This is a genomic window from Bacteroides sp. 3_1_23, assembly GCF_000162555.1.
Lineage (GTDB): Bacteria > Bacteroidota > Bacteroidia > Bacteroidales > Bacteroidaceae > Bacteroides > Bacteroides ovatus.
In genome coordinates, this window is sequence record NZ_GG774949.1 from 236,889 (window position 1) to 294,559 (window position 57,671).

General features: G+C 43.9%; 32 protein-coding genes and 1 tRNA gene (1 of these 33 only partly in view). 5 read left to right on the plus strand and 28 right to left on the minus strand.

Annotation, left to right across the window (positions count from 1 at the left end; genetic code table 11):
- The 3 genes from HMPREF9010_RS22970 to secDF all read left to right on the plus strand — a co-directional run.
- Positions 1–1,013, plus strand: a 1,013-nt coding sequence (locus HMPREF9010_RS22970) for an endonuclease/exonuclease/phosphatase family protein (RefSeq protein ID WP_008646496.1), incomplete at its 5' end; no start/stop codon positions are given.
- Positions 1,014–1,044: 31 nt separating this feature from the next.
- On the plus strand, positions 1,045–3,129 hold the full coding sequence (locus tag HMPREF9010_RS22965) for a M3 family metallopeptidase (protein WP_008646498.1): 2,085 nt from the start codon (positions 1,045–1,047) through the stop codon (positions 3,127–3,129).
- A 165-nt stretch (positions 3,130–3,294) separates the two neighbouring features.
- Positions 3,295–6,318, plus strand: a complete 3,024-nt coding sequence (secDF, locus tag HMPREF9010_RS22960; RefSeq protein WP_004323085.1) for a protein translocase subunit SecDF — start codon at positions 3,295–3,297, stop codon at positions 6,316–6,318.
- A gap of 174 nt (positions 6,319–6,492) precedes the next feature.
- Here the strand turns inward: secDF and HMPREF9010_RS22955 are convergent.
- Positions 6,493–6,564 (minus strand) — tRNA-Arg (locus HMPREF9010_RS22955).
- A 203-nt stretch (positions 6,565–6,767) separates the two neighbouring features.
- On the opposite strand from HMPREF9010_RS22955, the gene HMPREF9010_RS22950 reads away from it, so the two are divergent.
- A complete protein-coding gene (locus HMPREF9010_RS22950; protein ID WP_008646507.1) occupies positions 6,768–8,618 on the plus strand; it encodes a 2-oxoacid:acceptor oxidoreductase subunit alpha in 1,851 nt (616 codons plus the stop codon).
- 3 nt (positions 8,619–8,621) lie between these two features.
- Complete coding sequence (locus HMPREF9010_RS22945) at positions 8,622–9,632, plus strand: 2-oxoacid:ferredoxin oxidoreductase subunit beta (protein ID WP_008646510.1); 1,011 nt, start codon at positions 8,622–8,624, stop codon at positions 9,630–9,632.
- Positions 9,633–9,735: 103 nt separating this feature from the next.
- Here the strand turns inward: HMPREF9010_RS22945 and HMPREF9010_RS22940 are convergent, their stop codons facing one another.
- The 27 genes from HMPREF9010_RS22940 to HMPREF9010_RS22815 form a co-directional block, all read right to left on the minus strand.
- A complete protein-coding gene (locus HMPREF9010_RS22940; RefSeq protein ID WP_008646511.1) occupies positions 9,736–11,736 on the minus strand; it encodes a RagB/SusD family nutrient uptake outer membrane protein in 2,001 nt (666 codons plus the stop codon).
- An 11-nt stretch (positions 11,737–11,747) separates the two neighbouring features.
- On the minus strand, positions 11,748–14,864 hold the full coding sequence (locus HMPREF9010_RS22935) for a SusC/RagA family TonB-linked outer membrane protein (RefSeq protein ID WP_231106139.1): 3,117 nt from the start codon (positions 14,862–14,864) through the stop codon (positions 11,748–11,750).
- A 12-nt stretch (positions 14,865–14,876) separates the two neighbouring features.
- Entirely contained in the window at positions 14,877–15,014 is a 138-nt protein-coding gene (locus HMPREF9010_RS26435) for a hypothetical protein (protein WP_231106135.1), read from the minus strand.
- A gap of 1,484 nt (positions 15,015–16,498) precedes the next feature.
- Complete coding sequence (locus HMPREF9010_RS22930) at positions 16,499–18,952, minus strand: beta-glucosidase (protein WP_008646513.1); 2,454 nt, start codon at positions 18,950–18,952, stop codon at positions 16,499–16,501.
- A gap of 37 nt (positions 18,953–18,989) precedes the next feature.
- The gene (locus tag HMPREF9010_RS22925; RefSeq protein ID WP_004311200.1) at positions 18,990–21,197 is read right to left on the minus strand and encodes a glycoside hydrolase family 3 N-terminal domain-containing protein; all 2,208 of its coding nucleotides are present in this window, start codon (positions 21,195–21,197) and stop codon (positions 18,990–18,992) included.
- A gap of 67 nt (positions 21,198–21,264) precedes the next feature.
- The gene (locus HMPREF9010_RS22920; protein ID WP_004311199.1) at positions 21,265–22,119 is read right to left on the minus strand and encodes a DUF4886 domain-containing protein; all 855 of its coding nucleotides are present in this window, start codon (positions 22,117–22,119) and stop codon (positions 21,265–21,267) included.
- Between the two features lie 27 nt (positions 22,120–22,146).
- On the minus strand, positions 22,147–23,967 hold the full coding sequence (locus HMPREF9010_RS22915; RefSeq protein WP_004311198.1) for a DUF4886 domain-containing protein: 1,821 nt from the start codon (positions 23,965–23,967) through the stop codon (positions 22,147–22,149).
- Positions 23,968–23,975: 8 nt separating this feature from the next.
- A complete protein-coding gene (locus tag HMPREF9010_RS22910) occupies positions 23,976–25,769 on the minus strand; it encodes a glycoside hydrolase family 2 protein (protein WP_004311197.1) in 1,794 nt (597 codons plus the stop codon).
- A 28-nt stretch (positions 25,770–25,797) separates the two neighbouring features.
- A complete protein-coding gene (locus HMPREF9010_RS22905; RefSeq protein ID WP_004311196.1) occupies positions 25,798–27,099 on the minus strand; it encodes an acetylxylan esterase in 1,302 nt (433 codons plus the stop codon).
- Between the two features lie 25 nt (positions 27,100–27,124).
- The gene (locus HMPREF9010_RS22900; RefSeq protein WP_004302512.1) at positions 27,125–29,191 is read right to left on the minus strand and encodes an alpha-galactosidase; all 2,067 of its coding nucleotides are present in this window, start codon (positions 29,189–29,191) and stop codon (positions 27,125–27,127) included.
- Positions 29,184–31,064, minus strand: a complete 1,881-nt coding sequence (locus tag HMPREF9010_RS22895) for an FAD-dependent oxidoreductase (RefSeq protein WP_008646516.1) — start codon at positions 31,062–31,064, stop codon at positions 29,184–29,186. The genes HMPREF9010_RS22900 and HMPREF9010_RS22895 overlap by 8 nt, the downstream gene beginning before the upstream one ends.
- Before the next feature lie 20 nt (positions 31,065–31,084).
- Complete coding sequence (locus HMPREF9010_RS22890) at positions 31,085–32,686, minus strand: hypothetical protein (protein ID WP_004311194.1); 1,602 nt, start codon at positions 32,684–32,686, stop codon at positions 31,085–31,087.
- 88 nt (positions 32,687–32,774) lie between these two features.
- The gene (locus tag HMPREF9010_RS22885) at positions 32,775–34,418 is read right to left on the minus strand and encodes a SusE domain-containing protein (RefSeq protein WP_008646518.1); all 1,644 of its coding nucleotides are present in this window, start codon (positions 34,416–34,418) and stop codon (positions 32,775–32,777) included.
- Between the two features lie 20 nt (positions 34,419–34,438).
- On the minus strand, positions 34,439–36,160 hold the full coding sequence (locus HMPREF9010_RS22880) for a RagB/SusD family nutrient uptake outer membrane protein (RefSeq protein ID WP_004302516.1): 1,722 nt from the start codon (positions 36,158–36,160) through the stop codon (positions 34,439–34,441).
- A 17-nt stretch (positions 36,161–36,177) separates the two neighbouring features.
- On the minus strand, positions 36,178–39,567 hold the full coding sequence (locus tag HMPREF9010_RS22875; protein ID WP_004302517.1) for a SusC/RagA family TonB-linked outer membrane protein: 3,390 nt from the start codon (positions 39,565–39,567) through the stop codon (positions 36,178–36,180).
- 56 nt (positions 39,568–39,623) lie between these two features.
- Complete coding sequence (locus HMPREF9010_RS22870; protein ID WP_032852406.1) at positions 39,624–41,180, minus strand: DUF4832 domain-containing protein; 1,557 nt, start codon at positions 41,178–41,180, stop codon at positions 39,624–39,626.
- 147 nt (positions 41,181–41,327) lie between these two features.
- Complete coding sequence (locus HMPREF9010_RS22865; protein WP_004311190.1) at positions 41,328–42,254, minus strand: FecR family protein; 927 nt, start codon at positions 42,252–42,254, stop codon at positions 41,328–41,330.
- Between the two features lie 147 nt (positions 42,255–42,401).
- Complete coding sequence (locus HMPREF9010_RS22860; protein WP_004311189.1) at positions 42,402–42,944, minus strand: RNA polymerase sigma factor; 543 nt, start codon at positions 42,942–42,944, stop codon at positions 42,402–42,404.
- A gap of 241 nt (positions 42,945–43,185) precedes the next feature.
- Entirely contained in the window at positions 43,186–44,298 is a 1,113-nt protein-coding gene (locus tag HMPREF9010_RS22855; RefSeq protein WP_004311188.1) for a glycoside hydrolase family 105 protein, read from the minus strand.
- 18 nt (positions 44,299–44,316) lie between these two features.
- Positions 44,317–46,470: a glycoside hydrolase family 3 N-terminal domain-containing protein gene (locus HMPREF9010_RS22850; protein ID WP_050428269.1), complete on the minus strand. Its 2,154-nt coding sequence runs from the start codon at positions 46,468–46,470 to the stop codon at positions 44,317–44,319.
- A 65-nt stretch (positions 46,471–46,535) separates the two neighbouring features.
- The gene (locus tag HMPREF9010_RS22845; RefSeq protein WP_004311186.1) at positions 46,536–47,300 is read right to left on the minus strand and encodes a hypothetical protein; all 765 of its coding nucleotides are present in this window, start codon (positions 47,298–47,300) and stop codon (positions 46,536–46,538) included.
- Between the two features lie 7 nt (positions 47,301–47,307).
- Positions 47,308–50,037 carry a sugar-binding domain-containing protein gene (locus HMPREF9010_RS22840; RefSeq protein WP_008646528.1) on the minus strand — a complete coding sequence of 910 codons (2,730 nt, stop codon included), beginning with the start codon at positions 50,035–50,037 and terminating at the stop codon, positions 47,308–47,310.
- A gap of 20 nt (positions 50,038–50,057) precedes the next feature.
- Positions 50,058–51,335, minus strand: a complete 1,278-nt coding sequence (locus HMPREF9010_RS22835) for a hypothetical protein (protein WP_008646530.1) — start codon at positions 51,333–51,335, stop codon at positions 50,058–50,060.
- A gap of 93 nt (positions 51,336–51,428) precedes the next feature.
- The gene (locus HMPREF9010_RS22830; RefSeq protein WP_008646531.1) at positions 51,429–53,222 is read right to left on the minus strand and encodes a glycoside hydrolase family 2 protein; all 1,794 of its coding nucleotides are present in this window, start codon (positions 53,220–53,222) and stop codon (positions 51,429–51,431) included.
- 154 nt (positions 53,223–53,376) lie between these two features.
- Positions 53,377–55,434, minus strand: a complete 2,058-nt coding sequence (locus HMPREF9010_RS22825; RefSeq protein WP_008646532.1) for an alpha-galactosidase — start codon at positions 55,432–55,434, stop codon at positions 53,377–53,379.
- An 81-nt stretch (positions 55,435–55,515) separates the two neighbouring features.
- On the minus strand, positions 55,516–57,054 hold the full coding sequence (locus tag HMPREF9010_RS22820; RefSeq protein ID WP_369745624.1) for a DUF4832 domain-containing protein: 1,539 nt from the start codon (positions 57,052–57,054) through the stop codon (positions 55,516–55,518).
- Between the two features lie 37 nt (positions 57,055–57,091).
- A protein-coding gene (locus tag HMPREF9010_RS22815; protein WP_004311180.1) for a hypothetical protein crosses the window boundary here: on the minus strand, positions 57,092–57,671 show its 3' end. 992 nt of this gene lie beyond the right edge of the window; the window shows 580 of its 1,572 coding nt (coding positions 993–1,572); its start codon lies beyond the right edge, outside the window; it ends in the stop codon at positions 57,092–57,094.

The following is a 57,671-nucleotide window of genomic DNA, read 5'->3' on the forward strand; positions in this document are numbered from 1 at the left end:
TAAGCGCTTATAGCCCTTACCTTAACCCGAAAATAAATCCACTTGCTTCCAGCTTGGGACTTGCATTTCCGATATTCCTGACGATTAATCTGATTTTTATCGGCTTCTGGGCATTTGTCAATTACCGCTATGCGCTCTTGCCTGCCATCGGTTTTCTAATTTGTATTCCGCAGATACGGACTTATATTCCTTTTAACTCCACCACTAAAACCATACCGGAAGGAAGCATCAAAATCCTATCCTACAACGTAATGAGTTTCAACAATTTGGAGAAGAAAGATGGAAAAAACCCGGTATTGTCTTATCTTGTAGATAGTAACGCCGATATTATCTGTCTGCAAGAATATAACACCGCTACCAACAAGAAATACCTGACGGAACAGGACATTAAAAAAGCATTGAAAGCCTATCCTTACCAATCCGTCCACCAACAAGGGAAAGGAGATGTGCAACTTGCCTGTTTCTCTAAGTTCCCCATACTCTCGATACATCCCATCGAATATGAAAGTAATTATAACGGCTCCATGAAATATGTACTGAATGTGAATAACGACACTCTTACATTAATCAACAACCACCTGGAATCCAACAAGCTCACCAAAGAAGACAGAGGGATGTATGAGGATATGATTAAAGACCCGAATGCCAAGAAAGTAAAAACCGGACTTAGGCAATTAATAAGAAAACTGGCGGAAGCATCGGCTATCCGGGCTACACAAGCAGATTCTGTGGCTAAAACCATTGCAGAAAGTAAATATCCGACAACCATAGTATGCGGCGATTTCAACGACGGTTCTATCTCATATACCCATCGCATCCTGACTCAAAAACTAGACGATGCATTCACACAGTCCGGTAAAGGATTGGGTATTTCCTACAATCAGAACAAGTTCTATTTCCGCATAGACAATATCTTGATCAGCCCCAACCTGAAAGCCTACAATTGCACGGTAGACCGGTCTATCAAGGCATCAGACCATTACCCGATCTGGTGCTATATCAGTAAACGATAAGAACTGAAAACTCTAATAAAAAACACTTATGATGATTAAAAAGACACTAACCATTTTAGCAGTAAGTTGTATGATGTACTCCTGTGCTACGAAAACAGAAAGCAATCCTTTCTTTACAGAGTTTCAAACCGAGTATGGTGTTCCTTCTTTCGACAAGATTAAATTAGAGCACTATGAACCTGCCTTTCTAAAAGGTATAGAAGAACAGAATCAAAATATCGAAGCCATCATCGAAAGCCCGGAAATTCCGACATTCGAAAATACGATTGTGGCTTTGGATAACAGCGCACCCATCTTAGACCGGGTAAGCATCATTTTCTTCAATATGACAGATGCAGAAACTACTGATTCGCTGACCGCACTTTCCATCAAACTGGCACCGGTTCTTTCGGAACATAATGACAATATCTCCCTGAATGGGAAACTATTCAAACGGGTGAACGATGTCTACCAAAAGAAAGATTCATTGAACCTGACGTCGGAACAAGAACGTCTGCTGGACAAGACTTATAAAAGATTTATCCGCTCCGGAGCGAACCTTGGCGAAAAGGACCAAGCTCGCCTCCGCGAAATCAACAAGGAGCTTTCTACACTTGGCATCACTTTCAGCAACAATGTGCTGAATGAGAATAATGCCTTCCAACTTTTCGTTGACAAGGAAGAAGATCTGGCAGGATTGCCTGAATGGTTCCGCCAAAGTGCGGCCGAAGAAGCGAAAGCAGCCGGACAACCGGGAAAATGGTTGTTCACCCTGCACAATGCCAGCCGTCTGCCTTTCCTGCAATATTCTGAAAATCGCCCGCTCCGGGAGCAAATATACAAAGCTTATATCAACCGCGGCAACAACAACGACGGGAACGATAACAAGGAAAACATCCGCAAGATCGTTTCTCTCCGCCTGGAAAAAGCGAACTTATTAGGTTTCGACTGTTATGCAAACTTCGTCCTGGATGAAACCATGGCAAAGAACGCCAACAACGTAATGAGCCTTTTAAATAACCTCTGGAGCTACGCACTGCCAAAAGCAAAAGCAGAAGCTGGCGAACTCCAGAAGTTAATGGACAAGGAAGGAAAAGGAGAAAAACTGGAAGCATGGGACTGGTGGTATTACACCGAAAAACTGCGGAAAGAAAAATATAATCTGTCTGAAGAGGATACAAAACCTTATTTCAAACTGGAAAATGTACGCAATGGTGCTTTCGCCGTAGCCAACAAATTATATGGCATCACCCTAAGCAAACTGGAAGGCATACCAACTTATCACCCTGATGTAGAAGTCTTTGAAGTGAAAGACGCAGACGGTTCCCAGCTCGGTATCTTCTATGTAGACTATTTCCCACGTCCCGGGAAAAGCGGTGGTGCATGGATGAGCAACTATCGTGAGCAACACGGAACAACCCGTCCATTGGTATGCAACGTTTGCAGCTTTACCAAGCCGGTAGGCGACACCCCCTCTTTATTGACCATGGATGAAGTGGAAACCCTGTTTCACGAATTTGGTCACGCCCTGCACGGACTGCTGACAAAATGCGAATACAAAGGAACATCGGGAACCAACGTGGTACGCGACTTTGTAGAGCTTCCTTCTCAAATCAACGAACACTGGGCGACTGAACCCGAAGTGCTGAAAATGTATGCCAAACATTATCAGACAGGAGAAGTGATACCCGACGAAATCATCGAGAAGATACTGCAACAGAAAACTTTCAACCAGGGCTTCATGACCACCGAATTACTGGCCGCCGCCATCCTCGACATGAACCTGCACACGATAACAGATGTAAAGAATCTGGATATGCTTGCATTCGAAAAAGAAGCGATGGACAAGCTTAATTTGATTCCCGAAATAGCACCGCGTTATCGCGTGACTTACTTTAATCATATCATTGGCGGATACGCAGCCGGATACTATAGTTACCTATGGGCCAACGTATTGGACAATGATGCTTTCGAAGCTTTCAAAGAACATGGTATTTTTGATAAAAACACCGCCGACCTGTTCCGCCATAACGTATTGGAGAAGGGAGACAGCGAAGACCCGATGGTGCTTTATAAGAATTTCCGTGGAGCGGAACCAAGCCTGGAACCACTACTGAAAAACAGAGGAATGAAATAATTCAGCAAAAAAGCCCTTAAACATCAAATATTTGAGGGCTTATTACACATGAATGTGAAAAAAAAACTATATTTGCAGCCTTGTATGCGGCAAAAAGAACTTGTGTACGACAGAATTTAACTGAAAATTAAATTAAAAAAGTAATCATCATAAATTAAAAGTAAAATGCAAAACAAAGGATTTGTAAAGGTTTTTGCGGTATTACTCACACTGGTATGTGTGTTCTATCTCTCCTTCTCCTTCGTAACACGCCATTATACCAACAAGGCGAAAGAAATTGCGAACGGCGACCCGAAAGTGGAACAAGACTACCTCGACTCTCTCTCCAATGAGAAAGTGTGGTTGGGTAACTGGACGCTGAAACAATGTCGTGAGATGGAGATTAGTTTAGGTTTGGACCTAAAAGGTGGTATGAACGTTATCCTTGAAGTTTCTGTACCTGATGTTATCAAAGCACTGGCTGACAACAAGCCGGATGAAGCTTTCAACAATGCATTGGCAGAAGCTGCAAAACAGGCTGTAAACAGCCAGGATGATATCATCACGCTATTTGTCAGAGAATACCACAAAGCTGCTCCTAACGCAAAACTTTCCGAACTCTTCGCAACACAACAGTTGAAAGACAAAGTTAACCAGAAATCATCGGATGCAGAAGTTGAAAAAGTATTGAGAGCAGAAGTAAAAGCTGCTGTTGAAAACTCATATAACGTACTTCGTACCCGTATCGACCGTTTCGGTGTTGTTCAGCCGAATATCCAGAGCCTGGAAGACAAAATGGGTCGTATCATGGTGGAATTGCCGGGTATCAAAGAGCCGGAACGTGTGAGAAAACTTCTCCAAGGTTCTGCTAACCTGGAATTCTGGGAAACTTATACAGCTAAAGAAGTTCTTCCTGCTATGCAATCTGCTGATGCTAAATTGCGCGCTGTATTAGCGCAGGAGACAGGTGCAGACTCTACCGCTGTAGATTCCACCAAAGAAGCTCCGCTTGCAGAAGCTACTCCGGCCAAGAAAAGCGTAAGTGCTGCCGACAGTCTTGCTGCTGCCCTGAAAGGAGATGCTACAACTACTGAAGATAATTCAACAGCTAACCTGGCAGAAATTAAAAAGCAATACCCTCTGTTGGCTATCCTGCAGTTGAACTCTAGCGGACAAGGTCCTGTGATCGGTTACGCTAACTACAAAGACACTGCTGATATCAACAAATATCTGGCTATGCCGGAAGTTAAAGCAGAACTCCCGAAAGACCTTCGTTTGAAATGGGGTGTTTCTCCTTCTGAATTTGACAAGAAAGGACAGACGTTCGAATTATATGCTATCAAGTCTACCGAACGCAACGGTAAAGCTCCGTTGGAAGGTGATGTAGTAACAGACGCGAAAGATGAATTCGACCAATACAGCAAACCGGCTGTCAGCATGACAATGAACTCTGACGGTGCACGTCGTTGGGCACAGCTGACCAAACAGAACATCGGTCGTTCTATCGCTATCGTTCTTGACAACTATGTATATTCTGCACCAAACGTAAACTCTGAAATCACAGGTGGACGTTCACAGATTACAGGTCATTTCACTCCTGAACAGGCAAAGGACTTAGCAAACGTATTGAAATCAGGTAAGATGCCGGCTCCGGCTCACATCGTACAGGAAGATATCGTTGGTCCGTCATTGGGTCAGGAATCTATCAATGCAGGTGTATTCTCATTCGTAGTGGCTCTGATTCTGTTGATGATCTATATGTGTATGATGTACGGCTTCATACCGGGTATGATTGCCAATGGTGCATTGTTCCTGAACTTCTTCTTCGTATTAGGTGTCCTCTCCTCCTTCCAGGCAGCATTGACAATGTCCGGTATTGCCGGTATGGTGTTGTCACTAGGTATGGCAGTGGATGCGAACGTACTTATCTACGAACGTACTAAAGAAGAACTTCGTGCCGGTAAAGGTGTGAAGAAAGCACTTGCTGACGGTTATTCCAACGCATTCTCCGCTATCTTCGACTCGAACCTGACATCCATCATCACAGGTGTCATTCTGTTTAACTTCGGTACCGGTCCGATCCGTGGTTTTGCTACGACATTGATTATCGGTATTCTAGTATCCTTCTTCACCGCTGTGTTCATGACCCGTATAGTTTACGAACACTTCATGAACAAGGACAAACTATTGAACCTTACATTCACAACCCCTGTTTCAAGAAACTTGATGACCAACACACGTTTTGATTTTATGGGAACAAACAAAAAATCCCTTATCATCACTGTAGCCATCATCCTCGTTTGTATCGGTTCATTTGCCATGCGCGGTTTAAGCCAGAGTATCGACTTTACCGGTGGACGTAACTTCAAGGTACAGTTCGAGAATCCGGTAGAACCCGAACAGATTCGTGAATTGATCTCCAGCAAGTTCGGTGATGCTAACGTTAGTGTTATCGCTATCGGTACAGATAAGAAAACTGTACGTATCAGCACCAACTACCGTATTGAAGATGCAGGAAACGATGTTGACTCTCAAATCGAAGCATATTTATATGAGACTTTGAAACCTGTGCTGACTCAAAACATCACTCTAGCTACCTTTATCGACCGTGACAATCACACTGGTGGTAGTATTGTAAGTTCTCAAAAAGTAGGTCCGAGTATCGCAGACGATATCAAAACAGGTGCCATCTATTCCGTAGTACTGGCTTTGATCGCTATCGGTCTGTATATCTTAATCCGTTTCCGTAACATCGCATATAGTATTGGCTCTATCGTAGCTCTATCATGCGATACCATCATGATTATCGGTGCTTACTCATTGTTATGGGGTATCGTTCCATTCTCACTGGAAATTGACCAAACGTTTATCGGTGCTATCCTGACAGCTATCGGTTACTCTATCAATGACAAGGTGGTAATCTTCGACCGTGTACGTGAGTTCTTCGGCCTGTATCCGAAACGTGACAAACGTCAGTTGTTCAATGATTCATTGAATACTACACTTGCACGTACTATCAATACATCATTAAGTACATTGATCGTATTGCTGTGTATCTTCATCCTTGGCGGTGATTCAATCCGCAGCTTTGCATTCGCAATGATCTTGGGTGTTGTTATCGGTACATTGTCATCACTGTTCATTGCATCTCCGATTGCATACAACATGATGAAGAACAAAAAAGTCGTACCAGTAACTACGGAAGAATAATAAATTCCAAAAATAGAAAAAGCCTCTTCCGAACATTCGGTAGAGGCTTTTTCTATTGATTATTAAAACAAATAGAAGCTATAAGACGTTCATCTTAAAAGAAGCCATTGTTAAACTCAAAACCAGATACGATATGAAAGCAAAACAAAACAACTTCTCACAGATTCTTCGTAGTAGCCCCGAGGGGAATCGAACCCCTATCTAAAGTTTAGGAAACTTCTATTCTATCCGTTGAACTACAAGGCCGCTTCAAATTTGCTTGCAAAGATAACGGTTTCTGTCGATTTAACAAGAATAAAAATACAGGTTCCTTTCAGATATTTCAAATATTTGGCGTCAATAGGACAATAAAGTTCGATTTATTTTGATAATTCGATTAACTTTCCGACCTTTGCGCTCACAAATTGAAAGTAAAATCAGTTTTTAAATTAAATATAGTAATTAAAGTTATGGCAGACGAAATGATGGTTAAAGAATTGGAGGAAGTAGTAGTACGTTTCTCCGGCGACTCCGGCGACGGTATGCAGCTGGCCGGCAACATCTTCTCGAACGTGTCGGCTACGGTAGGAAATGACATCTGTACATTCCCTGACTATCCGGCAGACATCCGCGCCCCGCAAGGTTCACTGACCGGTGTTTCCGGTTTTCAGGTCCACATCGGTGCCGGACAGGTTTACACTCCCGGAGACCGTTGCCACGTGTTGGTGGCTATGAATCCTTCCGCACTGAAAACACAAATCAAATTCTGTAAACCGCAAGGACTTATCATTACCGACTCCGACTCATTCGAAGCCAGAGATTTGGAAAAGGCACAATTCAAGACCGACAATCCTTTTGAAGAATTAGGCATAAAACAGGAAGTACTTGAAGTTCCCATCTCTTCCATGTGCAAAGAGAGCCTGAAAGACTCCGGACTAGACAATAAATCAGCACTCCGTTGTAAGAACATGTTCGCACTCGGACTGGTTTGCTGGCTGTTCAACCGTAACCTTGCCGCTGCTGAAAAAATGCTGCGTGAGAAATTCGCCAAGAAGCCCGAAATTGCAGAAGCTAATATTAAGGTATTAAACGATGGTTTCAACTATGGTGCCAACACACATGCTTCTGTCTCTACTTATAAGATTGAAAGTAAAGCTCCGAAATCAAAAGGACTTTATACAGATATCAACGGAAATAAAGCAACTGCTTATGGCTTGATTGCTGCTGCCGAGAAAGCAGGTCTGGAACTCTACTTGGGTTCTTATCCTATCACTCCGGCCACTGATATTCTGCACGAATTAGCTAAACATAAATCACTGGGAGTAAAAACCGTACAGTGCGAAGATGAAATCGCGGGTTGTGCTTCTGCCGTTGGTGCCGCTTTTGCCGGTGCTTTGGCTGTAACGACTACTTCCGGGCCCGGTGTTTGTTTGAAGAGTGAGGCCATGAACCTTGCTGTAATTGGCGAACTTCCATTAGTGATTGTAAATGTGCAACGTGGCGGTCCGTCAACAGGTTTGCCTACTAAATCAGAACAGACAGACTTATTGCAAGCTCTTTACGGACGTAATGGTGAAAGCCCGATGCCGGTGATTGCCGCAACTTCACCAACGAACTGTTTTGATGCCGCATACATGGCATGTAAGATTGCTCTGGAACACATGACTCCGGTTGTATTACTGACGGATGCTTTCGTAGCCAACGGCTCGGCAGCTTGGAAACTTCCTAACTTAAATGAATATCCTGCCATCAATCCTCCATACGTGACTCCGGACATGGCTGGTAACTGGACTCCATACCAACGCAATGAAGAAACCGGTGCACGTTACTGGGCAATTCCGGGAACTGAAGGATTCATGCACCGCATCGGTGGTCTTGAAAAGAGCAATGAAACAGGTGCGATCTCTACCGAACCAGAAAACCATAATAAGATGGTTCATCTCCGCCAAACTAAAGTAGATAAAATTGCAGACTATATCCCCGAACTCGAAGTACTAGGTGATGAAGATGCAGATTTACTGATTGTTGGCTGGGGCGGCACGTATGGGCATCTCCGTCTGGCTATGGACTTTATGCGCGATCATGGAAAGAAAATGGCTTTCGCACACTTCCAATACATCAACCCGTTGCCGAAGAATACAGCCGATGTATTGCGTAAATACAAGAAGATCGTAGTAGCTGAACAGAATTTGGGACAATTCGCAGGTTATTTACGGATGAAGATACCCGGATTGAACATCAGCCAGTTCAACCAAGTGAAAGGACAGCCTTTCGTTACGAGAGAATTGATAGATGCATTCACTAAATTATTGGAGGAATAAAAGATGAGCGATAAAGTATATACCGTACAAGATTATAAATCAGGCCAACCTCGCTGGTGTCCGGGATGCGGTGACCACGCTTTCCTGAACTCACTGCACAAAGCTATGGCCGAACTGGGAGTAGCTCCGCACAATATTGCCGTCATTTCCGGTATCGGTTGTTCTTCCCGCCTGCCTTACTACGTAAATACGTATGGGTTCCACACTATTCACGGACGTGCCGCTGCTGTTGCAACAGGAGCAAAAGTAGCCAATCCAAATTTGACTATCTGGCAGATTTCCGGTGACGGTGACGGTTTGGCAATCGGTGGTAATCACTTCATCCATGCCGTTCGCCGCAACATTGACTTGAACATGATTCTGTTGAACAACCGTATCTATGGTTTGACAAAGGGACAATATTCACCGACTTCAGAACGCGGATTCGTCAGCAAATCATCTCCTTACGGAACAGTGGAAGACCCGTTCCATCCGGCAGAGCTGGCTTTCGGTGCCCGCGGACGTTTCTTCGCACGTTGTATTGCAGTAGATGGTGCCGCTTCCGTAGAAGTGTTGAAAGCAGCAGCTAATCACAAAGGTGCTTCTGTTGTAGAAGTTCTGCAAAACTGCGTGATCTTCAACGACGGAACTCACGCCAGTGTTGCTACCAAAGAAGGACGCGCTAAGAACGCTATCTACCTGGAACATGGCAAACCGATGTTATTTGGTGAAAATAAGGAATTCGGATTGATGCAGGAAGGCTTCGGGCTGAAAGTAGTGAAACTTGGTGAGAACGGTGTCACAGAAAAAGATATCCTTATCCACGACGCACACTGCCAGGACAATACGCTTCAATTGAAACTGGCGTTAATGGAAGGTCCTGATTTCCCGATTGCACTCGGTGTGATCCGCGATGTAGATGCTCCAACTTACAATGATGCTGTAATTGGACAGATTGAAGAAATCAAAGGCAAGAAGAAATATCATAATTTCCAGGAATTGCTAATGACTAATGATACTTGGGAAGTGAAGTAATTCACCACTTCAATCCATAAAATAATAAAGGCGTAGACAAGAGAATCAACTCTCTTTCTACGCCTTTCATTCTTTCTATCGTGTAACCTATATTTATATCAACCTATTCGAGAGCAGTGCCACCCACTTTTTCCGGCCAATACGGATTCTGATAAATAACAGAATTATCTGTACTATTATCAGGAGACGCAAGTCTCATTTCATTAATAGCAACCGGACTCAAATAGTTGGCTTTAGCCCAAGAATATCCATCATATACCTGATTATTGATTCTCACCTTGCTAAAAGGACGAATATACTTGAATGCTCTGGAGGAAATATTAGAAGTAGCATCATCCGGATCATCTTTTAAAGTAACGTCTTCCGGAAGTTCATAAGTTTTATAAGCCTCTTCCCAAAAGTTATACCCTTCAGGAATAAACTTATTAGTAAGTACGCCATCCCAAGCTCTCCAACGCACCAGGTCATCCCAACGCATTCCTTCGCCAATAAACTCGCAACGACGTTCGCGACGGATATTATATAAGGTAGCATCCACTTCATACGAACCGGGATGAGCGGCCAAATCCGTCTCCTTATTCATATCGGTATTGTCAATGGTTGTCTGGAAATTGCCTGTAATGCCTGCCCGATTGCGTACTGCATCCCAATAGCTTTTCGCTTTACCGTCTACCTTATTATTACGCAAATAGTAGGCTTCCAGATAATTCAGATAAGCTTCGACACCACGAAAGATAATGCACCCTGTAGTCGATTGCGACTGACCGGAAATAATCTGCTTATTATTATATGTCAAGCATTTCCGAATCCGATACCCGGTATTATCAGATGTTTGGGCTTCCAATGATATAATATTAGGTTGTTTGAATTCTTTAAGTGCAGGTTCTTCTGTCGAACTGGATGGAAGCAAATCCTTCTCGCCCAAAACAAACATTTGCAGACGCAGATCACGATTCTCTTTCACATCCATGATAGTTTTGTCACCTTTATATTCATCTCCTGCTGCATAATAGGGAAGTCCGTCTTTCATGACAAAACAGTCTACAAAGCTCTTCAGCATACCATTATTACCTCCAGTAAAAATATAAGCCGGTGTGCCATGCGTGATTGACACGCCACCACCATTCATATATTGCTTCCAGAAAAGAACTTCGGAATAACTACTCATATCTTCTTCCGCAAACATCTCGAAATATGGATTCCAGCCAACAATCCCCGATATGTTTTTCGGATTGGTCAGACCGGTATTATTGGTCAAAGTAATATCATCAGCCACCTGTTCCGCTGCTTTCATAGCCTCATCCAGAAAGAAATTGATTTCATTATCCATGTTCGTGGAGAAATCGGTATGTATTCTCTTACCCGGCCAGGTTGCATCCCCCGGCACACGCCCTGTTCCCTTATGATACTTTTCAAACGTAGCCTCATACAAAGCAACGCGCGACTTTATCAATAACGCGCAATTCTTTGTTAATCGCGTTTTGTTTCCTGAAATATCATCCACCATATATTTGGCGGCGGAATCGAGCTGATTGATGATAAAACGAGCTACGAGATTACGCGGCTGACGAACAGATTTCTCTGTCAAAACAGACTGATTATCCGGCAATACTTCGGTTATAATTGGAAAATCTCCGAATGATTTCAGTTTACTGTAATAAATCCATGCACGGATAAAGTACATTTCGCCGACATAGTGAAGAATCTGTTCACAATTGCCCTCAATCTTGCCTGCCTCGAATTTAGGAAGCACATTTTCGAAGAAATAATTGCAATAGCGAATTTGAGTAAAATCCCAGCCACCTCCAGTATTAGGAACACGCCACTGACCTTTCTCAAAATAGGTGGAAGAATATCCTCCGGCTACCATATTATCTGTATTCTGGTCATTGTTCACTGTACCGACTCCATATCCACCATGCGTTGAAAAGATGTTGTTGTACTGCGAAATACTATATGCAACCAAGTGGTCCGTCGTATTAAAATACTCTTGCGGAGTCACCTGATCCAGAGGCGCCATATCCAGAAAATCATTACAAGATGTAAGCGACCACGTAGCTCCTGCCATCAAGATTGTTTGTAATGTAATATGTTTCAGTTTCATAAGCCTTAAAATTAGAAGTTAACATTTAAACCTACCGAGATGGTGCGCTGCAACGGATAGAGTTTACCATTATTCGCATCATAAGTGCTTTCCAAAGCCTCCGGGTCGAAAATCTTGGACATATGAGAGAATGTCAACAGATTGTCACCTGACACGTATACTCGAACTGAAGACATTCCGGCTTTATTTGTCCATTGCTTGGGCAATGTATAGCCTATCTGAACATTCTTAATACGGCAGTAAGCTGCATTCTGAATATAGCGGCTCTGCACTGCCATGTTTCTCGAATCACTTTTCAATACGCGTGGATAATAGGCATTTGTATTAGCACCCAACGGGTCACCCTCCGGACGCCAGAAGTCCCAATGTTCCTTAAATCCGGTAGCCTGCCATTCGTCCACTCCATTGGCTCCCCAGAAATAGGGGCCGCTCAACACATAATCGCGCTTGGCCACTCCTTGCAGAAATATGCGGAAATCGACACCTTTCCATGCTGCATCCAACGTGATACCATATTTAAATCGAGGTGTATTATTGCCCAAAATCACACGGTCACCGGGTTTCTCTGTGGTATTTTCACCTGTCGAGATCACTCCATCGCCGTCTACATCCTTATACATGATATCACCTGCTCCCCACTTGCTTCCCAAAGAAGACTGATCCACTTTGGCCAAGTGAGCGTCCATCTCTTCCTGTGATTGTGCGATACCTACCGTTTCATATCCCCAGATTTCTCCTTTCATCATTCCCGGATAATATGCTTCGGAAAGTTTGTTGTTTTCATTCGGATAGCGAGTGATTTTCTGTTGGTCATCGGCTAACGTAAATTTAGCACCATAAGAGAAATCACCAATCATATCTCTCCACCCCAGTTCCAGCTCAAAACCATAGGATTTCATATCGGAATTGTTGATTTTCGGAGGAGTAGCACCCAGTACGGAAGACAATTCCGGAGCCGGGCCAATCATATCATACGTCCAACGCACAAAGTAGTCGAACGAACCGGTCAAGCGATTATTAAACAGCCCCCAGTCCAAACCGATATCCCAGGTTTCAATCGTTTCCCAAGTCTTCAAGCTGGAGACGATACCGGGTAGGCTTGCATAATTCGGTCTTTTTCCATTCACCAACCAGTTATAATCAGTGCCTTGTGGCATCGTCTGATAGAAAGGATACCATGCATCCTTAGTATCCGTATTACCCAACTGCCCCCATGAACCTCTTAATTTCAATACATCAATATGAGCTTTATCGGCTATATTCCTGAAGAAATCTTCACGTGCTATATTCCATCCGACTGACAATGACGGGAAAAATCCCCAACTCTTGTCATTAATGAAACGGGACGAACCGTCATAACGACCGTTCAACTCTATCAGATAGCGTTCTTTATAATTATAGTTGATACGCCCGAAGAATCCGGCTACCCCATTGTGTGCATATCCACCGGAAGTAGTAGGAGATTCCGTTGCTGTATTCAGTGTAGGCACAGAATTGGAGATCAGCGTATTCTTCTGCCCCGACAAACTTCTTGTCTTATACAACTCCGCATTAAAACCTGCCATCACTTTAAAGTAATGACCGCTTTCATATTGTTTAAAATAATCGGAATAGATATTCGTGCTGTAATAATTCTCTTTATAATTATATTCGTTCACAACGGAACTGCCGGCTCCATAACTTCCCCATGGTATAGAATACGGATTACCGTCACCGTCATGAGAGAAGATAGGTAATACTTCCCAATGTTCATTTTTGTTTTCCGTTCTTAGAGCACCCTCGATATTAATTGTCCAGTTCTTGACCGGTTCAAACACAAACTGCAACTGTTGAGTATTCAAGTCTTTCTGGTTGGTTTGTCGGCCACCATCCTCCAATTCTGTAATTTCCACACCATTCATGGGATAGCCATTAGGATCGTAAGCCGGACAGGTGGGCCAGCGGCGAGCGATATTATGGAAGAATAGCCCGGTCAGATAAGAGGGTCGGTCAAAGTCCTCACGTGTCCATTTGGTAGAATAGTTCACTCTGAACCAATCTGTGATCTGCGCTGTAATGGTGCTGTTCATTGTATAACGTTGCAAATTATCTTCACCATGCCGCAACAGACCGTTCTGGTCCATAAAACTACCGCTCAATGAAAATTGGATTTTCTCATTACCTCCCGAAATACTTAGATTATGTTCTTGAGATGGCACCCAGTCATTGTAGAATTCTTTAAACCAATCCGTATTGGCATTCGCTCCGCCATAATTGTTCCAACGGTTATTATTCGTATTCAGTGTTGTGACGGATGTTATCTTTCCCTCCTGATAATCTTTTATTTTCTGTAACTGCTCGGATGAGAACGGAGCCTCACCGGATCTGCCCGCATTCTCTGCGGCACGATTAAAGTACTGTGCAAAAGTATATGAGTCCATCATTTCAGGCACTGATACCGCGTCGCTGAAACGGACATTTCCATTATAACTGACTCTGGCTTTACCCGCTTTCCCTTTCTTGGTCTGAATCAGAATAACACCAAAAGCAGCACGCGCTCCATAAATAGAGGCAGAAGCAGCGTCTTTCAAAACAGAAACCGTTTCTATATCATTCGGATTCAACGAATTAAGATTACCTTCGATACCGTCAATCAACACAAGTGGAGACGACCCGGAACCATCACCGATTGTTCCTGCACCACGAATATTAAAACTCATCGAACCATCCAAGGCTCCACCTTCACTTCCTACCGTGAAGTTCAAGCCTGGCACTGTACCCTGTAGGGCCTGCGCCACATTGGTTACAGGACGTGCAGCCAACACTTTCGCATCGACCATACCTACCGCACCGGTTACATTTACTTTTTTTTGTGGTCCGTAGCCTACAACGACTACTTCGTCGAGCTGTTCCGAATCTTCTTTCATAACGATATTAAGGGGTGTCCCATCAGCTTTCACGGTAATAGTTTTATAACCAATAAACGAAAGTGAGAGAACTGCTCCTTTGGGGGAATCGATAGAGAAGCGTCCGTTGAGATCAGTAACAGTACCTGTGGCAGTACCTTGCACCTTTACAGAGACTCCAATAAGAGGTTCTCCGTTTTCATCCACTACAACACCTGTAGTCTTTACTTTTTGCTGCTGTATATCAGCAGTTTCCTATGTTTCATTAGTATTAGCTACTGCTTGCATAGGTTGTGTGCACCATAACAATAAAGTAGCAACTGCTGCTATTTTCAGGCAACGTGTTCCCCGTCCTTCCATAAAGGCCGGGCATCGGTTAGTTTTTCTTGTCATACTTTAATTTATTCAGTTAGACATTAGTAAGTTAGAATTTCTAAGATTTTATGGTGCCTTCATATATTATTTGACACCATGTTTCAGGCAATTTGTGTGTTTAGTTTTCCATAGGCTTTTCTATTTTTATCTTAGGTTAATACTTGCCAGAGTTCTTAACGAACTTGGTTTTACCTATGCTTGGAAACACAACTTGGAAGGACATTTTAGATAAAACAGTCATCCATACACTCGCACCGCTTTGAGTTTGAGACGATTTGTATGTAAATTGCTATATAATAAATACTTATTTTGATACCAAAGGCAAGTTGATAAAACTGTTATCCCATTTTGTTGCCAGAAAACACAACAATCCAGCTATCCCGTTTTAAAATATTTTAGTAGATTTACTTGCGTAATATTTCATTTTATTCTACTTTTGCTTCACCATAATGATATTCTAAACGATTCTTTTGTTGTTATTAAGAATTAAAAATAATAAGGCATTCGTTTTCATATCAAAATAAAACCAAGTTCGTTAAGAACTCGGTTTTCATTTCTCTCCTTCTCTAATCGATATTGCAATATACACTACTCATTTCCTTTGACTAAATAACACCTATTTATCAATATCATTAACTTTATGGATAGAGAACTGATGATAAGAAGCTATTTTAACAGGTACTTATTTATAAATAAAAAATGGAGAAGGATGGAGAAAAGGGTAGAAAACTGGAACCAGGTTCATAGCTATAAACTCAACACTAAATTTCTGAAAACGAATATACAACTATTAAGAAGCATTTAGAAGGTTCACAGGTTTCACCTTCAGCTGAACAGCTATGAGTCAACGGTTTACAGTGACATAAAGCACAAAATACAGAAGAAAGTATCCTTCACCTCCTTCACCATGTAGAGTCTTTCATATAGATTAAGGACATATATATCCAATATACAGGGCATATATGCGCAACGTGTTGGATATATATGTCCAACACGTTGCGTATATATACTCTACAATTCAGGTATTAATATCCTAGAGATAGAGTATTAGTGTCTGATTACTTAGGTGCTAATTTCCGGTTGACGGCAGTTTTATTTTGTTTTAAACCTGCAAACAGTTTGTTTCAAGCGTATGAAACAAATAGTTTCCCGCCTTGAAACACTTTGTTTCGTGCCTCGAAACAGATTGTTTCACACGTTGAAACAGATTGTTTTGCGCCTTGAAACAGATTGTTTACCGGCATGAACAAGACATTTGATGCATGGATTCTACAAATTACTACATAGTCTTCTATAAATATGCCAAGATTCTTACACACGAGACAGCGTGTGAGATAAAGGTATCTTACACACATCTGCAACCGTATCTTGCACTGCATAAAACAATTGTATATCAGCTAATTGAATCCGATTAGTGTAAGGTGCAAGATGTTTTTGCATTTTCAAACTTTATAGAGTCGATTAAGTTTTAATTATTTATTTGTCAGTTCACTATTCAGTAATTATAATTCAATCGCAGCCTTTAAAGGTAATTGATTGGAAGCCGGACCGACAAGAATCTCAAATACCCCCTTTTCTACTACAAAGCGGTGTTGATTCATATCGTAATAAGAAAATGCGTCTTCATTCAATACAATAGAAAGGCGTTGTGTCTCTCCTTTCTTCAAGAACACCTTATCATAGCCTTTCAGTTCTTTCAAAGGACGGGGAACGGAAGATTCTACATCATGCACATATACCTGGGCTATTTCCGAAGCATCCATTTTTCCTGTATTCTTTATATCAAAGCTAACCGTCACCTGATGTTCACCGGTTTTCTCCACAGCTAAATTACTATAAGCGAAAGTAGAATAAGACAACCCATAGCCAAATGGATAAAAAGGTTCTTTACCCGAACGGTCATATCCCCGATAGCCAACAAAAACACCCTCTGAATAATCGACACGTTTAATTTCCGCTTTCAGATTCTCATAATAGCTGTCATGCACCGGATTATCTTCCCATTTCTTTTCGATAGAAATCGGCAACTTACCACTCGGAGAAATCTTTCCAGTCAATATTTCGGCTATTGCCTGTCCACCCTCCTGTCCGGGATACCATGCCATCAAAATCGCTTTTGCAGCCTCATGCCAAGAGGTAAAGTCAACTCCACCGCCAGCATTTAACACTACTACCAGATTCGGATGCAGAGAAGCTACTTTCTGAATGAATAATTCCTGATAATGTAACAGAGCAAACGGGCGATCGAACCCCTCTCCTTCTGTATTGCTATTGAAACCAGTACAGAATACAACATTATCCACCTTTGCCAATCCTTGACGAAGTTTCTCTTCATTCAGCCTGGATGCTTTAAAACGGATAATTGCTGAAGAGATATTATCAAAAAACTCGATTCGGAAGCTGTATTCTTTACCTGCCTCAACCGGCAGTTCCACTTCACGGCTTGAATATGAATGATTACCCCAGTCGCCTGTAATATGCTTATCATTCACAAACAGGCGATAACCATCATCGCCACCAATGGATAGTTTTAATAATCCATCCTTTTGAGACATATAACTGGCTGTCCAACGGACAGAAAATCCATCTTCCGGAAAACCTTCCAGTGGTGCTCCATATTGCCAGTCATAATCAACTGATGCTTCTGTACGAATGACCTCCGGTTGTCCCGAAAGCGTTTTATTCTTAAAATATTCGGCTTTAAATCCTTTCGTCTGCCGAGCGGCATCCGCGTAAAATTCATGAAGAATATCCTCATAAATCACATCGTCCGTCAACAGAACGAGGTTCTTTTTTTTCAGTTTTTCCAGTCCCTCACTAACAGATACCGTAGAAAATGGAGTTACAAAACCACTTCCACCACCCGTAGGAATGCGGTCGGCATTGGGCCCCATCACAGCAGTCTTTCCTTTCAAGGGGAGTAGATTTCCTTCATTCTTCAGTAAGACTACACCTTCGCGTGCCAGTTCTAAAGCAGCCTGGCGGGAAAAAGGATTATCCTGCGCGATGTTACTGTCTTTCTGTTCCTTATCCAGCATGCCGTAAGCAATCAAGGTCTGCAAGATATGCTGCACTTTCAGATTGATGGTTTCTTCTGTCACCGTACCGTTTTTGATAGCAGGTATAAGATTGTCGACATTCATAAAACGTCCTTTCGGCATTTCAAGATCAAGTCCGGCATTAGCGGCTCCTACGGCAGAATATACGGAAGTCCAGTCCGACATTAAGATACCTTTAAATCCCCAGAGATTACGCAAGATATCAATATTCAACCATTTATGTTCGGTAGCATGGACACCGTTCAGAAGATTATAGCTGTTCATTACAGCACTTACATTCGCTTCCTGTACAGCTTTCCGAAAGGCCGGAAAATAAATCTCGTGCAAAGTACGTTCGTCTATGTCCGAACTGGCATGATGACGGCTCCATTCCTGATTATTAGCTGCAAAGTGCTTGATGGTGGCAATAACTCCTTCCGATTGCACGCCTAGGATATATTGTTTAGCCGTTTCACCCGTTAAATAAGGGTCTTCGCCAAAGTATTCAAAGTTACGTCCACACATAGGAGCACGGTAGATATTTACTCCCGGTCCGAGCAGTATATTCACTCCTCTGGCTTTGGCATCCTGTCCCAATCCTTGCCCCAGTTGATAAAGCAGACTCCGGTTCCAGGTAGAAGCGGAAAGTATTCCGGAAGGATAGAGAGTGCTCTTGGGGGCATGATTACGAATTCCCTGCGGTCCGTCCGCCAGTTTTATTTCAGGAATCCCCAGACGGGGGATTGCACGAAGCGAGAAGCTGGTATATCCGGAGATATACTCTATTTTCTCTTGCAAAGTCATTTTAGATACAATTTCCCTGGCACGTTGTTCGGCTTGGGGAGTGATTGTCTGCGCACAGGTTAATATGCTCCATGCAAGCATACATAAACCTATGCCTCCTATTTTCTTTTTCATGGTGATTTTGTATTAATATAGCATTGTTAAAAACCAACTAGTCTATCAGTTCTATTTTAACGGTCTGTCCCTGTACCAAAATATGATATTCTCCGGCTTCAAGGAACCGTTTACCATCCTCATTGACAAAACCGAAATCACGTTCCAGGTCTATGTCAAAACGGAAAGTCTTCGTTTCTCCGGCTCTAATCAACTGTTTTTCAAAGTGTTTCAGTTCTTTCACCGGGCGGGTAATCGAGCAATACGGATCGGATATAAACCAATGAACAGTCTCTGCTCCATCGCGAGCACCGACATTAGTGACAGTCACTTCTACAGACAATCGATCGCCGCGCTTCACTTTAGTAACAGAAGGGGTAACGGTGCCATACTTAAATTCGGTATAACTTAATCCATGCCCGAACGGATATAACGGATCGCTTGTTATATCTTTATAGAATCCTTGATGTCCACGTCCGCTCTTGCGGCGATTGTAATAAATAGGAATTTGTCCCGTTGAATAAGGGAATGTCATGGCAAGTTTACCGGATGGGTTGATACGTCCTGATAATATACCGGCCATCGGCAACGCGCCATTCACACCCGGTTGCCAGATTTCCAGTATAGCATCGGAAATTAGTTCCAGACGATTCAATTCCAACGGACGTCCATTCACCAATACCAGTACGATAGGCTTTCCGGCTTTCTTCAGTTCTGCGGCCAGTTCTTCCTGAATCTGCGGTAATGCGATAGAAGAACGGGAAGCATTCTCCCCACTCCAGGTCATCATCTCACCCAAACAAAGAACAACTACATCAGACCAGCGTGCAGCTTCCAATGCTTCTGCAAATCCTTCTTTGTTATCTCCTTTCGTAGCACAGCCTGCTGCATAACGCAATTCAGCTTTTCCTGCAAATTCAGTAGCCAGTCCATTATAGAGCATGGCAACATCCGTATCTTTTCCATGACCACACCAGGAACCCAACAAGTCCCAACCATTTTTTGCCATTGGTCCTATCACGGCAATCTTCTTTTTATCAGTCAGCGGTAATGTTTTGTTTTCATTTTTCAGCAAGACCATGGATTCCGCCGCAAGCCGGGCTGCAATATCCATACTTTGCGGACGGAAGAAACGTTCTTTCTCACTTGTTGCGGGAGTATAAGGACGTTCGAACAGGCCGAGACGGAATTTCAAAAGTAGAACACGACGTACAGCTTCATCTACTTGAGCTACCGATACTCTGCCCTCTTCTACCAACTCCTGCAAATGGCGGTCGTAAGCATGAGACATCATATCCATTTCAAGACCGGCAGTAAACGCATGCCAGGCTGCTTCTTTTTTGGTCGCTGCCAATCCCTGATTTTTCAACTGTTCGATGGCTCCCCAATCGGAAACAATAAATCCATCATGCCCCCAACGTTTCTTTAATATCTCGGTCATTATGTAAGGATTGGCCGAACCCGGCACACCGCTGATATCATTAAAGGAACTCATCAGTGTTGCCGCACCTGCTTTCACACCCATCTCGTAAGGGAGCAGATAAGTATCCCAAAGAGTTTGTTTGGATATCTCGGTATAGACATAGTCACGCCCGGCTTCGGATGCCCCGTAACCTACATAATGTTTCAGACAAGCTGCCATACGGTTTTCTGCTGACAAGTCATCTCCTTGATAACCTTTGACGGAAGCTGCACCGAATACCCCGTTTGTATAAGGATCTTCACCATAACCCTCTGCCACACGTCCCCAGCGGGGATCACGAGCCACATCAATCATCGGTGAGAAAGTCCAGTCCACTCCCGACATACGCGCTTCCTGTGCAGATACAGCACACGCCTGCTCTACCAAATCCGGATTCCAGGAACAAGCCTGTGCCAACGAAATAGGATACACGGTACGGAAACCATGAATTGCATCGTAGCCGAAAATAATAGGAATACCCAGACGAGACTCTTCCATTGCTTTTTTCTGCATACTATTACGCAGTGCGGGATTTGTTTCGAAGTAAATCAGAGAACCGATTTCTGCGGGCACTTTCTTCACTTCTTCACCTACATTATTCACATTGTTATTCCGTCCCAGGGTATATTGATTAAGCTGCATCACTTTCTCTTCCAAAGTCATGCGGGATAGGAGATCATTTACGCGTTTCTCTATCGGAGCCTTCGGATCTTTATATAGTGCAACATCTTTTTTATCTTTTGCCGAAAGGGTGCATATAGAACCTAGCAAACATAATCCGTAAACCAATACTTTCTTTCTCATCGGTGTTTTCGTCGGTTAATTAGTATATAAATATAGCTTTATCAGACAGCCACAACATGGCTTCTTTTTATCGTCTTTCAGATAAATCAGTCACCTTATACGGATGCTTCACTGCTGCATGAGCAGCTTTCTGGGCAACAGCTTTTCGAGCCTCATCCAGGCTCTCCGGGGCATAAGGATTTCCGATTACATTGCGTTTGAAGATACGTTCGAACCAAGTGCAGGCAGCAGTATAACGTCCGACTTTCACATCCAGATGATGTCCGTCCCGGTTCATATGATCGCCAATGAAAGAGGTACGGGCATTCTGTATGGCAGTGCCCGTAGGGATAATCATCTTAATCTTATATGCCTTACCTGCTTTTTTCACTGCATCTACAATTGCGTGATACATCGTCAGCTGATCGCGGTTGTAGTTTTTAAATCCACCGTGATTGGAAGTGGATGCATAGGCCCAAGTCTGGTGCAGCATCAACTTTGTTTTCTTGGGAAGACGGGCTTTTACATACTCTATGAGCTCGGGAAGAGAGGCTTCATACGTCTCATACATTCCGGAAAAAGTACTTGCCTGTTGCAGGCTGACATAATCCCAGTCTTCATCCGCCAACACCATTTCCAAAGACATCTTGCCTTTTTCCCGTTTCTTTCCATCCGTACCGATTTTCCGGTAGGCATAGGCAGGAGCATTTTCACGTGCATTCTTCACATGGCGTTCCAGAGAACAGCCACCAATAAACATATTGCCGATTATGGTTGAAATGCCTTCGGCTTCCGCAAGTTCATGCAGATATTGCTCAACGGCATCTTGGGAAAAGCTGTTGCCAATGGCAAGTATTCTGACCGTTTTTTGCTGGGCATATGCTCCTCCGGCAAGAAGGAGCAGTATGCACATACAAATCACTATATTTCTATATTGCTTCATTGTAATCAATATGATAAAAAACAAACCTTATTTCGCCAGGCTAATGCATAGTGCATTGATATGTCCTTCCGCGGCACTACCGGTATCAAGCCCTTTCACCTCGACAATGACCTTTCCCTCCGAATCCGGTTCTACATTCTCAAACTTGGCAATGTACTCCTCGAAGTTTGCGGCAGCAAACGAGGCAGCATCCTTGATACCTGTCTTCACTTCTTTAACCGCACTCTCCGTTTTACCTACCAATTTATAAGAAGAGATACGGGCGTCTTTGCTTCCATTGAAACGGATGGCTAAAATAGTGAAATTATATTTCCGGGCTACATCCAGTTGAGAGATTTCTATTCTTCCTGGACCTACATCACCCTGGTTTTTCTCTCCTTTCACTAACAAACCGTCTTTCCATGCAGTCAGAGGAAATTCCACGCCATCCACCGTCACTGGGCTAGCCGGTTCGGAACCGACTCCAGCATGAGTCGCAGTAAATCCGTCAAGCACTCTGACACCAATATTCGTATAATTGTTTTCCACATCTTTTATCCAGCTGGTGGTTGAACTTTCCTGATGAGAAGTTATATTATTCCACGGAGTGGCAGAAAGTGAAGTCGGACCGAAATCAATATAGATGGGGGCTTTCAAGTCGGTGTCAGATATCTCCGGTTGCTTGAAGTCAACCAAATCGGTCACTTCATCAGGTTTCTGCACAGCGTAATGGGCAGCATTTTGTGCAATCTTCACTACCTGCGGGTCAATCGTTTCGGGAGCATACGGGTTGCCAACAACGTTTTGTCCCGTAATCATCTCAAACCAGGTGCAGGCAGCAGTATATCGCCCGTAAGTAACCTCCAGATGATAACCGTCACGGTTGAATGCATCACCCAGGAATGAGGTGCGGCCGTTCTGTATGGCTGTCCCCGAAGGAATCAACAGGCTCAAATCCGTATGATTCGTCATAGCCTGTCGTGCAGCCGTTACGATAGAAGAATACATCGTCATCTGGTTGCTATCATAATCCGGGAAACTTTCATGAGTGGAACTGGAAGCGTATGCCCAAGTCTGATGCCACAGCAGTTTAGCTTTCGGACAACGTTCCTTTATTCCTGCAATCAAATCAGCCAATACCGTATATGTTTCGTATTTACCGGATTTACCGCTCGCCTGTTGCAGACTGATATAATCCCAGTTTTCATCCGCCAATCCCTGTGATAGTTTATAACCGGTTTTACCTACTTTCTCGCCTTTTACTATTTTACGATATTCATAAGCAGCGGCATCCGACTGGAAGTTAGCCCAATGCTTATCCAGGTCACAGCCGCCAATATACATATTTCCGATAATTAACTCATAGCCTGCCGCTTCTGCCAGTTCATACAGATATTGCTCAACGGCATCCTGCGAGAAACTATTGCCAATTGCCAGTATTCGTATAGCATTTTGCTTTACGGTCACCGGAATTGTAGCAACTAGCGGTTTTGTATTTGTAGGACATTCGATAGAAATCGCTGTGCTACCATCCGCAACACCCGTAATAATAATGCTATTATTATCTTCGCTGACAGCTACTGTAGCGATGTTTGCATCTTTGGAAGTACAGGTATATTCCGGTTTCAGCTCTTCTTCACCACCAACCGATACGTTCAGAGTGACAGATTCACCAGTCATGACAGTGACTTCCTTAGAAGCAACCACCATCCAGTTTCCATCTACATATACTATTTTTTCTTCTGTCTGGGTTACAATCTTCTCCGAGTCCGAGCAGGAAACCAACGAACTGCCAACAGAAAATAACGTTACTAAAAAGAATAATCCGCTCAACAGAAAATTATTCTTTATTCTGAAATGCTTTATCATAAGTACTTTTAGTTATTTCTTTTTTTCATGTAATAATCTCTCATCAGATACCATGCCTTCTTGCGCATTCCCTGATCGGATATTAACCCTTTGCGGTTCCAGCCATCCTGATTAGTGGGGTGGAAACGGAACGGAGAACGGAAGTCGAACAGAATCCAGGGAGATACTCCACGCAGGTTAGGGATATTGTCGAACATACGGATATTGTCTCTATACAGACGTGCCTGATACTCTTCACTCCAGGAGCTGACTACATTCTCATCGCCGGACTGACCGTACAGTGCTTCACCACCAAATTCAGAAATAATCAACGGTTTGTCCGTCACTACTTCCCAGATTGCATCTTTCGGTTCAACAGGCCATGGATGATACCAGCCCATATATTTATTGATTGCTACGACATCCAATTGGGAAGTAAAGGAATCTTCCATTACAAAACGCTGTTTCTCACTGTTAAAGCGCACAAGGTCAAAAGCGGCGACATACAGACGGGTAGTATCCAGTTGTTTGCCTGTTTCAAGCAGGGAAGTCAAAAAATCATTCCGTTCTTTGGAAGGCTGTGTTTCATTGGCAACACCCCAGTAACCTACTGCACAACGATTCTGATCGCGCTTTATCATTTCAGAAAGCATCTTCTGTGCTTTCTTACGGGTATCTTTGTCTGTAAAGTCAATGCCTTGCCAAATAGGAATTTCCTGCCAGAGAAGGAAACCCATCTTTTCTGCCAAGCGTACCGTGTATTCATTCTGCGGATAATGTGCCAGACGAATCATGTTCACACCAAGCGCCTTAGCTTCATTCAGCAACATAGCTGCATCGGCTTCCGAGAAAGCACGTCCCATGCGCTGCGGAATCTCCTCATGGAAAGAGATGCAACACATAAATGTCGGTTTCCCGTTCAGGTAAATATCCGTTCCTTTCACTGTGATGTTACGGAAGCCTATTTGTTCCTCCACGCGGTCGGTACTTGAAGAAATGGCCACACCATAGAGTTTCGGTTCTTCGGGCGACCAGCGTTGCAGTTTCTTTGCATTCAATACGGTTTCCGCTTTTCCTTCCGCATCAGTGGTAAGTTCCGCATTGATTTTAAGTTCGGGGATGGCGACTGTCACCTTTTCACCTGCCTTTTTATCAGAAAGACGTACACGGGCAATGATCCGGTCGGGAGCATTTTTATCCAGTTGGATGAAGTAATCTTCTATAAATGTGCGGGGAGTTTTCACCAGCAACACATCTCTTGTGATGCCGCCATAATTCCACCAATCGAACGCCATAGCAGGAATGGCGTCCTTGGTACGACGATTGTTCACTTCTATTGCCAGGAAGTTATCGCCATCTTTCAACAGGTCCGTCACTTCTACTTGGAAAGGGGTGAAGCCACCTTCATGTTCTGCTATTTCTTTTCCGTTCAGGTAGACTTTGCAACGATAGCTGACAGCACCAAAATAAAGAAACTGACGCTTGTCTGCCAGACGTTTGGCATCAAAATGACGCGCATACCATACAGTACCCTCATAATATTTCAGTTCGGGCGACTGCGAGTTCCAGTCTCTCGGGACATTAAGACGCAAGCCGCCTTCGAATGCATATTCGTAGAAATCAGTATTTCCTTTCGGTTGCTGATTTTCATAGATTTTCATTCGTTGTCCCTGATCGTACAGGTCGATAATGGCATTCCATTTACCATTCAGTGAATGAATGTCACGACCGTAGACATTCGTTATCAGTTCTTGTGCCGCAACGCTTCCTGCAAAAGCGATCAGCAACAACAGACATAGATTTAATTTCTTACCTATTTTCATTTATCTATTAGTTTGTGGTATTTATACATTATTCGTTTCTCGATTCATTCTTCAGGAAATTCATCACCCAGTTCCAGGCAGCACTCCACTGCTCTGCATAGGCATAATGGGCAGTCGTTTCGGCCACGAACAACTCTTTCGGAGCATTAATCATGTTGTAAGCCGAATAAGTGGTGGTAGGCGGACAGACCATATCATTATAACCGAAAGTATAGAATCCCGGTACTTTAACCTGCCGGGCAAAGTTGACTACATCAAAGTACTGAATGGTTTTAATCTTCTCCGGTGTCCGGTTCCTTTCATCCTTAAACATGTGCGGCCAACCTCCTGCGCGACCATGAGCATAGCCTGCAATATCACACAAAGCCGGATAGAAAGAAACTAATCCTTTGACACGGTTATCCAGTCCGGCAATCACTATGGAAAGTGCTCCGCCCTGACTTCCACCGAAAGTTGCCAGATTACCATTAAATTCGGGAAGTGTGTAAATGAAATCAATGGCTCTTACACAGCCTGTATAAACCCGTTTATAATAATACTTATCCCGATCGTCCGTATTGAATGAATGGTAATTCTTCAAGGCCCCGTTATAAAGTCGGTGATATACATCCCCCGTCAGGTTGACCGGAATGCCGTGAATACCGATCTCCAAAATGATAAAACCATTTCCGGCACGTTCGGGCTCCCCGTTATATGCGCGGATACCCGCACCCGGTACTTTCAAGATGGCCGGATATTTTCCGGGAGCTTTCGGCACACAAAGGATGCCATACATGCGGGATGCATAGTCATTATTCGCAAAAGAAACATGATATACATTCACTTTGTCCGTACACTTTTCCGGCAATAAAGTCATTATAGGTTCCAGCGCCCACTTTTCAGCGGCTTCTTTGGTGCTCTTCCAGAATTCAAGAAAATCGGCGGGCAACGGAGTAGTCGGTTGTAGCTTCTCCGGATCAAAGCCGACGGTAGCTACACCTTCATATTCACGCCCTTGATAACTGACAAAAGCACGGCAACGCAGGAAACCCTCTTTTTTCATTGTACCTGCATTAATTTCGAGCTTTTCATTCTTCAAAGGTTGTTTACCTGTCTGATGAGGTTTCATCATATCTTCCGAAATCTCATAACGCACTTCCAGATGATCCTGTGGAATATTGCATTTCAGTACAGCTACTTTGAATTTCACTTTTTCTCCCGGTTGATACAACCAATTGGTGTGGTCGGGAGTGACCAGCACTTGAATCAGCCTTTCCGCCGGTTGCCCGTACACAACGAATTGCACGGCAACAAACAAAGCAAGAAAAACAGAACGCAAACTTTTTATCATAATTCCATTATTGTTTATAGTCTTTTCATGGTTTTACCTGGTATTGATAAAGAGTGAAAGAATTCTTATCATTCAACTCGAAACTTACTTTACCCTGTACACCGACTTCAGCAACAAACTTTTTGCCATTTCCCATCAAAGGAGTAAAAGTTACCTTCTTGCCCTCCGGAAGCCAAGTATCAATGGTTCTTTTGGCTATATCATTGTCTTCGCGGTAAATAATGAGATAACCTTGCGTGTCAGAGACTATTGATTGAAATCCTGTCCACGAGCGTCCCGAAGGTTCTTCACCAATGGGTAATATGATGCCTTGATGAAATTGAAGTTGCAAGGGTTGATATTCCTTGAGCAGAGTTGCCGTAGCATAAGCCTCTTCGGGCAGGTTCGAAGCCTCCATCCAAGCCAATGGCTGTGCCGCCAGGGTGATGGCAAAGAGGTAGTCGAAACTATAACGAGCGGGAGCAAATGGATCGGTAGTGCTGTACTTATCGGCATTACGCCATTTATTAAGGAATTCTATCTGCATCTTCTCGGCCGGTACATAGCGAGACAGCATCCAAAGATTACGCAAGGTGCGATAGGGATAATAGTTGCCCCAATCGGTATAACGGTTTTCCAGGAAGATATTGCCATACTCATTCATATAATGATATCCACCGCGACGACCGGCAGTGGCATCGAGGTTGAAAATCACCTCATGGTTGGTTTGTGCTAACACGGCATCAAACAACCGGCGCAAATTCTGTTCGGCTGTTTTAGTAGGTATTTGTAAGCCATCTATCTTGAAACAGCAGATGCCATACTCCTTGTAAAGCCCGATAATGACTTGCGCGTCTTTTTGCCAATCGGCAAAATCATTCTGTATACTAGGATTGAACCATAATCCGATACGAATACCCAATTTCTTTCCTTTCTCTACAATGCGTTTCAGTCCATGAGGGAATTTCGTGGGGTTGGGCGTCCAGTAATCGGCATTTTTCCAAATATCTTTAAAGCTGCCTCCGGCTGTCTTTGAGTTGGGACTTTTTCCGCTCTGCCAACCATCGTCCAGTTGAAAGAGGGTGACACCCAGACGTGCGGCACGATCCAGCTCAGCCAGACAGAAAGCCTCATCTATTTTGGCATCCTGACTACGGTCACCCCAGGTATTGAGCATAATCATCTCATCCTGTGCGGCAGTGTGGTGGCGCAGTTGTTTTTGATAAAGGCGCAATGCTGTTAGTGCTTCTTGTTCATCTCCGGTATAGACACCGGTAACGCATCCATAAACACGAGTCCAGCTATCCGGTTTCACATCATCAGATGCAATGCCCAGACCCACTACCATAAAATCGCTAAAGTCGGCCACGAAGTCGGAACCATTATAATGTAATTGGGTACTGCTGCAAGGAGCCTCTTTCAAGAAAAAGAAACCTTGCCGGGTAGCCACATCGTGAGCAAAAAGCAGATTACCACGATAGGTATTGCGACGGTAAGGAAGCCAGGTACGTTCTGTCACCAGATTGTCGTTCCAATCAGTATAGTCGAAGAACTCTACCGTACGGGCACGCCAATGATTACCGGAGAGTTGCAATCTGTCAATCGTCGGAGTTTTCACCCCCGTAGTCATATCGGCTGTGTGCTCTATATTTTTACGATCGGCATTAGAACGATTGTCATCTTTATTCTGGTAAAGTTCTACTTGTCCTTTCAGATAGGTATCGCAGGCAATGGCGGGACAGTCTGCATAAATGCGATAGCGACGTTCTATACTTAGAGAACCGATGGTGCAAGCCACAGTGGCTTGCAGATAGCTGGCATGTATACCATTCGTTGGAATCTCATTCACAGTGAAAGTAGCAGCTGTAGAGATGCCTTTCACAATCGAGAAGTCGGGCTCTTTGCCTTGAGCCGGGATTATTTTTCCACATAGCTTATCGGTGAGGCTAATGGTGACAGGTGTACCATTATTCCACAGCATGGTACGCTCCATGTAGTTATTGCCCATACGTAGTGTATCACCTTTCAGGAAAGCATAATAGTGTTGTCCCCCCCAAAGCGGCAATCCCAATATGGTTGAGAGAAATATCGTGATAATACTTTTTTTACTCATAGTTTGTCTGCGGTTTGATGTAAGCCGGAGCCTCCAACAATTTGTTGGGTTCGTTGAAACGTTGGTTATCGGGTACATTGTGTTTGCCCAAGCCTGCCTGCATAAGCTGCTTTAATTCGGGCAGATGATGATGATAGATATCACGCGGTTCTACGCCATGCTTATGACAGAGTCCGGCTGCCATACCTACTACTTCGCCCATCATACCAGTAGTACGCATCACACGCACCGTACCCAAGGCTACGTGTGTGCAACTCATATTACGACCTGCCATAAAGAGGTTATCCACATTGCGCGAATAAAGACAACGATAAGGGACAGCATAAGGATGAATCCAACGATGCACCGTTGCCGACTTGAATTCATTATCAGGAAAACGCACACTGTTCACGCTATCGGGGAAGTGGAGGTCGATACTCCAAGTGGTAGTAAACGAAGCATCCTCGTGCGCCACATTTTTGTCTATATCGTCTTGTGCTAACACATAGTCGCCCAGAAGGCGGCGAGATTCACGTTTACCGGAAACATACGCCACCCAATCGAGTGAACGGTTGGCATACTTTTTACGATCCGCATAGTGATTCTTCAGATAGCTCCAATTGGAATATACCACCAAAAGTCCATAGTCGCGTATGCGTTCAGCCTCGGTGATTTGATTACGGTTCATTCCTGTTTCCCATTTCCATTCGCCCATAGTTACAGGCTCGCAATTATCAGCGCCAAAGCGCATACCATATTCGAAGCGGGGGAAAGAGGTCTTCTTCTTCATGTCCTTGCTATACCATTGTACCGATGCGCCCATCACTAGCGAGTCGGGCTGCTCGGGAGCGAGACTTTCGCCATATTCATCGCGGCCTTCACGTCCCATAGTCCAATCGGCACCGGCTAAGTAGCCTATGGTAGCATCGCCAGTGCAGTCACTAAAAAGAGGAGCGGTAAGTTCCGTTTGTTCACCTGTCTCAATGTGTTGAATAGTGACTGATGCTATGCGATCACCCTGCATCTTTACGGCCACAGCACGTTGCGAAGCATAAAGGGTGATATTCTTTTCGGCAGCTATAAAGTCTTCCTTTTTCTGATCTTCATAATAGTCACCCGGTTGGGCATTACCGGAACGTTCATGACCGAATTCGCGTATCATACGACCTAACCCCTCGTTGGGTCCCTTTTCGATAATACCACCCAGGTGTACACGTATCTCCGACGAGTTATTACCACCCAGTACAGGACGATCGTTCACTAATGCCACCCTACAACCTAACCGGGCAGCAGCCGTAGCGGCACACATGCCGGCTACGCCTCCTCCCACTACCACAAAGTCGTACTGATGGGTGGGCACCGTTTGTTGTTGTTGCAAGCGGGCACGAAGTGCAGCTGTCTCTGCCTCGCCCCATGCAGTGGGTTGCGCATTCATATCAGTCGTGAGATAGATGGCATCACAACGACCATTAAAACCTGTAAGGTCTTTCAAAGCAAGGGTAATAGTACCTGCCTTCAATACGACCTTACCGGCGGACTGCCATTGCCAGGAATTACCGGTGTGTCCCAACGTAGTTTTCAGTAACTTACCACCTAAAGCCAGACGAAACTTTCCGGGTCCTTCGGCATCGGTCCAAGGTGAAGTCCAGTTGTAGGTGCGGGCATATACATAGTAAGTGCCCGCCTGGGGAATATTGATTTCTGCCGTAGCATCGGCCACAGGAATACCCATGCCATGTGCCATGAGATAGGGTGAACCCATTTGATCCATGAACTGCTGGTCGAGCACCCAGCCGCCTCGCTGGCTGAAGCTTTCTGCTTCGATGAGCAGTTCTCCGGCTACAGCCACAAGGCTACAGGCTACGGCTATGCATGTCAGTAAGATTTTTTTCATCATAGCACAGCGTTTTTTAATTATTGAATAGTTATATCACCCACTTTCACCCAACCTTTGGAGGTTTGATACTCATCGCGGGCTGAAATTAAGATACCAATGGCATTCTCTTTGGTAGTATCTACCAATCCTACTGCCCAAATGTAATTCCCTGCGGCTACATCAGTGAGTTTGATATTAGTAGTGTAAGTCTTGGGAGCTCCCTTCATCCAAGTGGCAATGTTTGCTTTGTCTTCTATATAGATGCGGACGGGCTCCTCTGTATTCTTATCGAGCAGAGCGATAGCAAGTTTGTACTTGTCACCATACTGCGGCAAATTGGTAGGACAGTAACCCCAACCCAAGTTCGACCAGCGGTGAGTAAGTGATACACTACTGCCACTACGAGCTATAGTAGGAATAGACAGACGGTCGGGATAGAGACGGTAACCACCTTCGGCAATAAACTCCTTCACCAAATGGAAAGCTGTATTGAACCAAGAATGAGTTTCACCTTTGTTCACATTGGTATCAAAGCGGAGGTCCATCATGTTGACATAACCACCCTTGGCTTCATCATATTCTCCCTGGCGCACCTCGGCAAAATTCTTGTAACCATCGCCGGCAATAGAACCACCGTGTGATGATTCTACCCAACCACCTTCCATAGTAATAGGTACGATACCATGATAGGTAGTACTGATGCCACGCTCCCAATCCTTATAATATTGCTTCATGCCGAAAGCATCGTGACGCAAACAGAAGCCTTTAGCTACGGCACGTTTCACCATATCGGCAGCTACATCGGTATCGGTATCACTAAACTCTTTGCCACTAAGCAAACAGCGATGATAATTAATCATGATAGGCACTTTAGTGAAAAGGCGTGACATTACGTCTGTAATCCATTCAAATACTGCTTGTCTAGGAGCTTCATCACCTGTAGAGTATTTCAGGGTGTGAGTCTCGCCCCATTTGCCTAATCCAAAACCACTCACAAATTGAGTGACATCAGGATCATTGTATTTGGCTGCAAAAGCAGTAAGAAACTCTTCATACTCCCTCTGGAAAATGGGATCGTCCGGATAAGGTGTCCATACGTTTACACTACCGGTAGTAGTGGTAAATCCTTCAGCACCGGCCTCTTTTACATAATCGGGACAGGCATCTTCATGTTTGTCACGACTATCACACACAAAGGTAAAGGCGAGCTTCAAGTTTCGTTCTTTAGCTCCTTCCACCAGCATACGAAAACGCTTGGCAGGTTCGGTCTGTACACTTTCATCCCATACATATTTGCCTTTTTCAGGATTAAAGTTACTCCAAAGACCACGTACGTAGAGCGTATTGCCATAGTCAGATACCTTCACAGTACCTTCTGACGACTCGAAGTTATCATAAAGATCCCAGAAATCCATCATCATACCACTTCCAATACCCGCGTAAATGACCCATCCACTCATAGGGTTACGCTGCAGTTGGTAGCGTTCGGGCATGATATTGACGGTCGTGTTGCCTTCAATGTTCCAACTATAATCGGTTATAGGGGCATCATCGTCTGAACAAGCAGTGCCAATGAAAGACGTAGTAGCCAGCAGACACATCGACAAGGTCTTGATGCTGTTTTTTATTATTTTGTTCATAAAATATATCTCGTTTATTGTTATCATTTAAAGGTAGAATAAGAAGTGAAGTGATAAAAGCTCCACCTCTTATTCTTTCATTTTGGATTTATTTAATATCAAAGAGTACAGTGTTGTTCTCCAGGTCCACTACCACATAGTTACAGCCCTCCGGGATGAGGAAATAAGCATAGCGGTTATTGCCCTGACCTGTTACGGCTCCTTCTATCTTACCCGCTGTTACTGTGGTGTATCCATTGTAGCTATTACGAACAGCATCAGCAGTAGAACCAACGAACCATCCGTTATTAGCATATCGCAGCGTGCTGAAGTTCACCCAACCGGCATTTGTCTTCCCATAATTATCCTTATATTCATTACGTGGCAATACATCACCTTTATAAACGAATACTTTCGGATTGGCAACACTCTGAATAAGATTATACTTCACTTGACAGTACTTGAAGCTTTTTCCGGTTTCTTCATCAATACCCGAATCGTAAGCAAAACTATTGAAACCACCATACATGTGCAGTACATTGACTTCCTGACTCCATGGGTTTTTCCCCAGTTCGGTATTGTTGAACGATACGGTGAGTGGTTTCAGATCGGTAGCGGTCGAATAGATGGTAATAGATTTCTCCTCCTTATTCAATACAATGCGGTAAGTTCCATCGGCCGGAATTGTCCAATATTGTTTATCCACTTTGCTAATGAGTACTTGTCCGAATGTTGACAATTGACCATCTTCGATGTCATGACTATCAGCTATTTCCGGTACAATGGCCATCGCTTGTTCACCTTCGAAGGTGAGCGGGATGTAAAGGTTACCAGCTTTCAGTGCACCACGCCAAGCATAAATCTGGTCATTTTCGAGGACTTGAGCCATCTCAATCTGTTCCCCACCTACGGCACTACCAGCCAGGAATATCTGATCGGCTTCAACTACAGCACCAGCTTCTACTATCTTCACCGTCTGTTTACTCATATTCACAGTGATACGATAGGTAGCTGCAGATGGAATTAACCACGAATTGGCTTCAGCGCGATCGGATATGACGCCTGCCATTTCACCTGTGGTGATAGGGGCATCGGCGGTTTCCGGGCCAATGGCATTCAATTCGTCGGCATAGTCAACGGGGAAGTTTATCTTACCGGCAACCAAAGCTCCTTCGTAACTATAAATTCTGTTTGTCTCGTCTTTCAACGTCATCTTAATATTATCATCGCCTACGGCAGTACCTCCCACATAAAGGTTATCAGCTTTATACTGTTTGGGGCCATAAGTTTTGAACTTCACCGTTGCAGTAGCAATATCGGGCACCATAAGACGGGGACCTTCAAAGTTGGCTGTAACAGTAAAAAGGACTTCGCCAATGGTACTGGTGGTTAGACCGAAGTAATCGACCAATATATCCTGCATCTCTTTGTTGGTGTACGAGCGAAGAAATTCACCATCATCATCAAATTCCTTGATATTTGCAACATCGCTACCGATAAGCTGCATCTCATATTTATAAGTTGTGATATAATCTTCACCAAAATTGTGAGCGGTGCTCCACTTCAGCGTAAAAGCTGTCTCGTTGGGTTTACTTTCATCGAGCTTAATATATTCGCCCGAAGGAGTCAACTCAATCTCCGACTGGTTGCGTGAGGCAGTATTGTCTATCTCCTCTTCGCACGAGGTGGCAAGCATGCTCATCATTCCCACAGCCACCATTCCAAGGTTTCTATATAAATGCATTGTTTTCATGTTCGTAATAGTTTATAGGATTAATAACCCGGATTGTTGGGTAACAAGTTGGGACACAACTCCACATCATGTGTAGGCAGCGGCCACAAATATTCGCGTTCGGGGAAGATGCGTTTAGCACCCTGCGAACAATAACCGGCATTAAAGAGAGCTGCAAAGTCTGCTAAACCATCTTCGTCGATTTGCGGAGTCATTCCCCAGAACCAGAGGTTCTTGTTCACGATATTGTTCAGCAATTCTGTGGGGTCAATAAGCATGATGTAATTGTAACCATTCAATGCTTTTCCTGCCAATTTCCAACGCATCAAGTCTTGCAGGCGTTGGTTCTCCATAGCAAACTCCATGCGGCGCTCTATACGCAGGGCACGTCGCAGTTCGGTTTGGTTGGTAGTGGTCACGGCAGGATAACTATCAGTAGCTGTTACATTCACACCATAAGCACGAGCACGTACCATATTAATGGCTTTCAGCACGCTGTCGTCAATCAGGTTCTGTTCTATCATGGCTTCAGCATAAATCAACAGTACGTCAGCATAGCGCATTATGATATAGTCTTGTTCTACCTTTTGGTCTACTGTCCACGTAGCATCAATACCTTTCTTCCACAACAATCCTGTATATGAACTATATTGATTCACGATACGGGTATCTTGGTTGCTTTGTGTCTTACCTGTGGTATAGTTCATTACAGTTTTAGCTGCAGGACTGGGGTCGTATTCGAAACCACAGTGCTCGGTATTGAATTCAACGATGGTCATTGTACAACGCGGGTCACGGTTCTTGAAAGGCTTGCGAGGATCAAACAACGGTGATTCGTCAATAGGTAGCCCGTCAGTACAGAGATATGAGGCCAAGAGGTCCCATGAGGGATTGTATGAGCCATATCCTCCGGCATTACGAGGAAGACCGTTCTTCACAATCCAGGAATCGAGCATCACTTCGTTTTCAATGGAGCGAGGTATCACGAACACTTTCTCGTCATTCAGTTTGGTGCTCTGCTTGAAAAGTTTAGCATAGTCAGGTTCCAAAGAATAGAGTTTAAGATCCATACAAGCTTTGGCGGCTTGTGCAGCTATCTCATAATCACCCATATAGAGGGCAAAGCGCGCTTTCATAGCCAGGGCTGCTCCTTTGGTAGGATGGATATTTTCGTCTTTTCCATAGCTTTCAGGCAAACCGGCAATGGCTTTATCGAAATCAGCATACACCAAAGGAATCACTTCCGCTTTAGGTCTGCGACCACGTTGCAAAGCTTCGGAAATGGTTATAGTCTCTTCCTGATAGGGCACATCACCATAAAAGAAGATCAGTTCAGCATATTTGCAGGCACGACAGAAATAAGCCTCACCGGCATAACGATTATAAACTTCCTCGGTCACAGCACCCTTTGCCTTGTGAATATTTTCGAGCATTGTGTTGGTGCGGGCAATAAGTTTGAATGATTGCTGCCACAAAGCATATACTTCATACTGCTGGCCGTTCAGGGTTCCATCAAGCACGGTTCCACCACTTCCCGGGTTACGGTTCGTCTGACGATAGGTTGTGTTGTCCGACCATTGTTCGGATGAGCTAAGAGGTTCTTGCCAATAACCTAAAATATAGAAATCATTGGAAGCCAAACGCAATTCTGTTTCGGATGTGTACCAAGACTCGGTATTACCTTGCGATTTGGGTACCAAGTCCATGCTCTCGCAAGCAGCAAGACTCAGGCACATTCCGGCTAATAATATCTTTGTTTTCATATTCTATTCCTATTTATTTAAAAGTTAACTTGTATGCCCATTACTAAAGAGGTGGTAATAGGATAATCCGATGTACCCATTTCAGGATCCCAACCACTAGGGAAATTGCTCAAACAGAAGAGGTCACTACCACTCACATAGAAGCGGGCACGGTTTATACCGGCTTTTTGTGTCCAACTCTTAGGCAGGGTATAGCCTAATGTGATATTCTTCAAACGGAAGTATGAACCGTTGAACATCCAGAAGTTAGAGGTAGCATAGTTATTGCTCTTCGACACATTCGAAAGGCGGGGATACTTGGCTGCTAAATTCTCTTCAGTAGTATTGAAAGGACTCCAATATTTACCCTCGAGAATGGCTGGTACGTTACCATAGTTATCACGCAAAGGTTGTACCATAGAAGTAGAGAGGTAAGAATTTTGCTTGCCGATGCCTTGGAAAGCAAGACTGAAGTCAATGCCTTTGTACGAAGCGTTAAGGCTACCACCATACTGGAAACGAGGCAGTGAGTTACCCAAAGGTACACGGTCGTATTCGGGACTGATTACGCCATCGGGTACACCATCGGGACCACTGATGTCACGATACTTCAAGTCACCAACTGTAACGGTAGTACTAGTGCGAGCCGAGTTGTTCACTTCTTCTTGAGTTTGATAGATGCCCTCGCACACATAACCATAGAATTCATTGAAGAGCACGCCGGCACGTTTAATCTTACCACCACTGATTTGCTCACCATCATTCATATAATCAATCTTTGAAAGGAAGTCGGAGAAATTCACATTTACACCATACTTAAAATCTCCTATCTGGTCGTTCCATGCCACTTCAATATCATAACCATGAGTGGACATCTTACCTGCATTCGTACTAGGGTTGTTATATCCCATAAAATAAGGGATTTCGATATTCAGCAACATGTCCTTGGTCTCTTTCCAATAGTAATCGAAATGAAACTGCAGACGGTTGTTCAAAAAGTTGACATCCAGACCTAAGTCAGTACTGGTAGTCGTTTCCCAAGTAATATCTTCTACAGCCAACACAGCAGGACGAGCAGTTTTATCAGAAACTACACTTCCATCAGCCATATAGAAAAGTGAATTACCAAAACTCATCAAAGCAATGTAGGGGAAGTAGTTGCTGCCGATACGTTCGTTACCTAACATACCCCATGAACCACGCAACTTCAAGAATGAAAGCCAATCCCATTTGAGGTTCTTCATGAACTTCTCTTCACTCGCTACCCAACCAGCTGAAAATGAAGGGAAAGTACCCCAACGATAACCTTTGGCAAAACGTGAACTACCATCGTGACGCACGTTAGCCTGGAACAGGTAACGATCGGCATACGAATAAATAACACGGCCAAAAACAGAGTTTGAAGTATACTCTGAACCTGTACCGCTATTGGTTTGGAAATCTTCCGAACCGATATTGAGGTAAGGATAACCGGTCAGTTCATATTTATCGCGCGCAGCACCGAGACTTTCGCTCTTCATATAGTAGTTTTCGAAACCGGCCATTACTGTGAGATTATGACTGCCAAAGGTTCCCATATAGTTGGCAATTGCCTGGCTAGTGACATTATAATCATCGTTACGAGTTTCTGTGAGCGAATTGGTAGTCCAAGTGCTCCCGGAGTCGAAATAACCGCCAAAGGTTTCGGGATCATCGGGCAAGGTGTATCCACATGAATTTTTAAACGCTTTCTTCTTTTGATAGTTGATAAAAGGAGATACGATACCCGAGATGCTTAGCCCCTTGATAGGCTTGAAGGTTAGCGAACCTTTACCTGCCACCTGCGTACTGTGAGCTACCGAATTACCACCGGCTACAAGCAATCCATAAGGATTTGCACCACTCTTACCCGAAGCTAAACGACCATCATCCCAGGTTGCGGGGTAAATGGCGGGCATTTTACGCATGGTATCAAAAGGGTCATAGTTTGTGGCAGTACTCTTAGCATGACGGATATTTACGTCTATTTGAGCACTAAGTTTATCATTGATATTAAAGTCGTTGTTCGAACGGAACATGTAGCGTTGGAAACCACGACCGTCATAAAGACCGTCTACTTCGTCATACGAAAGGGTAGCTACCGACTTTACCGCTTTGTTACCGCCTGATACAGAGAGAGTATGAGTCATACGGGGAGCACTTGACTTCAAAATCAGATCAGTCCAATCGGTAATGGGGTAGTTGTTCGGATCAGTAGCATTATACTTCACCCAATTCTTGGTTTTGTCAGCCGTATATTCTTGGAAAAAACCACCAGTAGGGTTATCGTTGTATTTCAACTCGTTGCTCATCTCCAAGTAGCGAGTGACTCCCACCATACTAGGTTGTTTAGTAGGAATTTCCCAACCAAATTCAGCATTATATTTCAGATTGATTTTACCGGTATCGTTACCGCGCTTGGTAGTAACTAAGATAACACCAGCAGCAGCTTTCGAACCATAGATACTGGCAGCCGCAGCATCTTTCAATACAGATATGCTCTCTACATCATTAGAATTCACATAGTCGAGCGAACTCTGCACACCGTCTACAATCACTAACGGGCTCGATTCACCCATAGTGGTAATACCACGCACACGAATAGAGGCGGCTCCTGCACCGGGAGCAGAGCTATTACGCGTCACCATCACACCAGAGAGTGATCCTTGCAATGCATTGGAAAGCATGGCTGTACGCTTGTTCACCAGCTCTTCTCCCTTCACGGCTGCCACCGCACCGGTAAGGTCTTTCTTCTTTACCACACCGTAACCGATAACAACTACTTCGTTGAGCGCTCTGCTAGCTTCTTCCATTACTATGGCATACATATTTTTGCTATCTATCCGCACGATTTTATCCACAAAGCCCACATAGCTAATGAGCAATTCGCTACCCTCGGGAACGTCTATCTGAAACTTACCATCAAGGTCGGTGATAGTAGCTGCATCACTACCTTTCACACGAACCGTAGCACCAATCATCGGAAGATCAGTTGCATCGACTACCTGACCAGAGATGCGCTTCGCCTTTTTCACTTGAGTAGTAGCCTTTTTAGAAGGATTAGCAGTGATGGTTACTTGACGGTTCTGAATGGTATATTTCAAATCGGCTAGCCGACATACTTCCGTCAAAATAGCATCGATCGACTTTCCTTTCAACTCGATGTTCACTTTGTTGTTGAGACGATCTTTTACAGGTTGATCATAGACAAAAACATATTGGCTATGTTTTTCAATGTAGTCGAACACTTGTTTCACTGTCGAATCTTCGGCTTTAAGGATATACATCCCATTTACCTTTTCGAACGAAACAGTCGACGCACTAGAATAAGCGGGCACAGACAGTAGTCCAGCCAAACAGAAAGCTTTTGCCAAGCTTACCACCGTAGTTGTGATTGTTTTTCGATTCATAATATAAGATTAATAATTAATATTTATTGCATAACGATTTATGAGTAATCTACCAGTTAATTGTTGATTTTAAGTTTACCGACTTTGCACCATCCCTCAAATAGAAGATTCTTGTCGACCGCCATTTTCAAGCCCGGCTGGCATGCTTTGGTTGTATCAACCAAACCAATAAGCCAAGTGTAGTTTCCCTTTTGAAGTCCATCCAATTTGACAGTTGTGGTATAATGACCATCACGCCCTTGTACCCAAGTTGAGAGATCAGCCTCATCTGCAAGCTGTTTTTTCACAATGTTATGATTGTCATCCATCAAAGCGATGCAGACTTTATATTTTCCTTTCCATTGAGGAATATTGGTAGGACAGTATCCCCAACCCAGATTGCGCCAATTGTGTTGCACGCTCACACGCTCGCCTGAACGGGCTTTATTTACAAAACTGACCTCTGTGGGATAGAGCCGGTATCCTCCCTCACGTTCGAAACGCTTCACCAAATCGAAAGAGCGATTAAACCACGAGGCTACTTCATCACCAATGCGAAGATCCATCATATTGACATGGGCATTACGGCTTTCTTCGTACTCGCCCCAGCGCACATCTTCCGAATGCCCCTGGCGATACTTGCCACTAGGATCAATCCAGTAACGGTGGTGCGCTCCGGTAATCCATCCTCCCTCCATAATGATGGGCAAGCGAAAGCGGTAAGCACGGGCAAAATCTTTTTCCCACTGTTCGTAGTAACCAGTCATGCCAAAAGCGTCGTGACGAATGGTGTATCCTTTGGCAATGGCTCTTTCGAGCAATCTTTTACTATCAGGGTGTGGTTCTGCCCAGCTGATGGTATCTCCCACCAAACGATGGTAGTTTATCACCAATGGTACACGTTTGAAAGCTTTTGCATAGGTATCGGTAATCCATTCGAATACTTCTACTTTATTTGAGTAGTTATTATACTTCACGCCATGTGCTTCTCCCCATTTACCAAGCCCATAAGCATCAATAAAATCTACTTTATCGGGATCGTCAAAAGCAACAGCAAAGGCTTGAAGAAACTTTTCGTATTTCTGTTGAAACACGGCATCGTCAGGATAAGGCGACCATATTTGGGGATTATTAGGATCTTGAAAACCTTTCGCACCGGCTTCCTTTACATAAAGAGGTGTGTTCTGTCCTTGGTCGCGGCTGTCTACATTGATACGGAAAGCCAGTCGCATACCACGTTCACGCACCGAAGCAAGCAATTTATAGATACGTGAGTCCGGATCGTTCCATACATAATCTCCCTCTTTACTCTCAAGCATATTCCAATTGATGCGAATGTAACATGTACCGGCGTAATCGCTCACGCGAACAGTGGAATCCCCACCATTTACGGGCATAGCATCATAATGGTGAGTTTGCCAAAAGTTTTCATCCCATGCACGTCCCAAATACATCACCCAACCTGTAAGGGGATTTTTGAGTACAGAGGTAGTATCAGACTCAAAACATACTGTTTGTTCGGGCGCTTTTAGTCCTTTAGTTATAGATATTTGTGTATGTGCCGAAGACCATCCACAGAGTATCAGAGCTGCTATAAAAAGCATAAATGTGCGTAACAAAGTGTATCTTTTCATATTTTTCACTGGTATTAATAAAGCATAGCTTCTCCTTACGAGAAGGCGTATAAGTTTCCTCTACCTTGCTATGAAGGCATTATAAATTGGTTAATAATAAGTTTCTATGTAATTATTTTATTCAGGAATAATCAATAACAAATATAATTACTCCTTCACTAAGTAGATCGTATCACCATGAATTTTCATTCGGGTTTGCGTCATGGTTTCAATGGCTTTCAATACATCCTTTACCTGATCGTCAAGTACTAGTTTGCCATAAAGTTTATTAGCCGACATCTTATCATCAAACAGAATAGTCACTCCGTAATAATGACTGAGCCGTTGGGCTACAGACTCTACACTTTCACCGGCAAGGTTTATCATCCCTTGCATCCAGCAAGTATATTCATCGGTATTCACTAACCGTTTCTCAGCAAAACCACCCTCCTGCAAATTTACCAGTTCATTCGGTTTCATGCGAACCCTGTCATTGTTGGACGTTTTGAGTTCTACCGAACCTTGTACCAACACAACCTGCGAATCCGAAGCATCGTAATTGTTCACATTAAATTTAGTTCCAAGCACCTTCACTCTAAAATTATCAGAATTAACTAAAAAAGGATGCTCCGCATCGTGTGCCACATCAAAGTAGGCTTCACCTTTCACGTATACCTCACGATACTCGCCATTAAAACGTTTGGGATAGCGGACAACGGTACGCGAATTGGCTATGATTCTGGTACCATCTGCCAACATCAACGTCATCTTTTCGCCAACAGGCACTTCGACCTCTTCATCGTAAACATCAGCCATCATTTCCATAACTTCCGCACGGTACAAACCGTCCGTTGTATTCTCCCCGATTATATATTTAATACCTATTAAAAGAAGCAGCGTCGCAGCCACCGAGCCAACATACATCATAATGCGTCTCTGCCTAGATTTACGCTCTTGTTGGTGCATTTTCAAAAAAGCTCTTTTCTTAATGGCGGAGATATCTATCTCAGCCGGAGTGCTATGTTGTATGAACGACTTCAACTTGATGTCGTCCAGCAAATCACCATATTTATAATCATTTATATCTTTATCCATCTTCAATTCTTTTTATCCTTTCAATTTCTTTTTCCTGCAAACAATCTTTTCACCTAAAACTTCTTTCTATTTATAAAGACGCAGAGGTTGAATTTATCTATAGGTTTAATTTCCACTTTTTTTCTTTCAGTGCTGTTTTTTTCTGAATCACCCGCCTACAAGTCTCTTTCGCAAAGCATTCATAGCATACCCTATATGGTAGTTCACTGTAGGAAGTGAAATTTGCAACATACGCGCAATTTCCGCATAAGGCATTTGTTCCAGTTTTGCCAGGAAGAATACATGCTTGCACTTGGGCGGCAAACTATTGATTGCTTCATTCAAACACTGTATCTCTTCACGCGAAAGCATATCATCCATCGGAGTCTGCATATCAGGGAAAGAGAAATTCTGAAGTTCCTCAAAAGAGATCTCCTGATTACTCTTCACCTCTTTACGCAAATAAGAGATTGATTTACGATAAACAATCGTATTCAACCAACTCGACATACTGGCAATTTCCAAAAGCGTACTACGTAGTTTCCACACTTCAAAGAAAACATCGCCTACCACTTCTTCCGCCATTTCCTTATTACTAAGGATACCAAAAGCGTGATAGTATAACCTCTTCGAATATCGGTTCATAAAACTGTTAAAAGCCAGTTCATCCCCTTTGGAAATCAACAAAAGTTCTCTTTCCAGGTCTTCCATTTAATTAGATTACTATTTTATATATTGACAGGCGCAGAATTCTTATGTATTATATAGGTCAAGTCTCATAATATTAACTTTCTTTATCAATTAGCCTATTTTCCCCCAACAATGAGAAAAGCTATATCATCACTCGGAAAACGGAGTTTGATATAGCTCTTCCACACTTAACAGCTACCATCTGGACCTTACAGAACGAGCTTTTTAGTTTTGCTACAGTTCTTCTCCATAAAGACACAAATTATCTTGCCATTTTATAGATTTCATTGCCCGCCATCAAGAAAGCGCCGACTCCATAAACTTCCGTCATATCACGAGTCACTTTCTTCGGATCAGCACCGATTTGCTGCACATAGCCTAGTTTCCCATCCGGTTCCACTGCCGATAACAATGCCTTCCATCCCTTTATCATCACAGGAAGATAAGTCACCTTATCCAACAACCCTTCGTTAATACCATAGGCTATGGAATAAACTATAAAAGTAGTGCAACTGGTTTCCGGTGACGGATAAGAAGCAGGGTCTAACAGACTTGCGTGCCAGAAGCCATCAGGATGCTGCAATCCGGCAATCCGTGTAGCCAGTTTCACAAACAGTTCCTCATAGAATTTGCGGTTCTTGTCTTTTCGAGGTAACTCTTTCAATATTTCAACCAGACCACCAAGCACCCAACCATTACCACGACCCCAAAAGACTTTCTTGCCATTAGCTTCACGCTTATCAAAATAGCGCCAGTCACGGTAGAATAAATTTTCTTCCTTATCGAACAAGTAATCATAAGTCGCTTTATACTCACGGTTCATAAACTTGATGTATTTCTTGTCTCCGGTCAGCATATACAGTTTGGCATATACAGGGGGAGCCATGAAGAGGGCGTCACACCAAGTCCACCGTTCCAAAGTTTTCAAGTCACCTTCCACTAATTTGAAACTGCCTTTAGAAGGATGATTGATAATCCATTCCGTACGAGCCAATGTTGGTACAATCATCTCTTCATCCTTATATTTGCGATATAAATCCAAAAAGGATTGTGACACGGCAATATCATCAGCATGATAAAACCGTTTGTCCGGCTGCCAGCAATTCCGGCGACCTATACGGGTCAACCATTTATAGTAAGTATCATCACCGTCTTCTTTCTCTGCCAATTCAGCCCAATCGACCATACCGACATAGAGAGCACCTTGCGGCCAGTTCAGGTCGTCATGTTCAGGAGCCGGATGTGGATTGGCAATTTGCCAATCCGCAACCTTTCTCATGATAGACTTAACTTCGGACTTTTGGAAAGGGATTTCTACCGCTCTCACGAAAACACTGCATAAAAGGTATGCGCTTAACAAGAATATCTTTCTCATATTATCAATTCTTTACTTTCAGTCTATCAATTCCAATTTCACCTTTTTATCCTTCACTTGTACATAATAAGTACCTTTTTCCAAAAAGCGTTTACCGTCTCCATCAATAAAGCCCAAGTCACGTAATAAATCCACTTCAAATCTGAAAGTTCTGGTTTCACCGGCCCTAATCGTTTGCTTCTCAAAATATTTCAATTCTTTTACCGGACGGGTAATCGTTGAATAAGGGTCTGTAATGAACCAATGGACAGTTTCCGCACCATCCCTGTCGCCTGTGTTGGTCACCGCAACTTCTACTGACAGTTTATCTCCCCTTTTTAGTTGAGTAGCAGATGCCTTGAGGTCGCCATACTCAAAAGTAGTGTAGCTCAATCCATGTCCGAACTCATAGAGCGGTTCTATCGTCAGGTCTTGATACTTGCCCTGATGAGGACGGGCACTCTGCCGCCGATTATAATAGATGGGAATCTGTCCGGTTGCATACGGAAAAGTAATGGGCAACTTGCCGGAAGGATTGATTCTTCCTGTCAAAATGCCCGCAAGCGGTTTGCCTCCGGCAATGCCCGGTTGCCAGATTTCAACAATGGCGTCACAAACCGGCTCCAGACGGCAAAGTTCCAACGGACGTCCGTTGGAGAGAATCAGCACAATCGGTTTGCCGGTCTTCTTCAGTTCCATCGCTAATTTCTCCTGTATCTTCGGCAAGGCAATGGAAGCACGCGAAGCATTCTCCCCGCTCCAGTTCCGCTTTTCACCTAGACAAAGCAGGATGACATCCGCCTTCCCGGCCGTAGCGACAGCTTCGGCAAAGCCCGATTCATCCTTACCGTCAAAGTCGCATCCTTTGGCATACAGCAGTTGTGACAAGTCTTTCAGTTCCAGTTTCAGCCCGTCATAAATTCCTACCACATCACCGTCCTTGCCGTGAGCAGTCCAGGAGCCTAACAAGTTCCAGCGATTTTTACCTAACGGACCTATGACCGCCACCTTTGTATCCGCCGCCAATGGCAAACGTTTCTCCTTGTTCTTTAACAGCACAAAAGACTCTTCCGCCAATTTCTCTGCTATTTTTATATCTTCCGGCTGCAAGAAGCGCTCCTTTTCTGTCGTCTCTCTTATGTAAGGATTCTCAAACAAGCCCAGGCGGAACTTCAAACGAAGGATGCGGCGAACGGCATCGTCCACAATCTCCACCGGCACCTTGCCCTCCCCTACTAGTTCTTTCAGGTATTTGTCATATCCGCGGGACATCATGTCCATATCCACGCCTGCCATGATTGCTTTTTCGCTGGCTTCCTTCAGGTCTTCCGCTGCTCCCTGGGAAATCAACTGTACAATGGAACCCCAATCCGAAACTACAAATCCGTCATGACTCCAACGACCTTTCAATACCTCTCTCATCGTATAATGATTGGCAGAGGCGGGTACACCGCTTATATCATGAAAGCCACTCATCAGGGTAACGGCACCCGCCTTCACTCCCATTTCATAGGGAAGCATATAGGTATCCCAAAGAGTCTGCGGAGAGATTTCCGTATATACGTAGTCACGTCCCGCTTCCGAAGCTCCATAACCGATATAATGTTTCAGGCAAGCGGCAATATGCTCCCCGTCCGCCAAATTATTACCTTGATATCCTTTCACTGAAGCGACAGCAAAAACTCCGTTCGTATACGGGTCTTCCCCATATCCTTCGGAAACGCGCCCCCAGCGAGGATCGCGTGCCACATCAATCATCGGCGAGAACGTCCAGTCCAGTCCTGCCAGACGCGCTTCCCTGGCAGCCATGGCGCAAGCTTTCTCCACCAAAGCCGGATTCCACGAACAAGCCTGCGCAATGGAAATCGGGTAAACAGTACGGAATCCGTGAATCACATCGTGCCCGAACAGTACAGGTATCCCCAACCGCGACTCTTCCATAGCTTTCTTCTGTATGTTGTTACGCAGGTGGGGACTAGTGCTATAATAAAGAAGCGCACCGATTTCCGCAGGGATATTCTTCACCTCCTCACCAATATTGTTCGCGTTCGTATTCCGTCCCGCAACATACTGGCTCAGTTGAAGCACTTTCTCTTCCATTGTCATGCGCAAGAGTAAATCCTCCACACGCTTCTCCGTCGGAGCTTTCGCGTCTTTATATACGGCAGGCTTCTCATTCCTCGCCTCAAGCATGCAAAACGCCGTCCAAAGGCACACCCCACACGCTATCAACCTTTTTTCATCATGGTTTCTTTCATTTAATTAAATATAGCTTTATCTGACAGGCGCATGGTGCGCTTGCCGTTACTTTTCAGTTCAAAAACGGTCAGGGAATTTGCTCCCTTTTGCAATGTTTCTGCTGGAAGTTGTATAGATTGCTGCGCATTCTGTTCCCAGTAAGAGCCCGCATAATGTCCGTTCACCCATACTTCTCCCATTCCCCAACCGGAGACATCCAGATAAGTATCAGCGGGGATTTCTACTGTAAAAGTCCCTTTATAGAAACAAGGGCGACCACCGTCCGTTTGTGGTGCGAAAGTCAGTTCACCGACTGCACAATCGCGTACCGCCAAAGGAATCATTCTCCAATTCCCTATTTCCGTATCCGACAAGGTGATACTGCCAAAAAGCCCTTTGGAATTATCCAATATCTCCGGCCCATAGGTGATACGGCCGATATTTTCCGCATATAATTGCAAGGTGTGCTTGCCTGCAAGCACCTGTAAGGGGATTGCTTTCTTCTCTTCCGTCATCCATCCCTGTAACTTTCCATCTACATATACGGCGGCATAGTCTCTTACATTTTCCACCGTCAATACCGGGTTCTCCTCCTCTGCCGTGATTGTGGCCTCATAAAGGGCGTATCCGAACTCAAGTCCCAACTCATTCATCGGCAGCAATTCCTCTGCCTCCTGCACTTCTCCGTAAATTTGCTCCAAAGAAGCCGTCTCCGACATCTGTATTTCCTGTGCCGATACAGATGTCAGAAACAAAAGACTTAGAATAAAACTAAAACTTCTCATTCTTTCCCTATTTTCTTAAGAACGATTCTATAAACGACGCTTCTACATCTACTTGCGGGTTGAAGCGGTCACTCTTCACATAGCGGTCGATACTAACCAGCAGTTGTTGAGTGGCAGGCCGTTTCTCCATTTCTTTCTTTGTATCCAGTGCCAACACCATCAGCTTCCCATTTCCTATTCTGGCTTCAAAACCGATTCCCAGTTTGTGGTTAGTTTCATAACTGTCTATCACCTGAATGAACGGACGCAACTGACGTGGCGCCTCATCCATTTCGATTACTTTGGCATGCGTTAAGATGTCCCACCATTGCCAGTCAAGGTGTTTTTCCGTAATGAAATCGTCGAACATCGCCTTGTCTGTATGAATCAGACAACCCAGTGTCATCGGTTTCCATTTGAACATGATAGGATTCCAGAAATGATTATGGAAATTGGAACTACGCCCTATAACCTTAGCCGGCATGGGGCATAGGACAACTTTCCTTCCTTCTTTAAGGAATTGTTTAGCCCTGTCGTCAAATACCGTCGTATAGAGAACATCCGCCGTAGACTGCATCAGTTCTTTCAGTTCCCGACGAGGATATACCCAAATATCCCAGCTATTATTGATTGTATTATTCACCGATAAATGAACAGTCAGCTTTTGAGGAGCGGTGATACCGTTAAGTGCATAACTAAATTCTCCTGCGGAAAAAACACCATGATTACCGATATTTTGTGTTTTTAGCTTTCCACTTTTCAGCACCTTGCCGTCCGCATCTGTCACCCACCACTTAAACTTAGCGTTTTTCAGGGCAGAGGGACTATAATTATAGATTTCCGCTTTTCCTGTGAATACGTCGTCGTTATAGTACGAACGTTTCGAAAAACGCAGCAGAGCCACAGTCGGAGCACAGAATTCCCGGAACTTCTCCGGTGTAATCAGTCCTTTAGAGTTCCAGAAAGGATCGAGGATACCGACAGGCGCATATCCTTGCCCCGTAAAGTCATTAATAGACAAAAGCTGGAAACCGGATTTCAGATAAGTACGCAGTTGAGCTTCAATCACGTCTTTATATTCGAGTACGGTTTGCGCACCGGAAACCTGATAGAAATCATCTGCCTGATCCAACATGCCATGTGCTTTCAAGGAATCACGATACACTTCAAAATTGCGTGCTTGTACAGGGCCGGTAAAGTTAGGAATCTCCTTAAAATTAGGATAGATACAGCGTTGTCCCGATTCATGGGAAATGACAGGTACGTCAATACCCAACTCTTTGTTTTTATCCCAGTCGGTAGATGGTCGTCCTTCATAAATAGCCATGTGACCTTTGGTAGTCTGGTGAGTGATATAGAATTGGTCGGACTTGACACGGGTACGGGCCGTCGAACCGCTGTACAGTCTGCGGCTGTCAGTGGTACGTCCATAATGAGTAAGTTCTTCGATAAAATCAAAATTACCGGTAATCTCATTACCATTGCAATAGAGAACAAAGGAAGGATGATTGCCATACTCTTTCAGAATGGCTTTCTGCTCGCGACGGAAGAAATTATAACGGGCTTCGTCCGGTTCAGCATCTTTTCCCCACATCGGCATTTCCACTTCAAGATATACTCCCAATTTATCAGCCACCCGAAATGCAGCCGCAGGCGGACACCAAGAATGAAAACGCATGTGATTCATTCCATAGTCTTTCAGGATAGTCAGCACACGTTCCCAAGACGCATCATCCACCGGCGCATAGCCTGTTTTAGGGAAGACAGCGTTCTCTACTGTTCCACGTAAGTGTATCCGGTTACCATTGAGATAGATTTTATCCTTATCCGCCGTTATCTCACGCATTCCGAAAGTAGTAGAACGGCTATGTTGATAGTTTGCATTGTCAGCACGGATAGTCAGGTCACATTGCAATGTATAAAGATTGGGAGTAAATTCATCCCACAACCGGACATTCTTTCCTAATGCGATAACATCTTCTACATAAAAGACAGAATCATTTCCACTGACGGTTATCTCTTTATTCAAATCATACGAATTGCCTGATATTGTAAAAGCCGCTTTTCCGGTAACCGGTTTATGAGTATGATTCAGTATTTTCATTTTCACTTTTACCGAACGGTCTGACACATCCGGATATAACTGCATATCATCAATGTACACAGGGTCTACAGCCATTAACTTCATTTCACCCAATATGCCATTCCAGTTGATTTGCGTAAATTCGGAATGAGCATGATCCCATTTGTGGGTATCATACTGATAACGATTGTCAATACATACGGTAATAACGTGTGTCTTACCCGGTTTCACAAAATCTGTCAGTTCATGATTATGAGGAACACTGACATAATCAATCTTACTAACCTCTTTCGTATCCACATAAATGGAACTTAGCCAATGTGTCCGTTCAAAATACACGAAGATACGTTTCCCTTTCCACTCCTTCGGAATAGCAATCTCACGTTGATACCAAGCCGGCCCCATGTATTCATATACACGGGTCAGACGGTCAATATGCCGATACGGAGATTTGTAACCTATCTTGTAATCATCCGTAATGGCCGGCAGGACAATCGATTCTTGCAAACGATGTATATAACGCACATCTAACGAACCACGCCGGAAATCCATCACATCCGTCTGAAATCCCCACTTACCGGATAAATCTATTTCCTGCGTCTGCGCTTTCAAAGGTGATAATTGGGTTATCAGCGCAAATGCAACAAAAACTAACTTTATAAACTTGTTCTTCATATAAATATCTATTAGTGATCTTACTTCAAATGTTTATCGGCAAACTTCACAAACTGCGTCCAGTCATACAGATTAATATCATGTTTTCCCGAACGGATATGATAACCTATAGTGCCTGACAATACAGGCTGATTAACAGCCGGCATTTCTTTTACCTGCAATCCCGGCAGCCCGAACAACTCATAAACAGGAGAGGCATATACACCGGAAAGAAATTCCCCTTTCGGGTCAGCCCAGCGGTCTTCTTCCGCACTGGCAATATAGACCGGACGGGGAGCCATCAGAGCAATCAATTCATGCTGGTCGACAGGAAGAGTGTCTTCTTTATCATTGTATTGCCAGAAATTCCGGCAAAACCAATGTGTAAACTGACAGTTCACAGCCCGTACAGTCTCTCCGAACTTTCTCCGCGACAATGCCGCACCACCACAACCGGAATCATTAGAAATAACCAAAGCAAAACGTGGGTCTATCGCACCGGCCCATAAAGTCGTTTTTCCGAGACGTGAATGTCCGAAGATGGCTATACGTTTGGCGTCAATGTCTTTATCCGTTTCAAAATAATCCATCGCACAACTCATTCCCCATGCCCAGGCAGCCAGAGTTCCCCACTCATCTTCAGCAGGCCGTGTCTGTCCCTTTTTGTAGTACAACGGATGAACTCCGTTCTGAAAACCATCATCAAAATCCGGATCAATGTCCCCACGGTAGAAAGTGGCCAGTCCATATCCATGTTCCATCAACATCTCTACCGGCCATCTGGAAGCTGCACTACCCCGGGGAAACATACGTTTTCTGCCATAAGCAATCATTCTCTCTTCTGACGGGAAAGTGATGCCCTCATCCGGGTGAATGGCATGATTACCTTTGAAATTTATTCCGAAAAACATGGGAACAGTCCCTTTTCGCCGATTAGGCAGATACATAAGTACTGTCAGATAATGCTTCTCATCTTTTGTGAGATAAACGGCTACTTCCTTACGGGTAGCCAAACCGCCCAAAGCTTCTCTATCTTCGTTCAGTAGCCGGAAATGCAAGTCCTTCGAGCGAACTGGAGCTTTACCATATATTTGAGTTTCGAACAGGCGGAGCAGTTCCGGACGCCGCTTTTCCACCCATTCTTTTTTAGTCGTCACTTTTCTGCCATTAGTCAGGGTCAGGACATCAGGAAGCGTATAGACAGGCACCTTACTCTCATCATAATTTACTTTTGTGATAACTTGTTCCAGTTCCGCAAGTTCTGATGTAGACTTGGAGCGAAGCCCTGTTTCATGGGCCGATTTCTGTTGGGCTTTCATTTCTCCTCCAAGAAATGAAAGCCCAAAAAGCAAACATACAAACCGAAAGCTATTTTGTCTCATGGATATTTAAGATTACATCCTAATTAATTTCTACTCACCAAACTTTGTTTTATAATACTCCCTCATCAAGTACCACGCCTTTTTGCGTATTCCCTGATCCGAGACTAATCCCTTACGATTCCAGCCATCCTGATTGGTCGGATGAAAACGGAACGGAGAACGGAAATCAAATAAAATCCATGGAGATACCCCCCGAAGATTCGGTATATTGTCGAACATACGGATATTGTCTCTGTAAAGCCGGGCTTGGTATTCTTCACTCCAGGAGCTTGCTACATTTTCATCTCCCGACTGCCCGTATAATGCCTCACCGCCAAACTCCGATATAATCAGCGGTTTATCCGGTATTACTTCCCATACCGCATTTTCCGGCTCGATGGGCCACGGATGATACCAACCCATGTATTTGTTGACCGCTACAACATCCAGTTGTGAGGTAAATGAATCTTCCATCACAAAACGTTTCTTCTCACGATTAAAACGTACCAAATCGAAAGCAGCCACATACAAACGGGTCGTATCCAATTGTTTGCCTGTTTCCAGCAAAGAGGTAAGAAATTCATTCCGTGCTTTGGAAGGCTGCGTTTCATTGGCAATTCCCCAATATCCGACTGCACAGCGATTCTGGTCACGCTTTATCATTTCAGACAACATCCTTTGCGCTTTCTTACGGGTATTGTTGTTCGTAAAGTCAATACCCTGCCAGACAGGTATCTCCTGCCAAAGGATAAAGCCCATCTTTTCTGCCAGTCGCACCGTATATTCGTTTTGCGGATAATGTGCCAGCCGAATCATATTTACGCCAAGCGCTTTTGCCTCATTCAGCAGCATCGCCGCATCTGCTTCCGAGAAAGCACGCCCCATGCGCTGAGGGATTTCTTCATGAAAGGAAATGCTGCACATAAATGTCGGCTTGCCATTCAGATAAATATCCGTTCCTTTCACCGTGATATTGCGGAAGCCGATTTGTTCTTCTACACGATCATTGGCTGAGGAAACGATTACTTCATAAAGTTTAGGATTCTCCGACGACCAACGTTCTAACTTCTTTATATTGAATACCGTTTCAGCCTTTCCTTCGGCATCAGTCAGCATATCAATGCTTGTTTTCAGTTCAGGGATAGAAACCGTAATCTTCTCACCTGCCTTTTTGTCCGAGAGAGCGACTTTGGCAATCATCCGGTTGGGAGATTCCTTATCCAGTTGGATGAAATAGTCTTCCAGATAAGTTTGTGGGGTAGTGACCAATAATACATCACGTGTGATACCGCCATAATTCCACCAGTCAAATGACATGGCAGGTATGGCATCTTTGGTACGACGGTTGTTTACTTCAATGGCAATAAAATTTTCTCCCTCATTCAGCAAGTCCGTCACTTCTATCTGGAAGGGAGTAAATCCTCCTTCATGACTTCCGATCTCTGCCCCATTCAAATAAACACGGCAACGATAGCTGACAGCTCCGAAATAAAGGAACTGACGTTTATGTGTCAAACGCTTTGCATCAAAATGACGTGCATACCATACTGTGCCTTCATAGTATTTAAGCTCCGGCGTTTGTGAATTCCAGTCACCAGGAACATTCAGCCGCAATCCTCCTTGAAAAGAATATTCATAGAAATCAGTGTTTCCTTTAGGACTTTGATTTCTATATACCTTCATTCCCCGACCTTGGTCATACAAGTCAATGATAGCATTCCATTTGCCGTTTAAAGAACGGATATCCCGACCATATACATTAGTTATCAGGTTTTGAGCTACTGCATTCCCTACAAAAAGGATAAACAGCAACATACACACGATTGTCTTTTTTCTGATTTGCATTAAATTATCTATTTATAAGATTAATATTCTTAACTATCAACGATTTACGCTCACGTTACTGAGTATATATATCCAGCATGGTGAGTATATATATCCAGCGTGGTGTATCTATATACCCACCACGCTGTATATATATGGCCTGTAAACAGGATAATTATCTTATTTCATAGCGATATAGCATAAAGTCATTCTTCTCAGGTAGAGAGACTTTTATTGTTCCTTTTCTGCCGACAGTCGTTACCATCAGTTTCCCATTCCCCAGTATCGGCGTACACATAACTTCTGCACCTTCGGGCAACCATGTTTCCACCCATGTCTCCTCCCGTGCATTATCTTCCCTGTAAATAAGGAGATAACCGTTTTTTGAATGACAAAGAGACTGAAATCCAGTCCACGAGCGCCCCGAAGGCTCTTCACCAATCGGTAAAATAGTTCCTTGATGGAAATCATACTGCACTTTCTTATACTTCTCCATTAAGTCTCTAATGCCAAATGCTTCTTCCGGCAAGTTGGAAGCCTCAAACCATGCCAATGGTTGCCCCGCCATAGTGGTCGCAAACAAATATTCAAAAGAATATCGGTGCGGGGCAAACGGATCATCTCCATATTTCTCCGTATTTCTCCATTTATTCAGAAACTCGATTTGTAATTTCTCTGCCGGAACATATTTGGACAGCATCCACAGGTTGCGAAGCGTCCAGTACGGATAGTAATTCTGCCAATCCGTATAACGGTTCTCTAAAAAGATGTTTCCATATTCGTTGAACATATGATAACCTCCCCGCCGACTGGCTGTCGCATCCAAATTGAACATGACTTTATTATCCGTTTCCGCCAATACTTTATCAAACAAGTTCCGGAGATTAATCTCCGCTTTCTTGGTAGGAATAGTCAATCCGTCAATCTTAAAAATACGGATACCATATTCACGATACAATCCTATCAGTGTTTCGGCATCTTTCTCCCAGTCGACAAAATCATTCTGCACACTCGGATTAAACCACAAACCAATTTCAATGCCCAGTTTCTTTCCTTTCTTTACTATCGGAGCCAATCCGCGGGGATATTTGACAGGATCCGGTTTCCAATAGTCCTTATTGTCCCAGATATTCTTAAAAGAACCTTTAGCTACCGCTGAGTTCGGGCTCTTGCCCACCTGCCATCCATCATCTATTTGAAAATGAGTGATTCCCAGTTTTGCGGCACGTTCCAACTCTTGCAGGCAAAATGCCTCATTGACTTTTGTGTCCTGACTACGGTCGCCCCAAGTGTTCATCATAACCATTTCATCACGATTCCGGAAATGACGACGAATATTCTTCTGGTAACTGCGGAGCGCTGTCAGTGCCTGCAATTCACCATCGCCATATACCCCTGTGACGCAACTATATGTTCTTGTCCATGTATCTTCCTGAATATTCTTTTCAGTAATTCCCAGTCCTGTAATCATGAATTTTCCGAATTCTGCGATGAAATCAGCACCTTTATAGGCTAACTGGACACTGGAACAAGGGGATTCTTTCAGAAAGAAAAAGCCGGTGCCTTCTTCCCCGTTTCGAACAAAGAGCAAATTCCCCCGATAACTGTTTTTACGATAGGCTATAACATCCCTCTCTGCCAACAAATTGTTGTTCCAATCTGTCACATCCCAAAATTCAACAGCCTTGGCATGCCAATGCTGCCCTTTAAGATATAATTGATCCAAAATAGCCGTAACGGATTTGGATTTCATGTCTTCAACGAACTCGATGTTTTTCCGGTCAGCCGCATTTTCTTCCCGTCCGCCAAAAACGCTGTTAACACTCCCTTTCAGATAAGTGTCACATGCTATGGCCGGACAACCGTCATATATACGATAAATCCGTTGTATATCCAATGTTCCCAAAGAGAATGTAACTATCGTCTTCAAGTAGGCCGGATGAATATCAGTCGCAGCCACCTTTTCTACCCGACAAGCTCCTTTGGAAGCTTCCCGGGTATCTTTGGAGATAAAGAAGTCCGGTGCCTGCTTTACCGTGAAAGTTGTTTTCCGGTTTGCCTTATCGCTCAGACTATAAGTGACAAGATTACCGTCATTCCAAATGAATTTTCGTTCAATACACTCATTTCCAATCACTAATGTATCTCCCTTCAACTCACTATAGCAGGTTTTCTGTGCATAAAGAGAAGACAGAGTACAGGCCAAGGCCAATACTATCAATAGTTTTTTCATGGTTAAAAAGTTATTATTATTTCTTCAAGGTACACGAATCCTGTAACCTTTCGTTAACCCCATCAAGTAGCTGATTGCCTGTTACCTTACGGTTACTTCCTGTAATTTAGCCCATCCGGCATTCAACATGTTCTCCGGCACAGCCATTTCCAAGCCGATCGCATTATCCTTGGTAGTATCAACAAGCCCCACTGCCCAATAATAACTCCCCGGAGTTACTCCTTTGAGACGTAAATCAAAAGTGTAAACTGCAGGGATGCCTTGCATCCATTTGGATAAGTCTGTCTGTTTGTCCACAAACACCTTCTGCACCCTATTCCGACTGTCCATCAGCGCGAAAGCCACTTTATATTTTTGGTTCCATTGCGGAATATTGGTGGGGCAATATCCCCAGCCAAGATTATTCCAACGGTGTATAATCCGAAGTTTCTGATTTTTTGCCACATCTGTAGGTAAAGAAATCATATCCGGATAGAGACGATAGCCGCCTTCCGAAATAAACCGTTGCACAAGAGGGAATGTATTGTGAAACCACGATTCCGTTTCACCCACACGGAAGTCCATCATATTGACACGCGCCTCTTTACTATCATCGAATTCTCCCTGACGCACATCTTCGGGATGTCCCTTCCGATAATTGCGGGGATCCACCCAAAAGCTGTGGATTTTGCCTGTAATCCATCCGCCTTCCATCAGTATGGGGCGAACGCCGAAATATTTCTTGGCAAAGTCACGTTCCCATTCACCATAATACAGCCCCATACCGAATGCGTCATGACGCAAAGAATATCCTTTTTCAACTACTTCATCAAGCAAGAACTCACTGTCAAGGTCATACTTATTATCGTCCCAGTCCTTACCGGCACCCACAAAACGATGATAGTTGATGACAACCGGAACGTCTCTGAATGCTTTCAGATACAAGTCTGCCAGCCAGTCAAGTACAGGTTTACGGGGCTTTTCATCTCCCGTAGAATAAAGCGTAGTGTGATACTCGCCCCACTTTCCCAGACCTGTTCCGTCGATAAAGTCCACCTCGTCAGGATTGCCAAAGTCTTTGGCTAAAGCCCAAACGAATTTTTCATAATACTTTTGAAAAATAGGGTCATCAGGATAAGGTGACCATCTTCCTCTCCACACGAAGCCCTTCGTACCAGCCTCCCGCACAAAGTCGGGCGTAAAGTCATAGCCTTTATCACGGCTGTCGACCACCACCCGGAAAGCAAGACGCATTTTTCTTGCACGTGCTCCCTCAATCAGCATTTTCAGCATGGGATCCGTATTCCAGCCATAAACGTTTTCTTCAGGATTCAACTTCCTCCAACTGGTACGGATATAAAGAGTATGGGCATAATCGGACACCTTTACCGTTCCCACACCGGGTACCTGCATATTGTCACACTTCTCCCAGAAATCTTCCTTCACACCGGGGGTGGCATAAAGCACCCAGCCGGTTTGTGGGTTACGCAACAAGCGCTGCCTGTCTGGTTCTATTCTTATTATCTTGTTATCCCGTGCCAAGTTCTGTTTCAAGGTTCCGGCATCCGACCCGCCGCTTATGGCAGCGGCTTGAAGCGCAAACGACCCTAAAAATATAGGCATCAAAAGTCCTGATCTCATTTTACCTTTAATCATACAACTCATTATACGTATTTACTTATTTTACCGTAAGTGTCTGTAATTTCAACCAACCGGAATCCAGTAGGTTGGCATCCTTGTTCACGGCCATTTCGAGTCCGATTTCATTGTCTTTGGTAACGTCCACCAAACCTACCGCCCATGAATAGGCACCAACAGAAACGCCTTTCAGATTCAACTTGGTGGTATAAGTAGTCGGGGCTTCCTTCAGCCAAGTCGACAGGTCGGTTTGCTCGTCCACAAATATCTTTTTCACTTCATTATTATCATTCAGCAATGCAAAAGCCACTTTATATTTCTGATTCCAAGTTCTGATATTAGTAGGACAATATCCCCAACCCATATTGCGCCAGCGGTGAACAACAGTAACATCCTGACCACCATTTGCCGAAACAGGCAAAGAAACCATGTCCGGATAGAGACGGTAACCGCCTTCCGCTATAAAACGCTGTACATAAGAGAACGTTTTTTCAAACCATGATTCCGTTTCACCCAAACGGAAGTCCATCGTATTGACACATGCCAGCATGGAATCTTCAAACTCTCCCTTGCGGACATCTTCGGGATGACCTTCCCGATAACGATAAGCATCATCGAAA

What these genes read in the sequence shown, in the direction of transcription:
- HMPREF9010_RS22965 (WP_008646498.1), top strand. Translation starts at nt 1,045, where the DNA reads ATGATTAAAAAGACACTAACCATTTTAGCAGTAAGTTGTATGATGTAC.
- secDF (WP_004323085.1), top strand. Translation starts at nt 3,295, where the DNA reads ATGCAAAACAAAGGATTTGTAAAGGTTTTTGCGGTATTACTCACACTG.
- HMPREF9010_RS22950 (WP_008646507.1), top strand. Translation starts at nt 6,768, where the DNA reads ATGGCAGACGAAATGATGGTTAAAGAATTGGAGGAAGTAGTAGTACGT.
- HMPREF9010_RS22945 (WP_008646510.1), top strand. Translation starts at nt 8,622, where the DNA reads ATGAGCGATAAAGTATATACCGTACAAGATTATAAATCAGGCCAACCT.
- HMPREF9010_RS22940 (WP_008646511.1), bottom strand. Translation starts at nt 11,736, where the DNA reads ATGAAACTGAAACATATTACATTACAAACAATCTTGATGGCAGGAGCT.
- HMPREF9010_RS26435 (WP_231106135.1), bottom strand. Translation starts at nt 15,014, where the DNA reads ATGACAAGAAAAACTAACCGATGCCCGGCCTTTATGGAAGGACGGGGA.
- HMPREF9010_RS22930 (WP_008646513.1), bottom strand. Translation starts at nt 18,952, where the DNA reads ATGAAAAAGAAAATAGGAGGCATAGGTTTATGTATGCTTGCATGGAGC.
- HMPREF9010_RS22925 (WP_004311200.1), bottom strand. Translation starts at nt 21,197, where the DNA reads ATGAGAAAGAAAGTATTGGTTTACGGATTATGTTTGCTAGGTTCTATA.
- HMPREF9010_RS22920 (WP_004311199.1), bottom strand. Translation starts at nt 22,119, where the DNA reads ATGAAGCAATATAGAAATATAGTGATTTGTATGTGCATACTGCTCCTT.
- HMPREF9010_RS22915 (WP_004311198.1), bottom strand. Translation starts at nt 23,967, where the DNA reads ATGATAAAGCATTTCAGAATAAAGAATAATTTTCTGTTGAGCGGATTA.
- HMPREF9010_RS22910 (WP_004311197.1), bottom strand. Translation starts at nt 25,769, where the DNA reads ATGAAAATAGGTAAGAAATTAAATCTATGTCTGTTGTTGCTGATCGCT.
- HMPREF9010_RS22905 (WP_004311196.1), bottom strand. Translation starts at nt 27,099, where the DNA reads ATGATAAAAAGTTTGCGTTCTGTTTTTCTTGCTTTGTTTGTTGCCGTG.
- HMPREF9010_RS22900 (WP_004302512.1), bottom strand. Translation starts at nt 29,191, where the DNA reads ATGAGTAAAAAAAGTATTATCACGATATTTCTCTCAACCATATTGGGA.
- HMPREF9010_RS22895 (WP_008646516.1), bottom strand. Translation starts at nt 31,064, where the DNA reads ATGAAAAAAATCTTACTGACATGCATAGCCGTAGCCTGTAGCCTTGTG.
- HMPREF9010_RS22890 (WP_004311194.1), bottom strand. Translation starts at nt 32,686, where the DNA reads ATGAACAAAATAATAAAAAACAGCATCAAGACCTTGTCGATGTGTCTG.
- HMPREF9010_RS22885 (WP_008646518.1), bottom strand. Translation starts at nt 34,418, where the DNA reads ATGAAAACAATGCATTTATATAGAAACCTTGGAATGGTGGCTGTGGGA.
- HMPREF9010_RS22880 (WP_004302516.1), bottom strand. Translation starts at nt 36,160, where the DNA reads ATGAAAACAAAGATATTATTAGCCGGAATGTGCCTGAGTCTTGCTGCT.
- HMPREF9010_RS22875 (WP_004302517.1), bottom strand. Translation starts at nt 39,567, where the DNA reads ATGAATCGAAAAACAATCACAACTACGGTGGTAAGCTTGGCAAAAGCT.
- HMPREF9010_RS22870 (WP_032852406.1), bottom strand. Translation starts at nt 41,180, where the DNA reads ATGAAAAGATACACTTTGTTACGCACATTTATGCTTTTTATAGCAGCT.
- HMPREF9010_RS22865 (WP_004311190.1), bottom strand. Translation starts at nt 42,254, where the DNA reads ATGGATAAAGATATAAATGATTATAAATATGGTGATTTGCTGGACGAC.
- HMPREF9010_RS22860 (WP_004311189.1), bottom strand. Translation starts at nt 42,944, where the DNA reads ATGGAAGACCTGGAAAGAGAACTTTTGTTGATTTCCAAAGGGGATGAA.
- HMPREF9010_RS22855 (WP_004311188.1), bottom strand. Translation starts at nt 44,298, where the DNA reads ATGAGAAAGATATTCTTGTTAAGCGCATACCTTTTATGCAGTGTTTTC.
- HMPREF9010_RS22850 (WP_050428269.1), bottom strand. Translation starts at nt 46,470, where the DNA reads ATGCTTGAGGCGAGGAATGAGAAGCCTGCCGTATATAAAGACGCGAAA.
- HMPREF9010_RS22845 (WP_004311186.1), bottom strand. Translation starts at nt 47,300, where the DNA reads ATGAGAAGTTTTAGTTTTATTCTAAGTCTTTTGTTTCTGACATCTGTA.
- HMPREF9010_RS22840 (WP_008646528.1), bottom strand. Translation starts at nt 50,037, where the DNA reads ATGAAGAACAAGTTTATAAAGTTAGTTTTTGTTGCATTTGCGCTGATA.
- HMPREF9010_RS22835 (WP_008646530.1), bottom strand. Translation starts at nt 51,335, where the DNA reads ATGAAAGCCCAACAGAAATCGGCCCATGAAACAGGGCTTCGCTCCAAG.
- HMPREF9010_RS22830 (WP_008646531.1), bottom strand. Translation starts at nt 53,222, where the DNA reads ATGCAAATCAGAAAAAAGACAATCGTGTGTATGTTGCTGTTTATCCTT.
- HMPREF9010_RS22825 (WP_008646532.1), bottom strand. Translation starts at nt 55,434, where the DNA reads ATGAAAAAACTATTGATAGTATTGGCCTTGGCCTGTACTCTGTCTTCT.
- HMPREF9010_RS22820 (WP_369745624.1), bottom strand. Translation starts at nt 57,054, where the DNA reads ATGAGATCAGGACTTTTGATGCCTATATTTTTAGGGTCGTTTGCGCTT.